General features: G+C 72.4%; 49 protein-coding genes and 1 pseudogene. 26 read left to right on the plus strand and 24 right to left on the minus strand.

The annotated features are described in order from the left end of the window. The first annotated feature begins 94 nt into the window (after positions 1 to 94). Entirely contained in the window at positions 95 to 805 is a 711-nt protein-coding gene (gene hemQ, locus ACWEPF_RS03560) for a hydrogen peroxide-dependent heme synthase (RefSeq protein ID WP_452171250.1), read from the plus strand. An 86-nt stretch (positions 806 to 891) separates the two neighbouring features. Here the strand turns inward: hemQ and ACWEPF_RS03565 are convergent, their stop codons facing one another. The 6 genes and pseudogenes from ACWEPF_RS03565 to ACWEPF_RS03590 form a co-directional block, all read right to left on the minus strand. After that, positions 892 to 1665 (minus strand): TIGR04222 domain-containing membrane protein, encoded by a 774-nt coding sequence (locus ACWEPF_RS03565; RefSeq protein WP_452171251.1) that lies wholly within the window; start codon positions 1663 to 1665, stop codon positions 892 to 894. Between the two features lie 121 nt (positions 1666 to 1786). Next, positions 1787 to 2185, minus strand: coding sequence for a winged helix-turn-helix domain-containing protein (locus tag ACWEPF_RS03570; protein WP_452171252.1), 399 nt, complete (start codon positions 2183 to 2185; stop codon positions 1787 to 1789). After that, entirely contained in the window at positions 2182 to 2928 is a 747-nt protein-coding gene (locus ACWEPF_RS03575) for a hypothetical protein (RefSeq protein WP_452171253.1), read from the minus strand. Before ACWEPF_RS03575 ends, ACWEPF_RS03570 begins: the two co-directional genes overlap by 4 nt. A gap of 77 nt (positions 2929 to 3005) precedes the next feature. After that, positions 3006 to 3962, minus strand: a complete 957-nt coding sequence (locus ACWEPF_RS03580) for a TIGR04222 domain-containing membrane protein (RefSeq protein WP_452171254.1) — start codon at positions 3960 to 3962, stop codon at positions 3006 to 3008. A 1-nt stretch (position 3963) separates the two neighbouring features. Beyond that, entirely contained in the window at positions 3964 to 5004 is a 1041-nt protein-coding gene (locus tag ACWEPF_RS03585) for a TIGR04222 domain-containing membrane protein (protein WP_452171255.1), read from the minus strand. 194 nt (positions 5005 to 5198) lie between these two features. Continuing rightward, positions 5199 to 6492: pseudogene (locus ACWEPF_RS03590) on the minus strand (DUF692 domain-containing protein). Between the two features lie 221 nt (positions 6493 to 6713). On the opposite strand from ACWEPF_RS03590, the gene ACWEPF_RS03595 reads away from it, so the two are divergent. Then, a complete protein-coding gene (locus ACWEPF_RS03595; protein ID WP_452171256.1) occupies positions 6714 to 7634 on the plus strand; it encodes a GNAT family N-acetyltransferase in 921 nt (306 codons plus the stop codon). A 1-nt stretch (position 7635) separates the two neighbouring features. Here ACWEPF_RS03595 and ACWEPF_RS03600 read toward each other — a convergent pair whose 3' ends face one another. From ACWEPF_RS03600 to ACWEPF_RS03620, 5 genes are all read right to left on the minus strand, one after another. After that, positions 7636 to 9900 (minus strand): restriction endonuclease, encoded by a 2265-nt coding sequence (locus ACWEPF_RS03600; protein WP_452171257.1) that lies wholly within the window; start codon positions 9898 to 9900, stop codon positions 7636 to 7638. 184 nt (positions 9901 to 10084) lie between these two features. Beyond that, a complete protein-coding gene (gene msrB / locus ACWEPF_RS03605; protein WP_345288630.1) occupies positions 10085 to 10489 on the minus strand; it encodes a peptide-methionine (R)-S-oxide reductase MsrB in 405 nt (134 codons plus the stop codon). A 21-nt stretch (positions 10490 to 10510) separates the two neighbouring features. Further along, positions 10511 to 11914, minus strand: a complete 1404-nt coding sequence (gene murC, locus ACWEPF_RS03610) for a UDP-N-acetylmuramate--L-alanine ligase (RefSeq protein ID WP_452171258.1) — start codon at positions 11912 to 11914, stop codon at positions 10511 to 10513. 77 nt (positions 11915 to 11991) lie between these two features. Continuing rightward, the gene (locus ACWEPF_RS03615) at positions 11992 to 12450 is read right to left on the minus strand and encodes an indole-3-glycerol phosphate synthase (protein ID WP_452171259.1); all 459 of its coding nucleotides are present in this window, start codon (positions 12448 to 12450) and stop codon (positions 11992 to 11994) included. A gap of 117 nt (positions 12451 to 12567) precedes the next feature. Beyond that, complete coding sequence (locus ACWEPF_RS03620; RefSeq protein WP_452171260.1) at positions 12568 to 13350, minus strand: pyrimidine reductase family protein; 783 nt, start codon at positions 13348 to 13350, stop codon at positions 12568 to 12570. Between ACWEPF_RS03620 and zapE the strand changes: the two genes are divergently transcribed. Further along, positions 13349 to 14455, plus strand: coding sequence for a cell division protein ZapE (gene zapE, locus ACWEPF_RS03625; RefSeq protein WP_345288634.1), 1107 nt, complete (start codon positions 13349 to 13351; stop codon positions 14453 to 14455). The two genes, ACWEPF_RS03620 and zapE, sit on opposite strands and share 2 nt — an antisense overlap. A gap of 187 nt (positions 14456 to 14642) precedes the next feature. On the opposite strand, the gene ACWEPF_RS03630 is transcribed toward zapE, so the two are convergent. Then, positions 14643 to 15470, minus strand: coding sequence for a polysaccharide deacetylase family protein (locus ACWEPF_RS03630; RefSeq protein WP_452171261.1), 828 nt, complete (start codon positions 15468 to 15470; stop codon positions 14643 to 14645). A 171-nt stretch (positions 15471 to 15641) separates the two neighbouring features. Between ACWEPF_RS03630 and ACWEPF_RS03635 the strand changes: the two genes are divergently transcribed. The 6 genes from ACWEPF_RS03635 to ACWEPF_RS03660 all read left to right on the plus strand — a co-directional run bounded on the left by ACWEPF_RS03635 (position 15642) and on the right by ACWEPF_RS03660 (position 21634). After that, positions 15642 to 16337: a DUF6445 family protein gene (locus tag ACWEPF_RS03635; RefSeq protein ID WP_452171262.1), complete on the plus strand. Its 696-nt coding sequence runs from the start codon at positions 15642 to 15644 to the stop codon at positions 16335 to 16337. Between the two features lie 28 nt (positions 16338 to 16365). After that, positions 16366 to 16725 (plus strand): hypothetical protein, encoded by a 360-nt coding sequence (locus ACWEPF_RS03640; protein ID WP_452171263.1) that lies wholly within the window; start codon positions 16366 to 16368, stop codon positions 16723 to 16725. A gap of 46 nt (positions 16726 to 16771) precedes the next feature. Beyond that, positions 16772 to 18862, plus strand: a complete 2091-nt coding sequence (gene uvrB, locus ACWEPF_RS03645; RefSeq protein WP_345288638.1) for an excinuclease ABC subunit UvrB — start codon at positions 16772 to 16774, stop codon at positions 18860 to 18862. Positions 18863 to 18913: 51 nt separating this feature from the next. Then, complete coding sequence (locus tag ACWEPF_RS03650) at positions 18914 to 19648, plus strand: hypothetical protein (protein WP_452171264.1); 735 nt, start codon at positions 18914 to 18916, stop codon at positions 19646 to 19648. Positions 19649 to 19839: 191 nt separating this feature from the next. Continuing rightward, positions 19840 to 20418 (plus strand): TerD family protein, encoded by a 579-nt coding sequence (locus tag ACWEPF_RS03655; RefSeq protein ID WP_345288639.1) that lies wholly within the window; start codon positions 19840 to 19842, stop codon positions 20416 to 20418. 229 nt (positions 20419 to 20647) lie between these two features. Further along, positions 20648 to 21634 (plus strand): TerC family protein, encoded by a 987-nt coding sequence (locus ACWEPF_RS03660; protein ID WP_345288640.1) that lies wholly within the window; start codon positions 20648 to 20650, stop codon positions 21632 to 21634. 61 nt (positions 21635 to 21695) lie between these two features. Here the strand turns inward: ACWEPF_RS03660 and ACWEPF_RS03665 are convergent, their stop codons facing one another. The 3 genes from ACWEPF_RS03665 to ACWEPF_RS03675 form a co-directional block, all read right to left on the minus strand. Further along, complete coding sequence (locus tag ACWEPF_RS03665; protein ID WP_452171265.1) at positions 21696 to 22772, minus strand: hypothetical protein; 1077 nt, start codon at positions 22770 to 22772, stop codon at positions 21696 to 21698. A gap of 122 nt (positions 22773 to 22894) precedes the next feature. Then, complete coding sequence (locus ACWEPF_RS03670; protein WP_345288643.1) at positions 22895 to 23548, minus strand: MBL fold metallo-hydrolase; 654 nt, start codon at positions 23546 to 23548, stop codon at positions 22895 to 22897. Positions 23549 to 23601: 53 nt separating this feature from the next. Next, positions 23602 to 24345, minus strand: a complete 744-nt coding sequence (locus ACWEPF_RS03675) for a maleylpyruvate isomerase family mycothiol-dependent enzyme (protein ID WP_452171266.1) — start codon at positions 24343 to 24345, stop codon at positions 23602 to 23604. A gap of 311 nt (positions 24346 to 24656) precedes the next feature. On the opposite strand from ACWEPF_RS03675, the gene uvrA reads away from it, so the two are divergent. From uvrA to ACWEPF_RS03690, 3 genes are all read left to right on the plus strand, one after another. Next, positions 24657 to 27575 carry an excinuclease ABC subunit UvrA gene (gene uvrA, locus ACWEPF_RS03680; RefSeq protein ID WP_345288645.1) on the plus strand — a complete coding sequence of 973 codons (2919 nt, stop codon included), beginning with the start codon at positions 24657 to 24659 and terminating at the stop codon, positions 27573 to 27575. A gap of 115 nt (positions 27576 to 27690) precedes the next feature. Further along, a complete protein-coding gene (locus tag ACWEPF_RS03685) occupies positions 27691 to 28110 on the plus strand; it encodes a Rieske (2Fe-2S) protein (protein WP_452171267.1) in 420 nt (139 codons plus the stop codon). A 148-nt stretch (positions 28111 to 28258) separates the two neighbouring features. After that, entirely contained in the window at positions 28259 to 29251 is a 993-nt protein-coding gene (locus ACWEPF_RS03690; RefSeq protein WP_452171268.1) for an ArsR/SmtB family transcription factor, read from the plus strand. A gap of 91 nt (positions 29252 to 29342) precedes the next feature. Here the strand turns inward: ACWEPF_RS03690 and ACWEPF_RS03695 are convergent, their stop codons facing one another. Next, positions 29343 to 30440: a hypothetical protein gene (locus ACWEPF_RS03695; RefSeq protein WP_452171269.1), complete on the minus strand. Its 1098-nt coding sequence runs from the start codon at positions 30438 to 30440 to the stop codon at positions 29343 to 29345. A 295-nt stretch (positions 30441 to 30735) separates the two neighbouring features. Between ACWEPF_RS03695 and ACWEPF_RS03700 the strand changes: the two genes are divergently transcribed. The 11 genes from ACWEPF_RS03700 (at position 30736) to ACWEPF_RS03750 (ending at position 43342) form a co-directional block, all read left to right on the plus strand. Beyond that, positions 30736 to 32160, plus strand: a complete 1425-nt coding sequence (locus ACWEPF_RS03700) for an APC family permease (protein ID WP_452171358.1) — start codon at positions 30736 to 30738, stop codon at positions 32158 to 32160. A gap of 75 nt (positions 32161 to 32235) precedes the next feature. After that, positions 32236 to 33903, plus strand: a complete 1668-nt coding sequence (locus ACWEPF_RS03705) for a flavin monoamine oxidase family protein (protein WP_452171270.1) — start codon at positions 32236 to 32238, stop codon at positions 33901 to 33903. Positions 33904 to 33966: 63 nt separating this feature from the next. Then, positions 33967 to 35988 carry an excinuclease ABC subunit UvrC gene (uvrC, locus tag ACWEPF_RS03710; protein ID WP_452171271.1) on the plus strand — a complete coding sequence of 674 codons (2022 nt, stop codon included), beginning with the start codon at positions 33967 to 33969 and terminating at the stop codon, positions 35986 to 35988. A gap of 77 nt (positions 35989 to 36065) precedes the next feature. After that, entirely contained in the window at positions 36066 to 36896 is an 831-nt protein-coding gene (gene rapZ, locus ACWEPF_RS03715) for an RNase adapter RapZ (protein ID WP_452171359.1), read from the plus strand. Between the two features lie 75 nt (positions 36897 to 36971). Next, positions 36972 to 38033, plus strand: a complete 1062-nt coding sequence (locus ACWEPF_RS03720) for a gluconeogenesis factor YvcK family protein (protein WP_380148997.1) — start codon at positions 36972 to 36974, stop codon at positions 38031 to 38033. After that, positions 38024 to 39004, plus strand: a complete 981-nt coding sequence (gene whiA, locus ACWEPF_RS03725; RefSeq protein ID WP_345288653.1) for a DNA-binding protein WhiA — start codon at positions 38024 to 38026, stop codon at positions 39002 to 39004. Before ACWEPF_RS03720 ends, whiA begins: the two co-directional genes overlap by 10 nt. 301 nt (positions 39005 to 39305) lie before the next feature. After that, the gene (gene gap / locus ACWEPF_RS03730) at positions 39306 to 40310 is read left to right on the plus strand and encodes a type I glyceraldehyde-3-phosphate dehydrogenase (protein WP_345288654.1); all 1005 of its coding nucleotides are present in this window, start codon (positions 39306 to 39308) and stop codon (positions 40308 to 40310) included. A gap of 157 nt (positions 40311 to 40467) precedes the next feature. Continuing rightward, positions 40468 to 41673: a phosphoglycerate kinase gene (locus ACWEPF_RS03735; protein ID WP_452171272.1), complete on the plus strand. Its 1206-nt coding sequence runs from the start codon at positions 40468 to 40470 to the stop codon at positions 41671 to 41673. A gap of 3 nt (positions 41674 to 41676) precedes the next feature. After that, positions 41677 to 42462: a triose-phosphate isomerase gene (gene tpiA / locus ACWEPF_RS03740; RefSeq protein WP_452171273.1), complete on the plus strand. Its 786-nt coding sequence runs from the start codon at positions 41677 to 41679 to the stop codon at positions 42460 to 42462. Between the two features lie 87 nt (positions 42463 to 42549). After that, positions 42550 to 42786 (plus strand): preprotein translocase subunit SecG, encoded by a 237-nt coding sequence (secG, locus tag ACWEPF_RS03745; protein ID WP_345288657.1) that lies wholly within the window; start codon positions 42550 to 42552, stop codon positions 42784 to 42786. Positions 42787 to 43006: 220 nt separating this feature from the next. Beyond that, on the plus strand, positions 43007 to 43342 hold the full coding sequence (locus tag ACWEPF_RS03750; RefSeq protein ID WP_082598926.1) for an RNA polymerase-binding protein RbpA: 336 nt from the start codon (positions 43007 to 43009) through the stop codon (positions 43340 to 43342). A 76-nt stretch (positions 43343 to 43418) separates the two neighbouring features. On the opposite strand, the gene pgl is transcribed toward ACWEPF_RS03750, so the two are convergent. The 5 genes from pgl to tkt form a co-directional block, all read right to left on the minus strand. Continuing rightward, positions 43419 to 44201, minus strand: a complete 783-nt coding sequence (gene pgl / locus ACWEPF_RS03755; RefSeq protein ID WP_452171274.1) for a 6-phosphogluconolactonase — start codon at positions 44199 to 44201, stop codon at positions 43419 to 43421. After that, complete coding sequence (opcA, locus tag ACWEPF_RS03760; protein ID WP_452171275.1) at positions 44198 to 45340, minus strand: glucose-6-phosphate dehydrogenase assembly protein OpcA; 1143 nt, start codon at positions 45338 to 45340, stop codon at positions 44198 to 44200. Before opcA ends, pgl begins: the two co-directional genes overlap by 4 nt. Then, positions 45337 to 46896, minus strand: coding sequence for a glucose-6-phosphate dehydrogenase (gene zwf, locus ACWEPF_RS03765; protein ID WP_380149100.1), 1560 nt, complete (start codon positions 46894 to 46896; stop codon positions 45337 to 45339). The genes opcA and zwf overlap by 4 nt, the downstream gene beginning before the upstream one ends. A gap of 66 nt (positions 46897 to 46962) precedes the next feature. After that, positions 46963 to 48078 carry a transaldolase gene (tal, locus tag ACWEPF_RS03770; protein WP_345280634.1) on the minus strand — a complete coding sequence of 372 codons (1116 nt, stop codon included), beginning with the start codon at positions 48076 to 48078 and terminating at the stop codon, positions 46963 to 46965. A 78-nt stretch (positions 48079 to 48156) separates the two neighbouring features. Further along, the gene (gene tkt, locus ACWEPF_RS03775; protein WP_452171276.1) at positions 48157 to 50253 is read right to left on the minus strand and encodes a transketolase; all 2097 of its coding nucleotides are present in this window, start codon (positions 50251 to 50253) and stop codon (positions 48157 to 48159) included. Positions 50254 to 50698: 445 nt separating this feature from the next. On the opposite strand from tkt, the gene ACWEPF_RS03780 reads away from it, so the two are divergent. Beyond that, on the plus strand, positions 50699 to 51640 hold the full coding sequence (locus ACWEPF_RS03780; protein ID WP_452171277.1) for a heme o synthase: 942 nt from the start codon (positions 50699 to 50701) through the stop codon (positions 51638 to 51640). Between the two features lie 257 nt (positions 51641 to 51897). Here the strand turns inward: ACWEPF_RS03780 and ACWEPF_RS03785 are convergent, their stop codons facing one another. After that, a complete protein-coding gene (locus ACWEPF_RS03785) occupies positions 51898 to 52539 on the minus strand; it encodes a DUF2461 domain-containing protein (RefSeq protein ID WP_449796485.1) in 642 nt (213 codons plus the stop codon). An 88-nt stretch (positions 52540 to 52627) separates the two neighbouring features. On the opposite strand from ACWEPF_RS03785, the gene ACWEPF_RS03790 reads away from it, so the two are divergent. Beyond that, positions 52628 to 52966 (plus strand): hypothetical protein, encoded by a 339-nt coding sequence (locus ACWEPF_RS03790; protein ID WP_345280642.1) that lies wholly within the window; start codon positions 52628 to 52630, stop codon positions 52964 to 52966. A 55-nt stretch (positions 52967 to 53021) separates the two neighbouring features. Here ACWEPF_RS03790 and ACWEPF_RS03795 read toward each other — a convergent pair whose 3' ends face one another. Beyond that, positions 53022 to 53990, minus strand: a complete 969-nt coding sequence (locus tag ACWEPF_RS03795) for a COX15/CtaA family protein (RefSeq protein ID WP_345280644.1) — start codon at positions 53988 to 53990, stop codon at positions 53022 to 53024. A 56-nt stretch (positions 53991 to 54046) separates the two neighbouring features. After that, positions 54047 to 55315, minus strand: coding sequence for an acyltransferase family protein (locus ACWEPF_RS03800; RefSeq protein ID WP_452171278.1), 1269 nt, complete (start codon positions 55313 to 55315; stop codon positions 54047 to 54049). Between the two features lie 470 nt (positions 55316 to 55785). Between ACWEPF_RS03800 and ACWEPF_RS03805 the strand changes: the two genes are divergently transcribed. Next, positions 55786 to 57054: a choice-of-anchor A family protein gene (locus tag ACWEPF_RS03805; RefSeq protein ID WP_452171279.1), complete on the plus strand. Its 1269-nt coding sequence runs from the start codon at positions 55786 to 55788 to the stop codon at positions 57052 to 57054. The last annotated feature ends 92 nt before the right edge of the window (positions 57055 to 57146 follow it).

Genomic DNA, 57146 nt, shown 5'->3' on the forward strand with positions numbered 1-57146 from the left:
GCATTCCGGCCTGCATCGCCAGTGCCCGCCGCGCCGTCAACGAGATGTTGACCCCGGAGACCGGGGCGTCCGTCAGGGAAGGGAGAATGGGCGCATGAGTGAGTCGACCGAACAGCCCGTGAAGAAGAAGGCCCGCGACCTCAACCAGGTCATCCGCTACACCATGTGGTCGGTGTTCAAGCTCAAGAGCGAGCTGCCCGAGGACCGCGCCGCGCTGGCCGCCGAGGTGCAGGAGCTGTTCGACCAGCTCGACGCCAAGGACGTGACGGTGCGCGGCAGTTACGACGTCTCGGGCCTGCGCGCCGACGCCGACCTGATGATCTGGTGGCACGCGGAGAGCTCGGACGACCTCCAGGAGGCGTACAACCGCTTCCGCCGCACCGGCCTGGGCCGGCACCTGGAGCCGGTCTGGTCGAACATGGCCCTGCACCGCCCGGCCGAGTTCAACAAGTCCCACATCCCGGCCTTCCTGGCCGACGAGCAGCCGCGCGAGTACGTCTGCGTGTACCCGTTCGTCCGCTCCTACGAGTGGTACCTGCTCCCCGACGAGGAGCGCCGGGGCATGCTCGCCGAGCACGGCAAGATGGCCCGCGGCTACCCGGACGTCCGGGCCAACACGGTGGCCTCCTTCGCCCTCGGCGACTACGAGTGGCTGCTCGCCTTCGAGGCGGACGAGCTGCACCGGATCGTGGACCTGATGCGCGACCTGCGCCCGTCCCGGGCCCGGCTGCACGTCCGCGAGGAGGTGCCGTTCTACACCGGCCGCCGCAAGCCGATCGCGGAGCTGCTGAACGGCCTCGCCTGAGCACGGCGAACGCCTGAGCGCCGCGCACGCCTGAGCGCCGCGCACGCCCGAGGGGCCCACCACCGGTGGGCCCCTCGGGCGTTCCGTCAGTAGCGCAGCGCCGCCCGCAGCCGGGCGTCCGGCAGGGCGGCCGGGCCGACCACCGCGACGGCGGTGAGCACCGCGTCGTCGGTGGGGGAGGCGCCCAGTGCCTGTCGGGGGACGTGCACCGCGGCCAGCACGTCCCGCCCGGCCGGGCTGGCCCAGCGGGTGTAGGGGTGGACGTCGACCCGGGCCATCAGCAGGGTGCCGCTGGTGAGGATCAGGGGCAGCGAGAACCAGGCCACCGCCGAGCCGGCGTCCCCGGTGCCGGGCGCGGACAGCGCCAGCGCGCCGCCCAGCAGCACCACCGAGAGCACCAGCGCCTGCCGCACCTGACGCACCGCCAGCGAGGTGCTCTCCCGCACCACCGCCGGGGTGGCCAGGCCAGCCTGCACCAGTCGGCCGCCGATCTCCAGCACCGCCGGGTGGTGGGCCAGCCCGCTGCGCAGCTTCCCGGTCGGGCACTGCCCCTCCGGGCCGATCTCCTCGATCAGCGCCCGCTCCAGCCGGGTCCGCCCGTGCGGGTCGACCACCGAGGTGAAGCCGGTGTGCGCCAGGTGCAGCCGCCCGCGCGCGGCCATCAGCACGAGGGCCAGCTCCACCACCCGGGTCGGCCCGCCGGCCAGGTAGGCGGTCTCGTAGAGGCCGACCCCGAGCGGTTCGGCGGGGCGTGGCCGGGCGGGCCCGGCCAGCGAATCGGCGGTGGCTGCGGCCCGGACCAGCCGCAGGCAGGAGAGCACGGCCGCGAGCAGGGCTGGGAGGAGCAGGAGCAACCACATGGGTTTCGTTCTAGACCTGGTCGCGCCGCCCGTGGAACGGGTTTCGGGATCGCGATACCGAACTGTGACACTCCGTCGGTTTCACCACCCGCGCACGCCCCCTGCACGGAGCAACCGCAGGTCAGCGCTGGGTGATGGACCCCTGCTCGATCTGCTGGATCAGCCGCTTGAGCTGGGTGACCTCGTCCTGGAGGGCGCGGGTGCCGGCCGGTGTGAGGGAGAGCCAGGTGCGGCCGCGCCGGCCCTCGTAGCCCTTCTCGATCTCGACCAGCCCGGCCCTCTCCAGCACGGTGAGGTGCTGGCTGAGGTTGCCGGCCGTGAGGCCGAGCGCGGTGCGCAGGAAGCCGAACTCCACCCGGCGGGCCTGGTGGGCGACGGTGAGGATGCCGAGCCGGACGCGCTGGTGGACGACGTCGTCCAGGGCGGTGACGGGGTGCTGGTCGGCCGGGCGGGCCGTGGCGTCCCGGTCATCGGGGCCGCACGGGCCGTACGGGTCGGTCGGGTCGTTCGGGCCGGTCATGCGGTGTCACGTCCGCGGCGCCGCTCGGCCAGGCCGAAGCCGAGCGCGGCGAGCAGCAGGAGCAGGCCCGGGAGGGCGAGGCGGGGGAGCGAGGCCCACGGCGAGGTGGCCGGGATGCCGGCCCAGCTGGTGTCCGGCCGCGTCAGTTCGACGGCCAGGTAGAGGGCGGTGAACAGCAGCAGGGCGCGGCTGCGCTCCACCCGGCACAGCACCAGCAGGGGGATCCCGATGGTGACCGCGGTCCCGGTGAGCCGGGCGAGCAGGTCCGCCGCGACGGAGCCCTGGGCGAGGCTGATCCCCCAGAGGTCGACCGGCTCGCCGGGGCCCGGCATCCCGTGCCGGGTGCTCCAGAACTCGGTGGCACCGACCAGCAGGAGCAGGGCGGCCCCGGTGAGGACGTACGGCCGGACCGTGGTGCCGACGCCGCGTCGGCGGGCCCGGTGGAGGTAGAAGGCGGCGGTGGCGGTGTAGACGAGGGCGAACCCGATCAGCCAGTAGGCCGGCGAGCCCTGCGAGACCAGGGTGCAGTCGCCACCGGGGCCGGGGGCGTCCGGCCCGCACGGGACGGCCCGCACGCTCTGGGTGAGGCGGTTGACCGCGATCCCGCCGAGCACCAGCAGGCCGAGCAGGAGGAGGGGGAACCAGGTGCCGCGCTGGGCGGCCCGGACGCGCCGGGTCAGGTCACCGAGGGCGGCGAGGACGTCGTGGGGGGTGCCGTTCGAGGGCACCGCGGAGTCTGCCATGCCATCAGGTTTGCATGGCAAACCGAACGGCGGCAAGGGTCCTGCGGAGTCCTCCACCAACGGACCGTGACGTTCCGTCAGCCGCCGCCCCCGCCCCCGGAGCTGTCGCCGCCGCCCCAGGAGCCGCCGCCGTCGCCGCCCCAGGAGCCGGACCCCCCGCCGTCGTGGCCGGACCAGGAGCCCGAGTCCGCCCAGGAGCCGAATCCGCCGTCGTGCCCGCCGGCGTGGCTGCCGCCGGGGTCGGACCAGGAGCCGTCCGCAGCGCCTGTGGAGGGGTCGGCCGTGTACCAGTCGTAGAGCGTCAACTCCCCCACCGCATAGGTGAGATCGGTCGCTCCGAGGCCGGCCCCGGCGGCCCCGCCGGCCACGGCGGGCCCGGCGGCGGCCCGCAGCCGCTCCAGCAGGGAGCGCCCGGAGGGGGTGAGCGCGGAGGGGCCGGGGGCGGTGGCCCGGCGCCAGAGGGCGCCCAGGGCGAGTAGCAGGACGAAGCCGCCCAGGGTCGGCAGCACCGGGTGGTGCGCCAGCAGCAGCCGCACCCAGGCGGCCGCCCCGAGCAGGGCGCCCAGGGCGAGCGCGGCCGTCAGGGCACGCCGGGCCCGGACCGCCGCCCGCAGCGGCCGGGGGTCGTGCAGCAGCCCGCGCTCGACCAGGCGGGCGCCCACCCGGCGCACCGGGTGACTGGCCGTCAGGGCCCGCCGCAGCGGGACCGCGCGGGCCCGTCCGCTCGGCCCGGCCTGCCGGACCAGCTCCGCCTCGACCGGGTCCCCCGAGCGCCGGCGGAGCACGGTGAGCCGCCCGTCCGGGGAGATCTCCAGCCGGCCGTCGTCCCGCATCCGGATGATCACGGTGTCGGCCACCAGGGCGGGCCCGCCCAGCAGGTGCGCCAGCTCCAGCTCGGAGAGCTCGGCCTTCAGGCGCCGGGTCGGCACGCGCTTGCGCCCCAGCCGGACCCTGGCCGCAGTGGCCCGCAGGCCGGTGACCGCCACCAGGGCGGTGGCGGCGAGCAGTTCGGCGTACGGCAGCGTCCCGGCCACCTCAGCTGCCCCCGCATCCGCCACCGCCGCCGCAGCTGCTCCCGCAGCTGCTGGAGGAGGAGGATCCGCAGCTCGACGAGGACGAGGAGCCGCAGCTGCTGCTGCTCGACGAGCCGCAGCTGTTGGACGAGGAGGACCCGCAGCTGCTGGAGGAGGATCCGCAGCTCGACGAGGGGGTGTCCGGCGAGGAGCTGGAGCACCAGACGTAGCCGCTGGAGTCGGAGGAGGAGCCCGAGGAGGTGGTGGTGGAGGTCCTGGTCATCGCCTGCTGGGCGGCCAGGGCCTGCCGCAGCTCCAGGTCCTCCAGGGAGTCCAGGCCGTCCACCGCGACCGCGCCGAGCAGCAGCGCCCCGCCGAACACGGCGGCGTCGTGCGGTTGCCAGGGGCTGCCGGTGCGGATCAGCTCCAGCTGGCGGACGCCGGCCGGGGTGATCCGGGCCCGCTCGGGCTTGCTGACGGCCAGCCAGAACAGGCCCACCATCAGCAGGCCGAGGAAGGGGAAGAACGGGGCGGAGCGGGAGCCCTGCTCGGCCGCCGAGAGCCCGAGCCAGCCGATCGCGGCCAGGACGCCGAGGCCGATCACCACCAGCTGGACGAACCAGAACAGCCGCCGGGCGCCCATCGCCTTCCTGAACAGGTCGGGACGCCGCATCAGCCCGCGGGCGGCCAGGCCGTCGCCGATCCGCTGGACGTGCTCGCTCCGGGCCAGCTCGCGGCGCACGGTCGAGAGGTCGGTGCGGCCGGAGGAGCCGGCCACGGTGATCAGGACGGCCTCGACCGCGTCCCGGGCGTTCCGGTCGGTGACCGTGACCTGGCCGGAGCGGGAGACGATCAGCCGTCCCTCCTGCTGCATCCGGACGATCACGGTGTCGACCACCCGGGTCGGGCCGCCGGCCAGGAAGGCGGCGTCCAGCAGCGGCTGGCCCCGGCCCGGCAGCCCCTGCGGCTGGGGCACCCGGCGCATCCGGCGCAGACGGTTCTGGGCGTTGCACCCCGCGAGCAGCTGGGCTGCGGCGGCGATGCCGAACTCGGCGTACCACATGATGGGATCCCCCGTACGTGAAGTTTGAGCGTTCAGTTGCACCAGGGGCGCGGGGAACTGCGCGAAGCGGAAGGCGGACCAGTGCTAGATCGGGGCATGCGAGCCAGGTGCACGTGCTGCCGTTCCCCCGCGCGCAGTTCCTCGCGCCCCCGGGGTAGCCACTTACACCAGCCGAACCGATTGCCGGGCGGGCCTCAGCGCCACCAGCGGCGTCGGGACGGTCCGGCGGGTCGGAGCAGGCGTTCCAGGGCGGGCCGCCAGGCAGCCTGCGGTTCGGCGGCCAGCGCCCATTCGGCGAAGGCCCGGGCGTCGGCCCGGTAGCCGCCGGTCATCGGGCGGCTCTCGGCGTACCGGAGGAAGAGCCGGCCGTACTCGTGGCCGAGCAGCCGCTCCAGCTCCGGCTCCACCCGGGCCACGGTGTCCCGCCGCTTGTGCAGCAGGCCCCGGGCCTGGGTGCGGACCTGACCCTCGTCGAAACCGGCCGGCACCGGGGCGCCGGCCAGCAGGGCGTCGAGCAACTCGCCCTGCTTGCGGGCGAGTTCGGCCCGGGCCAGGACCAGGGCCGGGTCGGCGCCGTGCTCCGGACCGGTGCCGGGGCCCTGGGCGGCCCCGGGCCGGACGAGGTACTCGTACTGCTCAGACATGGTGCGGTTCCCCCTCCAACACCTCGCGGATCGCGTCGAGTTCGCCCGCCAGCTCGGCGGGCGGCGGGAAGTTCTCGTCCCGCTCCAGCAGCACGCCCGGCGGTACCGCCCTGGCGCGCAGTTCGGCCAGCACCTCCAGCACCGGGGCGGTCACCGGGTGGGCGTGGGTGTCGTGCCAGACCCCGTCCCGCTCGATCCCGCCCGCCACGTGCACGTAGGCCAGCGCCTCCAGCGGCAGCCGGTCGAGCTCGGCGGCCACGTCCAGACCCAGGTTGACCCGGTTGGTGTGCAGGTTGGCCACGTCGACCAGCAGCCGCACCCCGGTCCGCTCGACCAGCTCGGCGAGGAACTCGCCCTCGCTCAACTCGTCGTCCGGCCAGGCCAGATGGGCCGCGATGTTCTCCAGTGCCAGTGGCACCGGAAGCTCCTGCTGGGCGATCCGGACGTTCTCCGCGATCACCCGCAGCGCGTCCCGGGAGCGCGGCACCGGCAGCAGGTGCCCGGCCTCCCGGCCACCGGCCCGGACGAACGCCAGGTGTTCGGTGACCAGCGGCGAGCCGAGCGCCTCGGCGGTCAGCGCCAGCCGCTCCAGCCGGGTGCGGTCCGGCAGGTCCGCCCCGCCCAGGCCCAGTGCCACGCCGTGCGGCACCACCCGGACGCCGCGCTCGCGCAGCACCGTCAGGGAGGGCGGCAGCTCCCCGGCCCGGAGCTCGTCCGGGCAGAGGTTCTCCGCCACCACCTCGACCCAGTCCAGGCCGGGCAGCCGCTCGACGACGGTGTCGATCTCGGGGCGCCAGCCCACGCCGACCCCGAGCCGGGGGAGCGTCGTTGCGGTGGAATTCATCGTGATCCGCCCCCTTCGGAGGGCCGCGCCGAGAGCCGGCGTCTGGTGGATTCAGGTCGGTCCGGCGGCTTCCTCGCGCGCTGTCCCGCTGCCTGAGGATGTATCCCGCCGGGGCGGCTGCCAACCCGCCTCCGGTATTCTCAGAGCTGAACTTGAGCTTTCCGGCACCGGGGGGAATTTCAGTGGACCGCAGGTGACGGGAAGACTAGCGTCGGCGGTCTATGACGATGATCATCCGTGACTTCCGCCCCGACGACGCCGAGGCCGCCGCCGCCTCCTACAGCGCCGGCCGCCCGCACCTGGTGATGTCCCCGAAGGCGGTGCGCCACCTGGTGGAGAGCGCCGCGCCGGAGCAGCACTACCGGCTGCTGGTCGCCGAGCTGGACGGCGAGGTGGTGGCCTCCGGACGGGTCGGCCTGCACGCCTCCTCCTCGACCAAGGGCCAGGGTTTCGCCAACCTGAGCGTCAACCCCGGGGCCCGGGGCCGGGGAGTCGCCACCGCGATGCTGGCGGAGGCGGAGCGGCACCTGGCCCGGCACGGGGCCACCGTGATCCGCGCCTGGGTGGACGACGAGCCCTCCGCGACGGCCTTCGCCGAGCGGCACGGCTACCGGAAGGGCCGGGGCGCCCAGTTCGCCCACCTCGCGCTGACTGCCGCGCTGCCGCCGGTGCCCGCGCTGCCCGAGGACGTCACGCTGGCCACCGCCGCCGACTTCCTGGCCGACCCGTACCCGCTCTACCGGGTGGACGTCGACGGCACCCTGGACGAGCCGGGTGACGTGGACCTGGACGACTACTCCTACGAGGACTGGCTGGCCGAGGTCTGGGAGCGTCCGGACCTGGACCGCGAGCTCACCACGGTCGTGCTGGTGGACGGCGAACCGGCCGCGTTCAGCGCGGTGCAGACCGACGGCGGCACCCGCTACTGGTCGGCCTTCACCACCACCGCCGCCGCCCACCGGGGCCGTGGCCTGGCCACCCTGGCCAAGACCGACTCGCTGCACCGCGCGCTGGCCCGGGGCATCACCGACGCCTACACCAGCAACGACGCGACCAACGCGCCGATGCTGGCCATCAACGAGCGGCTCGGGTACCGGCGTTGCGCCGGCGAGTGGTCCTACACCAAGGAGCTGCGGGGCTGACTCAGCCCACGTCCACGCCGTGGGCCCGGGCCAGCCCGGCCAGCCCGTCGGACCAGCCCTGCCCCACGGCGCGCAGCTTCCACTCGCCGCGGTGGCGGTAGAACTCGGCGACCAGCATCGCCGAGACGCCCGGCTCGGCCGGGGGCTCGAAGGACCAGGAGTTGCCGTCCGCGGCCCGCACCTCCAGCTCGGCCCGGCCGAGTTCGGCGCAGGTGCTGGTGGAGTCGGCGTCCATGTTCACCGAGACCGCGACCCGCTGCACCGCTCCCGGAAGCCCGGGCAGCCGGACCAGCGCCGCCTCGGTGAGCAGCCCGTCCGCGCCGCGCTCCTTCGGACGGAGCGTCACCGCGCCGCCCTCGGCGGTGGGTTGGTGGTAGAAGACGAAGTCCTCGTCGCCGCGGACCGTGCCGTCCTCGGTGAGCAGCAGCAGCGTCAGGTCGGCCTCCGGGCCGGTGGAGGCGAAGCGCACCGAGAGCTCGGACAGGCCGGCGGCGGGCAGCACCACGTTCTGACCCGGGCTCAGGGCGGTGGCCTGCGGCACGGGCAGCACCCGGGTCCGGTCCTCCGGCGGCCGCGGCCGGTCCGGGTTCTCGCGCGGCAGCACCTGGGTGGCGTCCTCGCTGCCGGCGGTCACCGGCGGGTGCGTCGGACGGGGCGGGACCGCCGGGGCCGCCGGGGCCTCGGGCCCGCCGCCGAGGCGGCCGGGCAGGCCCTGCTCGTGCAGCAGCGCGAGCAGCATCGGCCCGTCCACCAGGGTCAGCGGCTTGCCCTCCACCCAGCGGTGCGAATCCGGGCCGAACCCGGCCGTGGTGACCAGGATCCCCTTCTTCGCCCCGTGGTGGACCCGGGTCGCGTCCAGGTCCCGCACCGCGGTCGGGTCCACCGTGCGGCGGTAGCGCTTGGCCTGGATCACGATCAGCCCGCCCGTCACCGGGTCCGGGTCCTCGGCGATCACGTCCACGCCCTGGTCCCCGCTGCGCGCGGTGGTGCGGGTGGTGAGGCCCCGCCGCCGGAACAGCTCGGCGACCAGCTCCTCGAACTCCAGCGGGTCCATGGTGAACAGGTCGGGGCCGTCCGCTCCGGCGGGCGGCGCCTGGTACGTCCCGACCTGCCCCGCCAGCCGTTCGGTGCGCACCTGCTCCAGCTTCTCCGGCTTGGCCGACAGCCGCCCGCGCAGCCCGTCCACCAGGCAGTCCAGGGGCTCCACCCGGTCCAGCGCGACCGCCCGGAACTCCTCCTGGCGGACCGTCACCGCGGCCAGGTACCGCTGCTCCAGCCGGCCGCTGGCCGGGTCGGCGCCCTCCACGTAGCCGTTCACCACCACCGAGGCCAGCAGCCCGCGCTGGTCGGCCCCGAACACCTCGGCCAGCACCCGCAGCACGCACTGGGCCAGCAACTCCCGGTAGAGCGACTTCCGTTCGGTGGCCGAGCGGGACACCTCGGACTCCCGGTCCTCGGCCTTCACGTACCGCACCCGGGCCACCGCCGGGACCACCTCGAAGCCCGGCAGCTCCCAGTCCACCACCAGCTGACGGGCCGCCGCGTCCCAGGCCACCTCGCAGTCGCGCGGGAACTCCTCCGGCCAGTCCGAACGGCTCCGCAGCGCCGTCTCGAACAGGTCCGCCACCGCCTCCGCCGACCCGGCGTCCAACTCCGCCGCCAGCCGCGCGGCCTGGCCCGCCCGGTCGGCGGCCAGCCGGTGGTTCTCCGCGACCCAGGCGTCGTACTGCGCCCGGTACGCCGCCAGGTGGTGCAGCCGCTCGCCCTCCGCCCGCTGGGCGGCGTGCCAGTCGTACTCGAACCGGGAGCGGGCCTGCGCGGCCTGCGCGTCCCACTGCGCCCGGGTCGCCGGGTTGAACGCCTGCGGCCCGGTCAGCGGCGGCACCAGGTAGCGGTTCTGGTCCGGCATCGGCACCGGCCGTCCCAGCGGCCCCGGGTCGAACGGCGGTGGCTGGAACGCCCCCTGAGCATCCGTCAGCCGGAAGGCCCGCCCCGACAGCCCCCGCGCCAGCACCCCGCGCAGCTCCGCCACCTGCTCGTCCAACTCGGCCGTCCGCCGCGCCGCGTCCGCCTCCCGGCCCTGGTGGTACGCCTTCAGCGCCTCGCGCTCCCCCTGCGCCGCGGCCCGCTGCGCCTCCCGCTGCTCCCGCTCGAACCGCCGCTGCGCCGCCACCGCCGCACGGCGCTGCTCCTCCTGGCGGCGGGCCTGCTGCCGCTGCGCCTCCGCGATCATCGCCAACATCCCGGAGCCGCCTCGCCTGGCCATTCCCGTCCCCTCCCACCGACCCGAACGATCAAGTCTGGCACGCCTCCGGGGCCACGCCCACCCCCGGGATCCGTGCACGTCCGACGGGCCGGGCGGCCCCGTGCCGGTGGGGCCCGCGCAGCACGGAACCCCTGCGGGAGGCTCCGTCGTGCGAGCCTCCCGCAGGGGTTCCGGTGGGGTGCGGCTACTCCGCGGGGCGGAGCGTCAGGGAGATGCTGTTGATGCAGTAGCGCTGGTCGGTCGGGGTGCCGTAGCCCTCGCCCTCGAAGACGTGGCCGAGGTGTCCGCCGCAGGTGGCGCAGCGGACCTCGACCCGCTTCATGCCCATCGAGGTGTCCTCGATGTACTGGACCCGGTCCTCGGCCAGCGGGGCGTAGTAGGACGGCCAGCCGCAGTGGCTGTCGAACTTGGTCTCGCTGCTGAACAGTTCGGCTCCGCAGGCACGGCAGGAGTACACGCCGACCGTCTTGGTGTCGGTGTACTCGCCGACGAACGGGCGCTCGGTGCCGGCCTCGCGGAGCACGTGGTACTCCTCGGGGCTGAGCTGCTCGCGCCACTCGGCCTCGGTCTTCTCGATCTCGTAGCTCACGGGTCTCTCCTCCTGGAGGGTTCAGGCAGAGGGTGCAACACCGGCGAGCCGAGAAACGATCTCCGGCCCGAGGTCGGTCACGTCGCCCGCGCCCATGGTGAGCACCAGGTCGCCCGGCCGCGCCAGCGAGGCGAGCACCGCCGGAGCGTCCGCGAACACGTGCTCGGCCCGGACGTCGGCGCCCGCCCGGCGGGCCGCGTCGATGATCAGCTCGCTGGTGACGCCGGGGACCGGGTCCTCGCGGGCGGGGTAGATGTCGAGGACGACGGAGGCGTCGGCCAGCGCCAGCGCCTGCCCCATCTCCTCGGAGAGCTGCTGGGTGCGGGAGAACAGGTGGGGCTGGAAGACCACCAGCACCCGGCCCTCGGCGGCCTCCCGGATCGCCTCCAGGTCGGCGGTCATCTCGGTCGGGTGGTGGGCGTAGGAGTCGATCACCTGGACCCCGCCGGCCTCGCCCTTGAGCTGCAGCCGGCGCTTGACGCCGGTGTAGGAGCCGAGCGCCTTGGCCAGGTCCGCGGCCGGGACGCCGAGGGCGACGCCGGCGGCCAGCGCGGCCACCGCGTTGTGCGCGTAGTGGCGGCCGGGCACGGAGACGGTGAAGGTCAGCTCGGTGCCGTCCAGGAGGACCGTCACCTCGCTGGTCATGCCGTGCGGCGTGACGGCCAGCACCCGGATGTCGGCGTCCTCGGCCTCGCCGTAGGTGACCACCCGCAGGCCGTCGCGGCCGCGGACCCGGCCGGTGAGCTCGCGGGCGCCGTCCTGGTCGGCCGAGACGACCAGGGTGCCGCCGGGCACGATCCGGCCGACGAAGGTCTCGAAGGACTCGTGGATCTCGTCCATGGAGGCGTAGTTGGCGTGGTGGTCCAGCTCCACGTTGAGGACGATGGCGACCTCGGGCGCGTACTTGTGGAAGCTGCGGTCGCTCTCGTCCGCCTCGGCGACGAAGATCTCGCCGGCGCCGTGGTGGGCGTTGGAGCCCGGGGCGTCCAGGTCGCCGCCGATCGCGTACGAGGGCTCCAGACCGAGCTCGCCGAGCGAGACGGCGAGCATCGAGGTCGTGGTGGTCTTGCCGTGGGTGCCCGCCACCGCCAGCGCGCGGCGGCCGCCCATCAGGGCGGCCAGCGCGTCGGAGCGGTGCACCACCGGGACGCCGCGCTCGCGGGCGGCCGCCAGCTCGGGGTTGTCGGCCCGGATCGCGCTGGAGACCACCACGCTGCTCACCCCGGCGGGCAGGTTCTCGGCCGCGTGACCGACCGCGACGCTGGCGCCGAGCGCGCGCAGCGCCCGCACGGTCTCGGAGTCCTTGGAATCGCTGCCGGAGACCCGGGCGCCGCGCACCGCGAGGATCTTCGCCAGGCCGGACATCCCCGCGCCACCGATGCCGATGAAGTGCGGGGCGTGCAGGTCGTGCGCGGCGTCGTTCAAGGAGTGCTCCGTCGTACCTCGGTGCTGTCAGGGGCAAGGACGATTCTGCCCTAACTCAGGCGCCGCCCCGTGCGGGCTCAGGAGTCGCTGGCGAACAGCTTGAGCACCGGCACGCCCACCTTGTGCCGGGCCTGCGAGGCCCAGTCGCGGTGGAAGAACTCCTCCACGAAGTGAGGCGACGTCAGGACCAGTACCTCGTCGGCGGAGTGCTCCTCGACCACCTCGCGCAGCCGGTCCAGCGGATCCTCCTCGACCACCTCGCCGACCGCTTCGGCCCCGGCCCGCTGGAGGTGGCGCAGGCTGTGCTGGAGCGATTCGCCCGCCAGGGTGGGGGCCTCCTGCTCCTCGTGCTCGTGCACCGCCTTCTCCAGGTGGCCGAGGGCCACGTCGTCGAGGGCGCGCAGCAGTTCGCCCTGCTTGCCGCGCGGCTGGATCAGGACGACGAAGGAGACCTCCTCCTCGCCGTGGAGCGTGGTGACCAGCTCCACGTCGGCGTCGGAGAGCGCCTTCTCGATCATCAGTACGGTCTTGAACACGTGCGTCCCTTCGCAGGTGCAGGCCCCCGGGCGGTGTCCCTTCCCGACTCCCATAGTGCCCGGAGGATGCTTTCCTCACGCTGCACACGCGCCACATGGGCCACGGTGCGATTCGGATCACTGCGGGGTGGGGGAGGGGCCTTCCAGCCGCAGGTAGCGGCTGAAGAGGAAACCTTTCTCCTCGATCAATGAGAGCAGCCGCATCGACTGCGTGTCAGACATTTCCGCATTGTGGAGGATTCGTGGCGCGTCGCCGCCGGTGAGCAGGGGGGCCAGCGAGAGGCAGAGTTCGTCCACCAGCCCGGCCGCCGTCAGCTGCCCGAGCAGCCGGGGGCCGCCCTCGGTGAGCTGCCTGGTCCAGCCCCGCGCGGTCAGCTCCTGCTGAGCCAGCGTCAGGTCCACGTCGCCCTTCCCGGCCACGATCAGGTCGGCCACCCGGGCCACCGCCGCGCGGGCCTCGGCGGGGGAGTCCTCGGTGGTGACCACCACCGTCCGGACCAGCGGCTCGGTGAACAGCGGGGCGGAGAGCGCCAGGCCCAGGCTCCGGCTGACGACCGCGATCGCCGGGGCGGGCTCCTGCCCCGCCGCCGCCCGGGCCGCCGCGAACTCCCCGCGCGCCCGGGCCGGCCGGTACCCCTCGGAACGGACCGTCTCGGCCCCCACCAGCACCACGTCGCTCAGCGCCCGCAGCACCCCGAAGATCCGCTTGTCGGCGTCTCCGGAAAGCCCCTCCGAGACGCCGTCCAGCCTGGCCCCGCCGTCCAGCCCGGAGACCATGTTGGCCCGCAGCCAGGGGCGGCCGCGGTTCACCTGGTCGGGGTACGCGTAGACCTCGGCGAGCGCCTCCAGGGAGTGGAGGTCCTCGTACCTGACGCCGTTCGGGCTGATCAGCTGCTGCATGAGGTCGAGTCTTCCACGGCCGGTACCCTCTACTAACGTGCCCGCAGCCTCCCGCCCCGATGCCATAGCGACCGACGCCCCGACCGCCGCTCCGATCGCGCTCACCTCCCGCCGGCCGGTCGTCCCGGCCGAGCGCCTGGTCGCCGAGATGGTGCCGCCGCCGCGCTTCGCCGACGTGAGCTTCGGCAGTTACAACCCGGACCCGACGCAGCCCAGCCAGTACGAGGCCGTCCAGGTCCTGGAGGAGTTCGCGGCGGGCATCCAGGCGGCCAGCGCTCCGGCGAAGAAGGGCTGGTTCCGCCGCTCCGCCCCCGCGCCCACCGGCCCGGCCGGCGTCTACCTCGACGGCGGTTACGGCGTCGGCAAGACCCACCTGCTGGCCTCGCTCTGGCACGCCACCCCCGGGCCCAAGTCCTTCGGCACCTTCGTCGAGCTGACCAACCTGGTCGGCGCCCTCGGCTTCCAGACCGCCGTCCAGACCCTCTCCACCCACCGGCTGCTCTGCATCGACGAGTTCGAGCTCGACGACCCGGGCGACACGGTGCTGGTCTCCACGCTGCTCAGCCGCCTGGTCGAGAACGGCGTCAAGCTCTGCGCCACCTCCAACACCCTGCCCGAGAAGCTCGGCGAGGGCCGCTTCGCCGCCGCGGACTTCCTCCGCGAGATCCAGGGCCTCTCCGCACACTTCCGCCCGCTGCGGATCGACGGCCAGGACTACCGTCACCGCGGCCTCCCGGACGCCCCGCCGCCGTACTCGGACGAGGCCGTCACCGCGCGGGCCGGGGAGACGCCGGGGGCGGCGCTCGACGACTTCGACGCGCTGCTGGAGCACCTGAAGGTCGTCCACCCCAGCCGCTACGGCGCGCTGCTCGACGACGTCCAGGCGGTCTTCCTGCGCGGCGTGCACCAGGTCGACGACCAGTCCACCGCTCTGCGGCTGGTGGTGCTCGCCGACCGGATGTACGACCGGGAGCTGCCGATCACGGCCTCCGGCCTGCCGTTCGACCAGGTCTTCCCGGAGGAGCTGCTGCGCGGCGGCTACCGCAAGAAGTACCTCCGGGCGATCTCCCGGCTGGTCGCGCTGGCCCGCGACAGCGCGGCGTAGCTCCCGCAGGGGACTCGGCGTAGGCAGGCGGCGCGGAAGGGCAGGCGCTCAGGGGCGCGGGGAACTGCGCGCGGGGGAACGGCAGCACGTGCAACTGGCTCGCCTGCCCCGATCTGGCCCTGGTCCGCCTTCCGTACTCGCGCAGTTCCTCGCGCCCCTGAGCACTTGCCCTACCGGGCGGCCGTCGTCAGGCGCAGAGTTGGCTGGCCGTCACCGGTTGGAGGCCGAGGCGGTGGAGGCCGTCGAGGAGGCCGGGGAGGGCGTCGACGGTGCCCTGGTGGCCCATGTGGAGGGCGACGACGGAGCCGCTGCGGACGGAGCGGAGCAGGCGGCGCTGGAGCAGGTCGGCGCCGGGATCGGCGTAGTCGTGCGGGTCGACGTCGAAGGACAGGCAGTGCTCGTAGCCGACCAGCCGGGCCTGTTCGCGGACCACCCGGCTGGCGTACTGCGCGGCGGAGGGCCGGAACCACCGCCCGATCGAGCCCGTCAGCCGGCGCAGCCGGTCCGCGCACTCGGCGATCTCCGCGTGCACCTGATCCGGCGTCAGCGCGTTGAGGTCCCGGTGGTTCTGGGTGTGGTTGCCGAGCTCGTGGCCGCCCCGCAGTATCCGCTCGGCCATCTGGGGCTGCTGGTCCAGCCAGCGGCCCACCGCCAGCACGGTGAGCTTGACGCCGTGCGCCTCGGCCCGTTCCAGGAGGGCGGTGGCCTGGGCCGGGTCGCCCTCGCCGTGGAAGGTCAGGGCGATCTCGGAGCGGGTGCGCGGCCCGTTGACCACCTCCACCGGGGTGCCCGGCGCCAGCGGGGCGAAGGCCGGGACCACCGGCGGGCGGCTGGCCGCGGAGGAGGACGCCGGCGTCGCCGAGGGCACGGGGGTGGGCGTGGGGGAGGGCGGCGGGGAGGCCGGGCCCTCCGCCACCGGGGGCCCGGAGGCGGAGCAGGCGGACAGGGCCCCGAGGGCGGCGGCGGTGGCCAGTCCCGCGGCGGAGCGCAGCACGGTGCGGCGGTCGGCGTTCATCGCGGCCAGCTTAGGGAGCGTGGAACTCCCGTACGACTCGGGTGCGCCGAGCGGACCATCCGGGCCTCGATCGTGAACGAAGCTGACCAGACCAAAAGTTGACGGTCCGTGGCCAAGAGTTGACCACTCTGCGGGAGAGTCGTGGGCCGGACCGCTCCTAGGGTCGGCCCCATGCCCCCTGAGCTGCTGCGCCGGCCCGTGCCCGGCCGTCCCGTGCTGCCCGTCCTCCCGTACCGCAAGCCCACCAAGGGCCGCGACTACTGGGTGCTCGACGACGTGCTGCCCGACGCGGACGAGGTCCGCGCCCGCTGCCTGGCCGTCGAGGAGTGGGAGGAGGGCTACCCGCACAAGCCCGAGGCCTGGCCCGGGCTGCGCGCCATGCCGGCCCTGCTGCCGGACGAGCTGGCCCTGGTCGAGGCGAAGGTCCGCAGGGCCACCGGCGCCTCCCGGATCTGGGCCCTGGGCGAGGCCGAGGGCGGCACCTTCAACCACAACTGCGTCCAGGTGGTCGGCGCGGGGGAGAGCGAACCCCGGCCGCACACCGACTCCCGCGCGCTCTGCCGGTACGCCGCCGTGCTCTACCTCAACCCCACGGTCCCCGCCCGCTGCGGCACCAGCTTCCACCGTCAGAGCCTCCCCGGCGGACGCCTCGGCGGGAACCAGGTCACCGCCCCGCACAACAGCCTGGTCGACGCCCTCGGCACCCGCTACGTCCCCGCCGACTCCTTCACCGAGGACCTCGCCGTCCCGCACCGGTACAACCGGCTGCTGCTCTACACCGCCAACCTGATCCACACCGCCACCGAGTACTGGGGCGCGACCCTGGAGGAGAAGCGGATGACGGCGGTCTTCTTCTGGATGGCGTGACCCGGCGTCGGCTCACTACGGTGCCGGGATGACCACCTCCACCGAACCCTTCCCGTCCCGCCCGCTCCGTGAGGTCCGGGCGGTGTACGTCTGGCAGGTCAGCTGTCCCTCGGACTTCGCGGACGTCACGGTGGACTTCGAGCCCTGGGAGCCGGGCCTGGCCTTCGAGACCGCGCCGGAGGCGGAGGCGCCGGACGGCTGGTCACTGGAGGAGCTGTACGGAGCGGTCGCCGAGGGCGTCCGGGAGGAGCTGGCCGAGCAGGGGCTGGCTCCGGCCGTCGTGGTGGTGCTCCGCCGGCTGCGGGTCCACGAGGTCGACTCCAGCGAGCGCTCCTTCCGCCGGGCGGGCCGGCTGCTGGTCCGCAACGCCTTGGCCGCCCGGCCCTGAGCAGCGAGGCTCGGGGATTGTCGGTGGCTGGTCGTACGGTGGTGGCGTGCGTCCCATCACGAAGATCGAGCGTTCCACGGCGCCCTTCGAGGTCGTCAGCCCCTACCAGCCCAGCGGTGACCAGCCGGCGGCCATCGCCGAGCTGGAGCGCCGCATCCGCGCGGGCGAGAAGGACGTCGTCCTGCTCGGTGCCACCGGCACCGGCAAGTCCGCGACCACCGCGTGGATGATCGAGAAGCTCCAGCGCCCCACCCTGGTGATGGCGCCGAACAAGACGCTCGCGGCCCAGCTGGCCAACGAGTTCCGCGAGCTCCTGCCGAACAACGCGGTCGAGTACTTCGTCTCGTACTACGACTACTACCAGCCCGAGGCCTACGTCCCGCAGACGGACACCTACATCGAGAAGGACTCCTCGATCAACGAGGAGGTCGAGCGCCTGCGCCACTCCGCGACCAACTCGCTGCTCACCCGCCGCGACGTGGTCGTGGTCGCCTCGGTCTCCTGCATCTACGGCCTCGGCACGCCGCAGGAGTACGTCGACCGGATGGCCCAGCTGCACGTCGGCGAGGAGGTCGACCGGGACGCGCTGCTGCGCCGCTTCGTCGACATGCAGTACACCCGCAACGACCTCGCCTTCACCCGCGGCACCTTCCGGGTCCGCGGCGACACCATCGAGATCTTCCCGGTCTACGAGGAGCTGGCGCTCCGGATCGAGATGTTCGGCGACGAGATCGAGGCGCTCTACACGCTGCACCCGCTCACCGGCGAGATCATCAGCCAGAACGAGTCGATGTACGTCTTCCCCGCCTCGCACTACGTGGCCGGCCCCGAGCGCCTGGAGCGCGCGGTGAACGACATCGAGAAGGAGCTGGAGGAGCGGCTCGCCGTGCTGGAGAAGCAGGGCAAGCTGCTGGAGGCCCAGCGGCTGCGGATGCGCACCACCTACGACATCGAGATGCTCCGCCAGATCGGCAGCTGCTCCGGCGTGGAGAACTACTCGATGCACTTCGACGGCCGCGAGCCCGGCTCCCCGCCGAACACGCTGCTCGACTACTTCCCCGACGACTTCCTGCTGGTCATCGACGAGTCGCACGTGACGGTCCCGCAGATCGGCGCGATGTACGAGGGCGACGCCTCCCGCAAGCGCTCGCTGGTCGACCACGGCTTCCGGCTGCCCTCCGCGCTGGACAACCGCCCGCTCAAGTGGGAGGAGTTCCAGGAGCGGATCGGGCAGGCGGTCTACCTCTCGGCCACCCCCGGCAAGTACGAACTGGCCCGGAGCGACGGCGAGGTCCGGCAGATCATCCGCCCGACCGGCCTGATCGACCCCGAGGTGATCGTCAAGCCGACGGAGGGTCAGATCGACGACCTGGTGCACGAGATCCGCAAGCGGATCGAGAAGGACGAGCGGGTCCTGGTCACCACCCTCACCAAGAAGATGTCCGAGGACCTGACGGACTACCTGCTCGGTCTCGACATCCGCGTGCAGTACCTGCACAGCGACGTCGACACCCTGCGCCGGGTCGAGCTGCTCCGCGAGCTGCGGGCCGGCAAGTTCGACGTCCTGGTCGGCATCAACCTGCTCCGCGAGGGCCTCGACCTCCCCGAGGTCTCCCTGGTCGCGATCCTGGACGCGGACAAGGAGGGCTTCCTGCGCTCCGGCACCTCGCTGATCCAGACCATCGGCCGCGCGGCCCGCAACGTCTCCGGCCAGGTCCACATGTACGCGGACCGGATCACCCCCTCGATGGAGCTGGCGATCGAGGAGACCAACCGCCGCCGCGAGGTCCAGCAGGCCTACAACACCGAGCACGGCATCGACCCGCAGCCGCTCCGCAAGAAGATCGGCGACATCCTGGACACCCTCTCCCGCGAGGACCTGGACACCGAGGAGCTGCTCTCCACCGGCTACCGCCAGTCCGGCAAGGGCAAGGCCCCGGTCCCCGCCCTGGGCGCCGACCGCAAGCCCGCCAAGAGCCTTCCCGCGGCCGAACTCGCCGACCTCATCCAGCAGTTCACCGACCGCATGCACGCCGCAGCCGCCGACCTCCAGTTCGAGCTGGCGGCCCGCCTGCGCGACGAGATCGGCGAGCTGAAGAAGGAGCTCCGCCAGATGCGCGAAGCCGGCATGGCGTAGCCGGCCGCCCCGCGGCTCGCCCGGTGCGGCCTGCGGTGTTTGAATCCCGGGATGGACTCCGACACCGCAGGCCCCCGCCCCGTCAGCCTCGCCAAGGGCGACCGGGCCCGGATCTCCCTGGACAAGGGCGACCGCGGGCTGACCGTCACCGCCTCGCTCCGCTGGGACGGCGGCAGCGACGCCCGCCGGGCCCGCGGCGCGGACCTCGACCTCTACGCCCTGTACGTCCCGGCCGACGCCGTGGCGCCGACCGGGGCGCACCCGCCCGGGTACGTCTTCCCGCAGCTGGAGCGCGGCCTGTTCGGGGCGAAGGACAAGGCTGCGGCCGCCGCGCAGAAGGCGGAGCTGGAGGGCCGGACGGACTCCGGCAGGGCGGTCTACTGGAAGGACCTCGGCTCGCTGGCGGCGGAGCCGTACCTGCTGCTCGACGGCGACGCCAGGGTGCCGGGGGAGGAGACCGTCCGGATCGTCCGCCCCGACCGGCAGGGGTACGCGCTGATCTGCGCGTACAGCGCGGTGGGCAACGGCTCCGGCAGCTTCCGCAGCTACGGGGCCCGGGTGGAGGTCTCGGACGGCCGGGGCTCGACGGTGACGGTGCCCCTCTACGAGGACGCCGCCACCTCCTACTGGGTGGCCATCGCCTTCGTGGACTTCACCGACCCGCAGGGGGTGACGATCGGTCACGTCGAGCGGTACGGCCGCCGGCGCACCGAACGCCGTCCGGTGCTGCACACCGACGGGACGGTGCTGATGGACGCGGGCCCGGTGGAGTTCAAGCGTGGCTGACCGGAACGCGTCGCGTCGGCCGGGGCGCCACGGGGTACTCCCCTTGCACGGGGCGGATGCCCGCAGGCCATAGGGTTGGGGGCCGTGGGCTCCGTGCCCGCGCAGGGGGCCTCGGCCGGGGGACGGCAAGGGGGTGTCCGCCGTTGCGCCGGTCCGGTGGGTGGGCCGGGCCGAGGAGAGAGGGCATTGCCGTGTCGGTGAACCTGGCCAAGGGCCAACGGGTGAGCCTGCAGAAGAGCTCGGGCGAGTCTCTGTCGGTGGTCCGGATGGGACTGGGGTGGAAGGCGGCGCCCAAGCGCGGGCTGTTCGGCAGTCGCACCCGTCAGATCGACCTCGACGCCTCCGCGCTGCTGTACGCCGAGCGCACCCCGTCCGACGTGGTCTTCTTCCACCACCTGGTGAGCAACGACGGCTCCGTCCGGCACACCGGGGACAACCTGATCGGCGGCGTCGGCTCGGAGGACGACGAGTCGATCCTGGTGGACCTCGCCCAGGTCCCCGTGCACATCACCCAGGTGATCTTCACGGTCTCGTCCTACACCGGTCAGAGCTTCGCCGAGGTGCAGCAGGCGCACTGCCGCCTGGTGGACGAGTCCACCGGCCAGGAGCTGGCCCGCTACGAGCTGACCGGCGGCGGCCCGCACACCGGCCAGATCATGGCCAAGGTCTACCGGGACGGCGTCGGCGGCTGGGGGATGCAGGCGATCGGGGCGCCGGCCAAGGCGCGCACCTTCCAGGACATGCTCCCGGCGATCGAGCCCTTCCTCTGACGGCGCGCCAGGGGGAGTTCTTTACCTTCTTTACCTTTCCTTGGTTCTTCTGTTAGCCTCGGTGGAACGGAGGGGAGTATTCCCCCGCAGTGTTCCCGTCATCACGGGCGCCGAAGTCGGTGCCCCGGGGCGCTGGTCCGTGGGCCAGGCGGAGCCGGCCCGACGGGCGGAAGAGACCTCCGGCAGTGACGATGACTGTCTCTCGCCTACCTGCCGGAGGAGCAGCTAAGTGGACGTTTCCGTGGGCCTGTGGGTCGGGACGATCGGGGTGCTCGTCGCCCTGATCGTGGCCGACTTCTTCATCGGTGGCCGCAAGCCGCACGAGGTCTCCATCAAGGAGGCCGGGATCTGGACCACCGTCTGGATCGTGCTGGCCATCCTGTTCGGCGGGTTCCTCTGGTGGTACGGCGGTTCGCAGCCGGCCGGCGAGTTCTTCGCCGGGTACATCACCGAGAAGTCGTTGAGCGTCGACAACCTCTTCGTCTTCATCCTGATCATGGGCAAGTTCGCGGTGCCCAGGATCTACCAGCAGCGCGTGCTGATGGTCGGCGTGATCATCGCGCTGGTGCTCCGGGCGGTCTTCATCGCCGGTGGCGCAGCCCTGGTCTCCGAGTTCTCCTGGGTCTTCTACATCTTCGGCGCCTTCCTCATCTGGACCGCGTACAAGCTGGTCAAGGAGGCCATGGGCGACGACGAGGAGGAGGAGTTCGAGGAGAACCGCCTGCTCAAGTCGATCGAGAAGCGCTTCCCGTCGACCGACAAGTACCACGGCACCAAGCTGACGATCCGTGAGAACGGCAAGCGGCTGATGACGCCGATGCTGATCGTGATGCTCGCGATCGGCACCACCGACGTCCTGTTCGCCCTGGACTCGATCCCGGCCATCTTCGGCCTGACCCAGGACCCGTACATCGTCTTCACCGCCAACGCGTTCGCCCTGATGGGCCTGCGCCAGCTCTACTTCCTGATCGGCGGCCTGCTGAAGAAGCTGGTCCACCTCAGCTACGGCCTCTCGGTGATCCTCGGCTTCATCGGCGTGAAGCTGGTGCTGCACGCCCTGCACGAGAGCGGCGTCCACGTCCCCGAGATCAGCATCCCGGTCTCCCTCGGCGTCATCTGCGGCGTCCTGGTGATCACCACCATCACCTCGCTGATGGCCTCCCGGAAGCAGGAGAGGGCCGAGCGGGCGGAGTCCAAGGACGAGATCGACGCCTGACGCTCCACCACCCCAAGAACGGCAGGGCCCCGACCAACCCACCTCAGGTCGGGGCCCTGCTTCATGCCGTCCGGCCGCGGAACGCCGGGTACCCCGGCAGCGGGGGCACGTCCCAGTCGTACGCGTCCAGCAGCAGCCGCACGGTCCGGGTGAAGGCCGGCAGCCCGTCCAGGGTGCTCGCCGTCTCCCAGCGGTGCCGCAGCAGCTGACGCTTGGTGGGGACCGGGCGGCGGGTGCGGTGCATCGGGGCGTCCTGCGCCACGGCGCCGGCCAGCATCCGCACCGTGGCGTCCGTCGTCCAGACCGCGACGGCCTGGGCCGTCCCGGCCTGCCAGGGCTCGTCCTCGGCCAGCTCCGGATACACCGTCACCACCTCGTCGCGGAAGGTCCGTTCGACCTCGGCGGCCAGGCCGTCCGGAAGCCGGAAGACACACCAGCAGGTGGAGAACGGCATCCGGCAGTACGCGGCGGTCAGGAAGACCGACTGGTAGCAGGCCCCCTCGAAGTCGATCAGCCGCAGGCCGTCGGGCGTCAGCAGGTTGTTGTCCGGGCAGGTGTCGCCCGGTGTGAACGCGGGGTGGGCGTCGGCGCCCACCGCGGCGATCCCGGCCAACTCCCCGGCCAGGCCGGGCGGTACGGGCAGCCCCAGGTCGTCGAGCAGGGCCGGCAGTGCCGCAGCCTGGTCGGCCAGCCAGGGCAGGTCCTCCCACGGCGGCCGCCCCCGCCCGTACCGGGCCGCCAACGGCGCGAGCTCGCCCCGCCGCGGCACCGAGGCGGCGGCCAGCCGCCCGAGGCCGCGGGCCCACGCCAGCAGCCCCTCCCCGGCGGCCCGCGGGTCGTCGCCCAGCAGCACGTCCGCCAGCGTCGGCGCCTCCCCGAGGTCCTCCATCACCAGCAGCGGCAGCTCCTCGTGCACCCCCAGCAACCCCGGCCCGGCCAGCCCGAGCGACAGCCCGGCCGCCTCCGCCGTGAACCCCCGCAGCGCGTGCTCCCCGTCCCCGAAGGCCTTCACCACCACCGTCCCGCCCCCGTCGGTCCGGCACCGCACCACCGTGCTCCGCCGGGATCCCCCCAGGTCCACCGGCTCGGAGAGCCTGGCCCCGAGCACCTCCCCGCCCGCCCGCAGAATCGCATCCATCCCGGCATCCTGGCAGTGCCCCGCTCCGGCCCGCAGCCGCTTTCCGCCCGGTGAACGGCACGGGTGAACGGCACGGGCCCCGACCCCCTGCCCGGGGATCGGGGCCCGCTGCCGCAGGGGCGTCACCAGCCGCGGGCGCGCCACTCCGGGAGGTGGGGGCGCTCGGTGCCGAGGGTGGTGTCGTTGCCGTGGCCGGGGTAGACCCAGGCCTCGTCGGGGAGGACGTCGAAGAGCTTCTCGGTGACGTCGCGGTAGAGGGTCTCGAAGGCGGCCGGGTCGCCCCAGGTGTTGCCGACGCCGCCGGGGAAGAGGCAGTCGCCGGTGAAGACGTGGGGGTGGCCCTGGGGGTCGTCGTAGACCAGGACGATGGCGCCGGGGGTGTGGCCGGTGAGCTGACGGACGGTCAGCTCGACCCGGCCGACCGTGACCACGTCGCCGTCGTCGAGGGGGAGGGCGGTGGGGACGTCGATGGCCTCGGCGTCGATCCGGCCGGCCGCGGTGCGGGCGCCAGTGGCCTCGACGACGGCCGCCAGGGCGCCCCAGTGGTCGTGGTGGCGGTGGGTGGTGACGACGGTGGCCAGCTCGGGACCGACGGACTCCAGCAGGACCTCGGCGTCGGCCGCCGCGTCGATCAGCAGCTGCTCGTCGGTGGCCCGGCAGCGCAGCAGGTAGGCGTTGTTGTCGTGGGGCCCGACCGCGACCTTGGTGATGATCAGGTGGGCCAGCTCCCGCACGTCCGGCGGTCCGCCGACCTTCACCGCTCCGTGGTACGTCATCCCGCTGCCGCTCCTCGCTCCTCGGTGGCCGTCTGGGTGCCCATCATGCCCGCTCAGCCCATCGCCGGGAGGGTGGGCAGCGGACCCGAGGAGGACAACGTCGAACCGTGGCTCCGGCCGGAGAGCCAGGCGACCAGCTGGCGGACCGGGCCCTCGACGGTGACCGGGGCGTCGGCGGCGCCCGCCACGGTGGCCGTCGCGCCGGTGTCGGTGGCGGTCAGACGGAGCTCGGGCAGGCCGTCGGCCTTCTCGAACAGGGCGGCGAGGCGCGGCAGTTCGGCCGAGGCGAAGTCGAGCGGCCAGTCCGCCGGGGTGTAGCCGGCGGCCAGGTCGACCAGGTGGTACTCCACCTCCATCAGCCGCTTCCGGGGCAGCTCGTGGGCCGGGAAGGTGTAGCCGAAGCGGTGCTTGAGCGGGGTGCTCCAGTCGTCCTCGGTGAGCCGGGCGGCGGCCTCGGCGAAGCGCCGGTGGCTGGCCCGCAGGTCGTCCCAGTGCTCGGCCAGCGGGCGCGAGGCGTCGCGCTCGATGTCCTGCTCGCGGGCCTCGTGGGAGGCGTACTGCGGGGTGTCGCTGCCGGTGGAGGCGTTGTCCAGCAGGTTGACCAGGGAGTCGGCGTTGCGGGAGAGGTGGGCCAGCACGTGCCCCCGGGTCCAGCCGGGGAGGCCGGAGGGCTGCGGCACCTGCTCGGGGTCGAGTTCGGCGGCGACCCGGAGGAGGGCAGCGGTGGAGGCCTCGACGGCGGCGAGGTCGGCGGCGGCGCGGGTGGCCGCGGCGGCGTTGTCAGTGGTGTCGGTCATGGTGGGGTGAGCACTCCCGGTTCCGAGGGCCGCGGGCGTTGCCCGGAGGGCCGCGCCTCGTTGACACGGTGGACGCTACCGGCGGCCACGGGCGTGAGCAGCGGGTTTTCCGCGGGGCCGCGCCAGGGGCCCGGTCGGGCCGTCACTCGTTCGGGTGGACCGGGCTGGACATGGTCGTTATTCGAACGCCTGAGCTAGTAGGCTGACGGGCGCACACTGGAAGAATTCACCCGATTGCGCTTGTTGGTCCCAAGCAGTGGGCCACGCAGCCCTTCCCAGCCACCCTCCCTCGGAGAAAGGCGCCAGAAGCAGTGGCCGACCGCCTCATCGTCCGCGGTGCTCGCGAGCACAACCTCAAGAACGTCTCGCTCGACCTGCCGCGGGACTCGCTCATCGTCTTCACCGGTCTCTCGGGCTCCGGCAAGTCCTCGCTGGCCTTCGACACGATCTTCGCCGAGGGCCAGCGCCGCTACGTCGAGTCGCTGTCCTCCTACGCCCGCCAGTTCCTGGGCCAGATGGACAAGCCCGACGTGGACTTCATCGAGGGCCTCTCCCCGGCCGTCTCGATCGACCAGAAGTCGACCAACCGGAACCCGCGCTCCACCGTGGGCACCATCACCGAGGTCTACGACTACCTCCGCCTGCTGTTCGCCCGGATCGGCAAGCCGCACTGCCCGCACTGCGCGCGCCCGATCGCCAAGCAGTCCCCGCAGGCCATCGTCGACCGCGTGCTGGAGCTGCCCGAGGGCACCCGCTTCCAGGTGCTCAGCCCGGTGGTCCGGGAGCGCAAGGGCGAGTTCGTCGACCTCTTCGCCGACCTGCAGTCCAAGGGCTACGCCCGCGCCCGGGTGGACGGCGCCACCGTCCAGCTCACCGAGCCGCCGACGCTCAAGAAGCAGGAGAAGCACACCATCGAGGTGGTGGTCGACCGCCTCACCGTGAAGTCCACCGCCAAGCGCCGGCTGACCGACTCGGTGGAGACGGCGCTGCGGCTCGGCGGCGGCATGGTGGTGCTCGACTTCGTCGACCTCGCCGAGGACGACCCGGAGCGCGAGCGGATGTACTCCGAGCACCTCTACTGCCCGTACGACGACGTGTCGTTCGAGGAGCTGGAGCCCCGCTCGTTCTCCTTCAACTCGCCGTTCGGCGCCTGCCCCGACTGCTCGGGCCTGGGCAGCCGGATGGAGGTCGACCCGGAGCTGGTGATCCCGGACGAGGAGAAGTCGCTCGACGAGGGCGCCATCCACCCGTGGTCCCAGGGCCACACCAAGGAGTACTTCTCCCGGCTCACCGACGCGCTGGCCGGCGAGCTCGGCTTCCGCACCGACATCCCGTGGGCCGGGCTGCCGCAGCGGGCCCGCAAGGCACTGCTGTACGGCCACAAGACCCAGGTCGAGGTCCGGTACAACAACCGCTACGGGCGCGAGCGTTCGTACACCGCGCCGTTCGAGGGCGCCATCCCGTTCGTGACGCGCCGTCACTCCGAGTCGGAGAGCGACAGCAGCCGCGAGCGCTTCGAGGGCTACATGCGCGAGGTGCCCTGCCCGACCTGCCGCGGCACCCGGCTCAAGCCGGTGATCCTGGCCGTCACCATCCTCGACAAGTCGATCGCCGACGTCTCCGCGATGTCGATCGCCGACTGCGCCGAGTTCCTCGGCGCCATGAAGCTCAACGCGCGGGACAAGCAGATCGCCGAGCGGGTGCTCAAGGAGGTCAACGAGCGGCTGCGCTTCCTGGTCGACGTCGGCCTGGACTACCTCTCGCTGAACCGCGCGGCCGGCACCCTCTCCGGCGGCGAGGCCCAGCGCATCCGCCTGGCCACCCAGATCGGCTCCGGTCTGGTCGGCGTGCTCTACGTGCTGGACGAGCCCTCCATCGGCCTCCACCAGCGGGACAACCACCGCCTGATCGAGACCCTGGTCCGCCTGCGCGACATCGGGAACACGCTGATCGTCGTCGAGCACGACGAGGACACCATCAAGACCGCCGACTGGGTGGTCGACATCGGCCCCGGCGCCGGTGAGCACGGCGGCAAGGTGGTGCACTCCGGCTCGCTCAAGGAGCTGCTGGACAACGAGGAGTCGATGACCGGGCAGTACCTGTCCGGCCGCCGCTCCATCCCGACCCCGGCGGTCCGCCGCCCGCGGGACAAGAAGCGCCAGCTGGTGGTGCACGGCGCCCGCGAGCACAACCTCCAGGACGTCACGGTCGGCTTCCCGCTCGGCACCTTCACCGCGATCACCGGTGTCTCCGGCTCCGGCAAGTCCACCCTGGTCAACGACATCCTCTACACCCACCTCGCCCGGGAGCTGAACGGGGCGCGCAGCGTCCCCGGCCGGCACACCCGGATCACCGGCACCGAGCTGGTGGACAAGGTGGTGCACGTCGACCAGTCGCCGATCGGCCGCACCCCGCGCTCCAACCCGGCCACCTACACCGGTGTGTTCGACAACATCCGCAAGCTCTTCGCGGAGACCCAGGAGGCCAAGGTCCGGGGCTACCTCCAGGGCCGGTTCTCCTTCAACGTCAAGGGCGGCCGCTGCGAGCACTGCTCGGGCGACGGCACCATCAAGATCGAGATGAACTTCCTGCCCGACGTCTACGTGCCGTGCGAGGTCTGCCACGGCGCCCGGTACAACCGGGAGACGCTGGAGGTGCACTACAAGGGGAAGTCCATCGCCGAGGTGCTGGACATGCCGATCGAGGAGGCCATGCACTTCTTCGAGGCCGTCCCCTCGATCGCCCGCCACCTGCGCACGCTCAACGACGTCGGTCTCGGCTACGTCCGGCTCGGCCAGTCCGCGCCCACCCTCTCCGGCGGCGAGGCGCAGCGCGTCAAGCTCGCCTCCGAGCTGCAGAAGCGCTCCACCGGCCGGACGGTCTACGTGCTCGACGAGCCCACCACCGGTCTGCACTTCGAGGACATCAGCAAGCTGATCAAGGTCCTCGACGGCCTGGTGGAGAAGGGGAACACGGTCATCGTCATCGAGCACAACCTCGACGTCATCAAGACCGCCGACTGGCTGGTCGACATGGGTCCCGAGGGCGGCTCCGGCGGCGGCACCGTGGTCGCCGAGGGCACGCCGGAGGAGGTGGCGGCCGTGACGGCCAGTCACACCGGCAAGTTCCTGCGGGACATCCTGCTCCCGGCCGCCCCGGTGCCCGCCCAGGCGACCAAGGCGGCGAAGAAGGCCGCCGCGCCCAGGAAGCGGGCGGTGGCGAAGAAGTAGCCGCAGCCGCAGCGCGAGAAGGGCCGCTCCCACGGGGCGGCCCTTCCGCCGTCCCGGCATAGACTTCGGCGAACTGGACCTGCACCGAGCCGGATTCGCCGAGGGAGCTTCACCGATGACCGAGACCACGCCCGCCGGGCCCAGCCGCCGTACCCTGCTCTGCGGTGCGGTGCTCGCAGCCGGGGGAGCGGCCGCCGTGACGGCCTGCGGCTCCTCCGCCGCGGAGCAGTCGGCCGCGGCCGGGCCGGTGCAGGTCGGCGCGGTGGCCGACGTCCCGGTGGGCGGCGGCAAGGTCTACCGCGAGCAGAAGATCGTGGTCACCCAGCCGGTCGAGGGCCAGTACAAGGCCTTCAGCGCCAAGTGCACCCACGCCGGCTGCGTGGTGGACGAGGTCAAGGAGGGCACCGTCAACTGCCCCTGCCACTACAGCAAGTTCGCGATCGCCGACGGTGCGGTCAAGGACGGTCCGGCGCCCAGCCCGCTGCCGCAGTACCAGGTCGCGGTCAAGGACGGGGCCTTCCAGGTCACCAAGTGACCGGAGGCGTTCGGGGCCCGGCCGCACCCTTGGGGAGGCGTGGCCGGGCCGCTCCGCTGTCCGTACCCCCGTACCGGGCAGCGGCGACAGGGACGATCCTGCGGGGTCGGCGGGGGCACTGACCAGGGGTTTCGGGGGAGGCTTAAAGGTGCTGCGTATCCATCTGACGGCGGATGACCTGGCGCGCGTGCGGGTGGCGCCCACCATGGGCCCGCTGGCGGAGACCTTCCACGGGCTGGCCAAGCTCACCGGGGCCACCAGCTGTGCCCAGTTCCGGCCCTGGCGGCGGCAGTTCGGCGGGCAGCTGGCCGAGGAGCTGCGGCCGCTGGCCTCGTTGGTGAACGGCCCCGGGCCCCGGCTGGACCTCGGGGCGCTCACCGGCAGCGACCCCTCGGTGGAGGTCGGCATCGAGCGGCTGCTCGGCGCCCCGGACGAACTGGTCCGGCTGGAGCTCGGGCACGTCGCCACCCCGCAGGCCGACCCGCGGTGGGTCCGCGCCCTGCTGGAGGGCGACCTGGGCGCCCGTCAGCGGCTGGCCGACTCGCTGCGGGCCACCCACGACGCCACCGTCGGCCCGTACTGGGGCCGGATCCGCGCCCACCTGGACGCCGTCCGGGCCGACCTGGCCCGCACCCTGCTGGACGGCGGCGTGGAGCAGCTGCTCGACACCTTCTGCTCCCCCCTCATCCGCTGGCGCGCCCCCGTCCTGGAGGTCACCTACCCGAGGAGCCTGGACATCCCGCTGGGCGGCCGCGGGCTGGTGCTGGCGCCGATGGTCTTCCTGGCGGACCCGCCGGTGCTGCTGACCGACACCACGGACCGGGACGCGGCCCACGTGCTGGCCTTCCCGACGGTGCGGGACCCGCTGACCGGGGCGGGCCTGTTCAGCCCGGACCCGACGGCCCGGCACTCCCTCACCGCCCTGCTCGGCCGCACCCGGGCCGCGGCGCTGGACGTGGTGACGGACGGCTGCACCACCACCGAACTCGCCCGCCGCCTCAACGTCTCGCCGGCCTCGGCCAGCCAGCACGCGACGGTGCTGCGCAACGCCAACCTGATCACCACCCAGCGCCGGGGCGGGGCGGTGCTGCACACGATCACGCCGCTGGGGGCGGACCTGCTGAACCGCACGAGGGTGTGAGGAAGGCGGGGGTGTGCTCCGTGCGGGTTCGGGGAGGGGAGGGGCGTGAGAGCGGCCCCGGGTCGGGCGGGGCGCTCGCTCCGACCCGCCGTCAGCTCTGGCGCAGGGCCGGCATCGGGATCGGCACCGCGTGCGCCGTGGCGCCCGCGCCGACGCCGCGTTCGCAGCTGTTGGGCGGCACGGTGGTGACGCCGCGGACGGACGGGCGTTCGGCGGCCCAGAACATGTAGCCGAGCAGCCCAGAGCTGGTGCCCGCCCCGGCCGGGGCGGCGGCGCGGAGCCAGGCCGCGGTGGTGTTCTGCAGCGAGGCGGCGAAGTCGGTGCACTCCGGCCGGACCTTGGAGCCCTCCGCCACGTACAGCCCGGCGGTGAACTTGGCCGGGGCCAGCGGGCCGACCGGCGGGTCGTAGGTGGGCTTGCCGGTCAGGTGCTCCTGCCAGTTGGCGGTGGCGGTCGAGGGGGAGGGCTGCCGGGCCGGCACCATCGCGTTGGCGTAGTCGAGCACCGGCCGGTCGGTGCGCAGCCAGTTCGCGGTGGCGTACTGGTTGACGCCGATCAGCCAGCGGTCCCCGGCGGCCACGTCGATGGTGAGGCGGGCGGCGGGGCGGGCGCCGGTCGGGTCGTAGGGGTGGACGGCCCGGTAGGCGTCCACGAAGGACTGCAGGGCGGGCAGGTTCGGGGTGGTGTTCTCCTCGTAGTCGATCTCGATGCCGACCCCGAGCCGGGTGGCCAGTGCCGCGGCCCGCTGCCCCAGCAGCACCGGGTTCTTCGCCAGCGCCTGGTTCCAGGCGTCGGTGTAGGTGATGCCGCCGATCGAGAGCATCACCCGGATGCCGCGCGAGGTGAAGTAGTCGACCACCGCCTGGTTGATTCCGACGGGCACGCCGTCCGCGTGCTGCGCGTCGTTCACGCCGTCGAGCAGGCGGAGCGGGTGGACGAAGCTGAGCACCACCAGGTTCACCGAGGGACGGCCGTCGCCCCGGTCCACCAACCAGTGGTTGGCCTGGTCGAACTGGGACATGGTCCGCACCGTCGCCCAGGTGCAGGCGTCGTCGCCGCAGTGCCAGGCGCCGTACACCTCCAGCGGGGTGATGGCCGCCGCGGCGGGCGGAGCGGCGGGCGCGAGGGCGGCGGCCAGCAGGGCCGCCGTGGTGCCGAGGGTTCTGAGCCGGTCGAACGGAACGCGCATGCGTACGCCTCCTGTTGACGAAGGGTGCCCGGGCGGCTGACAGCGTCCGTCCCCGGGCCCCGCTCGTCAACAGGGCGTACCGGTGGCGCCCCCGTACAGGTGACAGGCCGTCAATCCTTTAACGAGCCCGGCTACAACCTGACCATCCCGTGGCGAGCGTGACCGCCCTCACACTGGGCGGGCCCATCCCCCCTCGCCCCACCGGGAGTTCACCGTGTCCGCAGTCGAGCAACAGGCGCCGCCCACCGTGCAGCGGCTCAGAGCCAATTCGGTGGGCCTGGCGGGTGTGGTCTTCATGGCGCTGGCCACCGCCGCGCCGATCACGGCGATGACCGGCAACCTCCCGGTGGTGGTCGGCGGCGGCAACGGCGTGCACGCCCCCGCCGGATTCGTCTTCGTGACGGTGGTGCTGACCGTCTTCACCGTCGGGTACGTGGCGATGGCTCGCCACATCACCACCGCCGGGGCGTTCTACGGCTTCGTCTCGCACGGGCTCGGCCGGATCGCCGGGATGGCCTCCGGGCTGCTCGCGGTGCTGGCCTACGTGGTGTTCGAGGCCTCCATCGTCGGCATCTTCGCCTACTTCGGGCAGCAGACCGTCGAGGCCCAGTTCGGGATCGAACTCCCGTGGCAGGTCTACGCGCTGGCGATGCTGGCGGTCACCGCGCTGCTCTCCTACTTCGACCTGGAGGTGGCCTCCAAGCTGCTCGGGGTGTTCCTGGTCGGCGAGGTGCTGATGCTGGTGCTGCTGGCCGCCTCGATCCTGCTGCACGGCGGCGGCCCGTCCGGGCTGCACTTCGGCACCCTCAACCCGACCGGTGCCTTCGCCGGGGTGAACGCGGGCGTCGGCCTGTTCTTCTGCTTCTGGTCCTGGATCGGCTTCGAGTCGACCGCGATGTACGGCGAGGAGTCCCGCGACCCGCGCCGGATCATCCCGCGCGCCACCCTGGTCGCGGTGCTGGCGCTCGGCGTGCTGTACACCTTCGTCACCTGGATGGTGCTGGCCGCCGACACCCCGGAGGCCGCCGTCGGCCTGGCCACCTCCAGCGGCCCGCTCGACCTCTTCCTGGCCCCGGCCCGTACCTACCTGGGGAGTTGGGCCGTCACCGCGTTCCAGTGGTTGATGGTGACCAGCGCCTTCGCCTGCGGAATGGCCTTCCACCAGTGCGCCTCGCGCTACCTCTACGCGATCGGCCGGGAGGGCTTCCTGCACCCGGCGCTGGGCCGCACCCACCCGAAGCACAACTCGCCGTACGTCGCCTCCTTCACCCAGACCGCGATCGCGCTGGCCGTGGTCGCCGGCTTCTGGATCGCCGGACAGGACCCGTACGCCGGGCTCTACACCCTGATGGCCATCCTCGGCACGCTGGCACTGCTGGTGGTGCAGACGCTCTGCTCCTTCGCGGTGATCGCCTACTTCCGCCGAAACCACCCCGAGAGCCGGCACTGGTTCCGCACCTTCACCGCCCCGCTGCTCGGCGGGCTCGGCATGCTCGCCGCGATCGGCCTGCTGGTGGCGAACCTGGACACCGCCGCCGGGGCCGCCTCGCAGACCCTGCTCTTCAAGCTGATCCCGTGGATCGTCGGCGCCGTCTTCCTCGGCGGTCTGGGCCTGGCGCTGTACATGCGGGCCAGGCACCCGGCCAAGTACGAGGTGATGGGCCGCCTGGTGGTCGAGGACGCCCAGGAGCGCACCGCGGACGAGCCCGTCACAGTCTGACCCGCCGTCACCACCCGCCCGGGCCGCCCCCACGGCCCGGGCACCCCCCCACACCCCGTCAGGAGGCACCCCCACATGGCCCGCACGCCGTACGCCCGCCTGCTCCGCTCCGCCCTCGCCGACCGCGCCGCCGCCGAGCGGCTGCGACTGCCCGCCGACGAGTACGCGGGCTTCCGCGACGAGGCCCTGGCCGAGCCCGACGGCCCGTCCCGCCGTGCCCTGCTGGCCCGCGCCGCCGCGCTCGGCCTGGGCGCGGCCGGGATCGCCGTCGCGCCGAAGGCCCGGGCGGCCACCGTCGCCGACACGGCCAAGTACAAGGGCACCCCGCCCCGGATCGCGATCGTCGGCGCCGGGATCTCCGGGCTGAACGCCGCCCTCACGCTGGCCGACAAGGGCATCCCGGCCACCGTCTACGAGGCGGAGACGGCCCGGGTCGGCGGCCGGATGTACTCCAAGACCGACTGGGCCGGCGGCCAGGTCTCCGAGTACGGCGCCGAGTTGATCGACACCGGACACCACGAGATGCTCCGGCTCTGCCAGCGCTTCGGCCTGGCCACCACCTCGATCCGGCACTTCTCGGACGGTGAGCAGACCCTGCAGTTCCAGGGCGGCTACTACCCGAGGGAGACGGCGAACGCCGAGTTCAAGCAGATCTGGCAGACCGTCAAGGCCGACATCCAGGCCGGCGGCTCCGGCCCGACCTGGGCCGACCACAACCAGGCCGCCGTGGCCCTGGACCGGATGTCGGTGCGGGAGTGGATCGAGACCAGGGTCCCCGGCGGCACCTCCAGCCGCCTCGGCGCCCTGCTGGACGTCGCCTACGCGGTCGAGTACGGCGCCGACACCACCGCGCAGTCCTCCTACGCGCTGCTGCTGATGCTCTCCTGGCAGGCCAACCCCGGCAGCTTCAACATCTGGGGCGGCAGCGACGAGCGCTACCACGTCACCGGCGGCAACGACCAGGTGCCGAAGGCGATCCGGGCGGCACTCCCGGCCGGCACCGTCCAGCCCGGGCACACCCTGCTCGCCGTCACCCGGAACGCGGACGGCAGCCAGACCCTCACCTTCAAGCTGGACGGCGGCGGTACGAGGACCGTCACCGCCGACCACACGATCCTGGCCCTGCCGCTGTCGGTGCTCCAGCAGCGCGTCGACCTCGCCGGGGCCGGTCTCGACCCGCTGATGAAGCGGGTGCTCACCGACATGACCATGGGCTACTGCACCAAGCTCAACATGCAGACCGGCAGCCGCCCGTGGACCGGCACCGGCCCCTGGCCCGGGGTGTCCAGCGGCGAGTGCTTCAGCGACCAGCCCTTCCAGCAGGCCTGGGACGTGACGAAGGGTCAGCCCGGATCCGGCGGCATCCTGGTCCAGTACCACGGCGGCACCCCGGCCAGGGCCCTCGCCCCCGGTGCCCCCTTCACCGACGCCACCACCGCCTACACCCGGGCCATGGCCACCGACCGGCTCACCCAGATCGACCGGCTCTGGCCCGGCACCAAGGCCGCCTGGACCGGGAAGGCCACCCTCTCGGCCTGGCACCTCAACCCCACCACGCTGGGCGCCTACTCCTGCTGGCCGGTCGGCTACCTCACCACCTGCGCCGGCTACGAGGGCACGGCGCAGGGCCGCCTGCACCTCGCCGGCGAGCACACCTCCTACGACTTCCAGGGCTACATGGAGGGCGGTGCCACCGAAGGCGTCCGCGCCGCGCAGGAGGTGCTCACCGCCATCGGGGCCTGAGAGGGCCCGTAGCTGACGGACAGTGCCCCGGGGTGTCCGTCCGGGTCGGTACGGTAGGGGACTATGGCAGACCCCTCCACGTACCGGCCCGCTCCCGGGGCCATTCCGACCTCGCCCGGCGTGTACAAGTTCCGTGACGGGCACGGCCGGGTCATCTACGTGGGGAAGGCCAAGAGCCTGCGGCCCCGGCTCTCCTCGTACTTCCAGGACGTGGCCAACCTGCACCCCCGCACCGCGACGATGGTCACCACGGCCGCCTCGGTGGAGTGGACGGTGGTGGCCACCGAGGTCGAGGCGCTGCAGCTGGAGTACTCCTGGATCAAGGAGTTCGACCCCCGGTTCAACGTCAAGTACCGGGACGACAAGAGCTATCCGGAGCTCGCGGTCACCCTCAACGAGGAGTTCCCGCGGGTCCAGGTGATGCGCGGGGCGCACAAGAAGGGCGTGCGGTACTTCGGGCCCTACGGGCACGCCTGGGCGATCCGCGAGACGGTCGACCTGATGCTCCGGGTCTTCCCGGTGCGGACGTGCTCCAACGGGGTGTTCAAGCGGGCGAAGCAGATCGGCCGCCCCTGCCTGCTCGGCTACATCGGCAAGTGCGCGGCGCCCTGCGTCGGCAAGATCTCCGCCGAGGAGCACGCCGAACTGGCCGAGGAGTTCTGCGACTTCATGGCCGGCCGGACGGGCAACCACCTGCGCCGACTGGAGCAGGAGATGCAGCAGGCCGCCGCCGCGATGGAGTACGAGAAGGCCGCCCGGCTGCGCGACGACCTCGGCGCGCTCAGGCGCGCGATGGAGAAGAACGCGGTGGTGCTCGCCGACGGCACCGACGCCGACCTGCTGGCGCTGGCCGAGGACGAGCTGGAGGCCGCCGTCCAGATCTTCCACGTCCGCGGTGGCCGGGTCCGCGGCCAGCGCGGCTGGGTCACCGACAAGGTCGAGGACGTGGACACCGCCGGCCTGGTGGAGCACGCGCTCCAGCAGCTCTACGGCGGCGGCTCCGAGACCGTGCCGCGCGAGGTGCTGGTGCCCGCGCTGCCCGATCCGGTCGGGCCGGTGCAGGAGTGGCTGACCGGCCTGCGCGGCGCCCAGGTGGACCTGCGGGTGCCCCAGCGCGGGGACAAGAAGGACCTGATGGCCACCGTGCAGAAGAACGCCCAGCAGTCGCTGGTGCTGCACAAGACCAAGCGCGCCTCGGACCTGACGACCCGTAGCCGGGCGCTCCAGGAGATCTCCGAGGCGCTGGAGCTGGACTCGGTGCCGCTGCGCATCGAGTGCTTCGACATCTCCCACCTCCAGGGCCAGGACGTGGTCGCCTCGATGGTGGTCTTCGAGGACGGGCTGGCCCGCAAGAGCGAGTACCGGCGCTTCCAGATCAAGGGCTTCGAGGGGCAGGACGACGTCCGCTCCATGCACGAGGTGATCACCCGCCGGTTCCGCCGCTACCTCCAGGAGCGCGAGCAGACGGGGGAGTGGGCGGTGCCCGAGGAGGAGGAGCCCGCGGCCGGCCCGCGCACCGAGGACGGCCGCCCCAAGCGCTTCGCCTACCCGCCGCAGCTGGTGGTGGTCGACGGCGGGCAGCCCCAGGTCGCCGCCGCCCAGCGGGCGTTGGACGAGCTGGGCATCGACGACGTGGCGGTCTGCGGGCTGGCCAAGCGGCTGGAGGAGGTCTGGCTGCCCGGCGAGGCCGACCCGGTCGTGCTGCCGCGCTCCAGCGAGGGCCTCTACCTGCTCCAGCGGGTCCGCGACGAGGCGCACCGCTTCGCGATCGCCTACCAGCGCGGCAAGCGCGCCAAGCGGCTCACGGCGGGGGAGCTGGACTCCGTCCCCGGCCTCGGCGAGACTCGCCGCCAGGCGCTGCTCAAGCACTTCGGCTCGTTGAAGAAGCTGCGGGCCGCCACCGTGGAGGAGATCTGCGAGGTGCCGGGCATCGGCAGGCGCACGGCGGAGACTGTTGTGGCGGCGTTGGCCGTCCGTACACCCGCCGCTCCGGCGGTGAACACCGCCACCGGCGAGATCATTGACGACAGCATGGACGACGACAGCAGCGAGTTCGGCAGTACCGAGAGCGGGGACCAGAAGTGACTGCGGCAGACCACGGGGGCACCACCCAGAAGACGGGTGGCGGAGAGAACTCCCCCGAGCTGGTGATCATCTCCGGCATGTCCGGAGCGGGGCGGAGCACCGCCGCCAAGTGCCTGGAGGACCTGGGCTGGTTCGTGGTGGACAACCTCCCGCCGGCCCTGATCCCGACCATGGTGGACCTCGGGGCCCGCTCCCAGGGCGCGGTGCCCCGGATCGGCGTGGTGGTGGACGTCCGCGGGCGCAAGTTCTTCGACGACCTGCTCACCTCGCTGGAGGAGCTGGAGAAGCGCGGGGTCCGGCTCCGGGTGGTCTTCCTGGAGTCCTCCGAGGACGCCCTGGTGCGCCGCTTCGAGTCGGTCCGCCGCCCGCACCCGCTGCAGGCGGACGGGCGGATCGTGGACGGCATCGAGCGCGAGCGCGACCTGCTGCGCGAGCTGCGCGGCGAGGCCGACCTGGTGATCGACACCTCCGACCTGAACGTCCATCAGCTCCGGGCCAAGCTCGACGCCCAGTTCGCCGACCACGACGAGCCCGAGCTGCGCGCCACCGTGATGTCCTTCGGCTTCAAGTACGGCCTGCCGGTCGACGCCGACCTGGTGGTGGACTGCCGCTTCCTGCCCAACCCGCACTGGGTCCCCGAGCTGCGGGCCCGCACCGGCACCGACCCGGACGTGGCCGACTACGTCTTCCAGCAGCCGGGGTCGAACGAGTTCCTCAACGGCTACGCCGAGCTCCTCAAGATCGTCACGGAGGGCTACCGCCGGGAGGGCAAGCGGTACATGACCCTTGCCGTAGGCTGCACCGGTGGGAAGCATCGCAGCGTGGCGATGTCCGAGCGTCTGACGAAGCGTCTGATCGCGGACGGCGTCGAGACGGTGCTGGTCCACCGCGACATGGGCAGGGAGTGACCACCGGCGTCCTGGGCACAGGGGTTCCCACCACCGGGGAGTGACGGATCCGGCCCCGCTGTCGCTCGTACAGGCATGGCGGAACGACGGACTGGGGTCGGCGTGGCAGTGGTGGGTCACTCGGTGGCGGGGCAGGCACCGGCGCGGCAGCGGCGTGCGCCCAGAATCACCGCGCTCGGCGGCGGGCAGGGGTTGTCCGCCTCGCTCTCCGCGCTGCGCCGGCTCACCACCGAGCTGACCGCCGTGGTCACCGTCGCCGACGACGGCGGCTCCAGCGGCCGGCTCCGGGCCGAGCTGGGCGTGCTCCCTCCGGGCGATCTGCGCAAGGCGCTGGCCGCGCTCTGCGGGGACGACGAGTGGGGCCGGACCTGGTCCGAGGTGATCCAGCAGCGCTTCACCGGCGACGGCGAACTCGGCGGCCACGCGGTCGGCAACCTGCTGATCGTCGCCCTCTGGGAGAAGCTCGGCGATCCGGTGGCCGCCCTGGACTGGGTCGGCAAGCTGCTCAACGTGCAGGGCCGGGTGCTGCCGATGTCGGCGGTGCCGCTGGACATCGAGGCCGAGGTGCGCGGGCACGACCCGGCCCGCCCGGCCGAGCTGACCGCCGTCCGCGGCCAGGCCCACGTGGCCGTCACCCCCGGCACGGTGCAGTCGATCCGGCTGCTGCCGGAGGAGCCCCCGGCTGTCCCGGAGGCGGTCAAGGCGGTGCTGGACGCGGACTGGGTGGTGCTCGGCCCCGGCTCCTGGTTCACCAGCGTGCTGCCGCACCTGCTGGTCCCCGAGCTGGCCGCGGCCCTCGCCGACACCCGGGCCCGCCGCCTGCTCACCCTCAACCTGGCCCCGCAGCCCGGCGAGACCGAGGGCTTCACCCCGCAGCGCCACCTGGAGGTGTTCGCCGACCACGCTCCGGGGCTCTCGGTGGATGCGATCCTTGTCGACGAGCGCGCCGTCACCGGTGGCGCCTTCGGCCAGGCGGACCTGGCCGGACTGGAGAAGGCCGCCGGACGGATGGGTGCCGCACTGGTGCTCGACCGGGTCGCCGCCGCGGACGGCACGCCGCGACACGACCGGGAGCTGTTGGCGGCTGCGTACGACCGGATTTTCCGGACACATGGAAGGATCGGCCCATGGCGATGACGGCAGCGGTCAAGGACGAAATCAGCCGGCTCCCCGTCACCCGGGCCTGCTGCCGCAAGGCAGAGGTCTCGGCGATCCTCCGGTTCGCGGGCGGTCTGCACATTGTGAGCGGCCGGATCGTGATCGAGGCGGAGCTGGACACCGGCATTGCGGCCCGCAGGCTGCGCAAGGACCTGTTGGAGATCTTCGGACACTCCTCGGACCTGGTGGTGATGGCCCCCGGCGGGCTGCGCCGCGGCAGCCGGTACGTGGTGCGGGTGGTCAAGGACGGCGAGTTGCTGGCCCGGCAGACCGGGCTGGTGGACGGGCGCGGGCGCCCGATCCGGGGTCTCCCCCCGGCGGTGGTCTCGGGCGCGACCTGTGACGCGGAGGCGGCCTGGCGCGGTGCCTTCCTGGCGCACGGCTCGCTGACCGAGCCGGGCCGCTCCTCCTCCCTGGAGATCACCTGCCCCGGTTCCGAGGCGGCGCTGGCCCTGGTCGGCGCGGCCCGCCGGCTGGGCATCCCGGCCAAGGCCCGCGAGGTGCGCGGGGTGGACCGGGTGGTGATCCGGGACGGCGACGCGATCGGCGCGCTGCTCACCCGGCTCGGCGCGCACGAGTCGGTGCTGGCCTGGGAGGAGCGCCGGATGCGGCGCGAGGTGCGCGCCACCGCCAACCGGCTGGCCAACTTCGACGACGCCAACCTGCGCCGCTCGGCCCGGGCCGCGGTGGCGGCCGGCGCCCGGGTGCAGCGGGCGCTGGAGATCCTCGGCGAGGAGGTGCCCGAGCACCTGGCGGCCGCCGGCCAGCTGCGGATGCAGCACAAGCAGGCCTCGCTGGAGGAGCTCGGCGCGCTCGCCGACCCGCCGCTCACCAAGGACGCGGTGGCCGGCCGGATCCGCCGGCTGCTGGCGATGGCCGACAAGCGCGCCTCCGAGCTCGGCCTGCCGAGCACCGAGGCCAGCCTCACCGACGAGATGGCGATGAACTGACGGGTCGGGCACGAACTGACGGAGCCTCAGCGGGCCCACCCACCGAACGGCCGGTGTCCACATCGTGGACACCGGCCTTCGTGTCACCCGACGCCCCGTCAGGTGCCCGGAGGCCGGGCCCAACTGCCCTGCGGGGCCGGGACGTAGGCCCTGACAAGGTCCCGGAGGCCCGTCAGGGCAGGCCTGCGGCGGTGAGGCGATGTGCCCAGGCAGGCCCCGGAGGGGTAGGGTCATAGGTGGTCGGGGACATCCCATTTCCATCGCGTCGGGCAACCGACGTACCCACTAAGGAGATCGGTTCGTGACGATCCGGGTAGGCATCAATGGATTCGGCCGCATTGGCCGTAACTTCTTCCGCGCGGTTAAGTCCCAGGGCGCGGACATCGAGATCGTCGGCGTGAACGACCTGACCGACACCAAGACCCTGGCGCACCTCCTCAAGTACGACTCGATCCTCGGAACCCTCCAGGCCGAGGTGTCGCACACCGCCGACAGCATCACCGTCGACGGCCACACCTTCAAGGTGATCGCCGAGCGCGACCCGGCGAACCTGCCGTGGGGCGAGCTGGGCGTGGACATCGTCATCGAGTCCACCGGCATCTTCACCAAGGCGGACGCTGCGAAGAAGCACGTCACCGCCGGTGCGAAGAAGGTCATCATCTCGGCGCCGGCGACGGACGAGGACGTCACCATCGTGATGGGCGTCAACGACGAGAAGTACGACGCCGCGAAGCACACCGTGATCTCCAACGCCTCGTGCACCACCAACTGCGTGGCGCCGATCGCGAAGGTGCTCCAGGAGAACTTCGGCATCGTCAAGGGTCTGATGACCACGGTGCACGCGTTCACCAACGACCAGGTGACGCTGGACTTCCCGCACAAGGACCTGCGTCGTGCGCGCGCGGCGTCCATCAACATCATCCCGACCTCGACGGGCGCCGCCAAGGCCACCGCCCTGGTCCTCCCCGAGCTCAAGGGCAAGCTGGACGGCACCTCGCTGCGCGTCCCGGTCCCGACCGGCTCGATCACCGACCTCGTGGTGACCCTCGAGCGCGAGGTCACCGTGGCGGAGGTCAACGAGGCCTTCCAGAAGGCCTCCGAGGGCTCCCTCAAGGGCATCCTGCAGTACACCGAGGACCCGATCGTCTCCTCCGACATCGTGAACTCGCCGTTCTCCACGATCTTCGACTCGCTGATGACCATGGTCCAGGGCAACCAGGTCAAGGTCTTCGGCTGGTACGACAACGAGTGGGGTTACTCGAACCGCCTGGTCAACCTCACCACCCTCGTCGGTGGCCAGCTCTGATCCAGCGGAAGCTGATGTGATGTGAGCAGGAGCCCGGACGCCCCGCGTTCGGGCCCCTGCTCTGTCCCAAACCCGGGTCGGGACCCCCGGGTAGCCACTGCCGAGCGGTCCGCCGTCGTGCCGCTTCCACCTCCTCTTCCCAGGAGATCCGTCCACCGTGAAGAAGATCGAAGACCTCCAGGTCAACGGCCAGCGGGTGTTCGTCCGCGCCGACCTCAACGTGCCGCTGTCCAACGGCGCCATCACCGACGACGGCCGCATCCGCGCCGTCGCCCCGACCATCGCCAAGCTGGTCGCGGCCGGTGCCAAGGTGATCGTCGCTTCCCACCTGGGCCGCCCCAAGGGCGAGCCCGACCCGCAGTTCTCGCTCGCCCCGGTCGCCGTGCGACTCGGCGAGATCCTCGGCCGGCCGGTGTCCTTCGCCGCCGACACCGTGGGCGAGAGCGCGAAGGCCACCGTCGCCGCCCTGGGCGACGGCGAGGTCACGCTGCTGGAGAACCTGCGCTTCAACGCCGGCGAGACCGCGAAGGACGACGCCGAGCGCGGTGCCTTCGCCGACGAACTCGCCGCGCTGGCCGACCTCTACGTGGGCGACGGCTTCGGTGCGGTGCACCGCAAGCACGCCTCGGTGTACGACCTGCCCAAGCGCCTGCCGCACGCGGTCGGCGACCTGATCGCCACCGAGGTCGGCGTGCTCAAGCGCCTGACCGAGGAGGTGGAGCGCCCGTACGTGGTGGTGCTCGGCGGCTCCAAGGTCTCCGACAAGGTCGGCGTCATCGACAACCTGCTCGGCAAGGCCGACCGCATCCTGATCGGCGGCGGCATGGCGTACACCTTCCTCGCGGCCAAGGGCCACGAGGTCGGCATCTCGCTGCTGCAGAAGGACCAGATCCCCACCGTGCTGGAGTACCTCAAGCGCGGCGAGGAGACCGGCGTCGAGTTCGTGATCCCGGTCGACGTGGCGATCTCCGCCAGCTTCCCGGACACCAAGACCCACGCCCCGGTCGAGGACTTCGAGATCGTCGACGCGGACAAGATCCCCGCCGACAAGGAGGGCCTGGACATCGGCCCGCAGACCCAGCGGCTCTTCGCCGAGAAGCTGGCCGACGCGAAGACCGTGTTCTGGAACGGCCCGGTCGGCGTCTTCGAGCACCCGGCCTTCGCCGAGGGCACCAAGGCCGTCGCGCAGGCGCTGCTGGACAGTGACGCGTTCACCGTGGTCGGTGGTGGCGACTCCGCCGCCGCCGTCCGCATCCTGGGCTTCGACGAGAACGAGTTCGGGCACATTTCGACCGGCGGTGGCGCCAGCCTCGAGTACCTGGAGGGCAAGACCCTCCCCGGTCTCGCCGCCCTGGAGGACTGAGACATGACGGACCGTCTCCCGCTGATGGCGGGCAACTGGAAGATGAACCTCGACCACTTCGAGGCCATCCGCCACACCCAGGCGCTGGCGTTCTCGCTGGCCGACAAGGACTACGAGGCCGTCGAGGTCGCCGTCCTGGTCCCCTTCACCGACCTGCGCTCCGTGCAGACCCTGGTGGACGGCGACAAGCTGAAGCTCAAGTACGGCGCCCAGGACCTCTCGGCGCACGACTCCGGTGCCTACACCGGTGAGATCTCCGGCCCGATGCTCTCCAAGCTCAAGTGCGCCTTCGTGGCCATCGGCCACTCGGAGCGCCGCCAGTACCACGGCGAGAACGAGGAGATCGTCAACGCCAAGGTCAAGGCCGCCTACCGGAACGGGGTCACCCCGATCCTGTGCGTCGGCGAGCCGCTGGACATCCGCAAGGCCGGCACCCACGTCGAGTACACCCTGGCCCAGCTGGACGGTGCGCTGGACGGCGTCCCGGCCTCCGACGCCGAGTCGATCGTGGTCGCGTACGAGCCGGTCTGGGCGATCGGCACCGGCGAGGTGGCCACCCCGGAGGACGCGCAGGAGGTCTGCGCCGCGATCCGGGTCCGCCTGGGCGAGCTGTACTCGGCCGAGCTGGCCGACAAGGTCCGCGTGCTGTACGGCGGTTCGGTCAAGTCCTCGAGCGCGGCCGGCCTGATGGCCAAGCCCGACGTGGACGGTGCGCTGATCGGCGGTGCCTCGCTGGACGCCGACGAGTTCGTCAAGATCGTGCGCTACCGTGAGCAGGCAGTAGGCTAACGCCGCTCCAGCAACGTAGGCTTTGGGGCCGGGACCGCCGTCAGCGGCCCGGCCCCTTCGCCGAAGATACGAGAGATTGGTCCCGCTGTGGTTCTCGGGTTCACGATTGCCCTGATCGTCTTCAGCCTGCTGATGGTCCTCCTGGTGCTGCTGCACAAGGGCAAGGGCGGCGGTCTCTCCGACATGTTCGGTGGTGGCGCGATGTCCACCGGTGGCGGTTCGGCGGTCGCCGAGCGCAACCTCGACCGGATCACCATCATCGTCGGCATCGGCTGGTTCGCCAGCATCGTGGTGCTCGGCCTGGTGCTCAAGTACAAGGGCTGACACCACACTTCGGGTCCCGCGGGTACTGCCGGACTCCTGACGCGGCGTCGCATCGCGGCTTATGCTCGAAAGCGGTGAAGTGCCGGGAGTGGTGCGGACAGATCCTTAACCGCTGCTTACACTAGGACGACTTCGCCACCGGGCGTGGGCGTTCCAGCCCCTTTCCCGGGCAGCGGCCGAGATCGCAACGCACCAGTAAGCCTTCGCAGGGAGTCAGACCGTGGCAAGTGGCAACGCCATCCGTGGCAGCAGAGTCGGTGCCGGCCCGATGGGCGAGGCGGAGCGCGGCGAGTCCGCCCCCCGCAACCGGATCTCCTTCTGGTGTGCGAACAAGCACGAGACCAAGCCGAGCTTCGCTGCGGAGGCGGTCATCCCGGACACCTGGGACTGCCCCCGCTGCGGCTTCCCGGCCGGCCAGGACGAGCACAACCCGCCGGCGCCCTCGCGCAACGAGCCCTACAAGACCCACCTCGCCTACGTCCGCGAGCGTCGCACCGACGCCGACGGCGAGGCGATCCTCGCCGAGGCGCTGGCCAAGCTCCGCGGCGAGATCTGAACGAGCGTCGACCACAGCAGGCACGCAGCAGGGCCCGGCCTCCACGAGGAGACCGGGCCCTGACGCTTGCCCGGGGTCAGGCCGAGGCGGGCGGGTACAGCTGCGGCGGGATCTTCGCCGCGGCCGCCCTGTCCAGCAGCCAGAGGGTGCGGACGGTGCCCTGGGCGGCCGAGGCCGGGGCCAGCAGCTCGCCCGGCCCGGAGAGGGCCAGCGCGACCGCGCCGGCCTTGTCCTCGCCGGCCGCCAGCAGCCAGACCTCGCGGGCCGAGCGGATGGCGGGCAGGGTCAGCGAGACCCGGGTGGGCGGGGGCTTGGGCGCGCCCCGGACCCCGACCACGGTCAGCTCGGTCTCCCGCACACCGGGGTGCTCGGGGAAGAGCGAGGCGACGTGGGTGTCCGGGCCGACGCCGAGCAGCAGCACGTCGAACTCGGGCACCTCGCCGCGGCCGGCGGACTTCGCCAACTCCTCGGCGTACCGGGCGGCGGCGGACTCCACGTCCGAGCCGTCCGGGCCGTCCGAGGCGGGCATCTCGTGCACCCGGGCCGGGTCGAGCGGCAGCGCGTCGAGCAGCTCGGTCCGGGCCTGGGTGGCGTTGCGCTCCGGATCCCCGGCGGGGAGGTAGCGCTCGTCGCCCCACCAGATGTCCAGCCGGGCCCAGTCCACCGCGTCCCGGGCCGGGGACGCGGCGATGGCGGCCAGCAGCGCGTTGCCGTTGCGGCCGCCGGTGAGCACCACCGAGGCGGTGCCGCGGGCGGCCTGGGCGTCCACGATCCGGGTGATCAACCGGGCCGCGGCCGCCTGCGCCATCAGCTCCTTGTCGCCGTGGACCACCAGTTGGGGAGTGGCGGCCGTGCTCACGAGCCGGCCTTCTTCCGGGTGGCGGTCTTCTTGGCCGGTGCCGCCTTCTTGGCCGGGGCGGCCTTCTTGGCGGTGGCCTTCTTCGCGGCCGGCGCCTTCTTCGCGGGAGCCGTCGCGGCCGGTGCCTCCTCCTCCTCGACCCGGGCGGTGACCCGGGGCGGGGCGGCGACGGCGGCCTCGACCACCGGAGCAGCCGTCACCTGCTCCGACCTGGGCTCCTTGAGGCGCTCGATCGGCGTCTTCACGGCGGCCGCGTAGATGTCGTCCGGGTCGAGCCGGCGCAGCTCCTCGGCGATCAGCTCGGCCGTCTCCCGCCGCTTCAGGGCGACCTGACGGTCCGGCGCACCGGGCATCGACAGGGTGCCCATCAGGCCGTCCGGGCGGTCCAGGACGATGTCGCCGTCCTCGGTCCGCAGGGTCACCGAGGTGATGCCCGGACCGGCCGTCACCACCCGCTCCACCGGCACCCGCAGACGGGTCGTCAGCCAGAGGCCGAGCAGCTCGACGCTCGGGTTGTACGACTCGCCCTCGACCACCGCGGAGGTGATCGTCACCGGGCGCTGGTCCAGCGCGGCGGCCAGCATGGAGCGCCAGCCGGTGATCCGGGTCCAGGCCAGGTCGGTGTCGCCGGGGGTGTAGCTGGCGGCCCGCTGGGCCAGCTGGCCGACCGGGGACTCGGCGGTGACGGCGTCGGTGATCCGACGCTGGGCCAGCGCGCCGAGCGGGTCCTGGGCGGGGTGCAGCGGGGCGTTCTCCGGCCACCAGACCACCACGGGGGCGTCCGGCAGCAGCAGCGGGAGGACCACCGACTGGGCGTGCGAGGCGAGTTCGCCGTGCATCCGGAGGATGACGGTCTCGCCCGAGCCCGCGTCGGAGCCGACCAGGATCTCGGCGTCCAGCCGGGTCTCGGCCCGGGCGCGCGGGGAGCGGCCGGCCCGCTTGATGACGGCCAGGGTGCGCGAGGGGTGCTCGCGCGAGGCGTCGTTGGCGGCCTTGAGGGCGTCGTACGCGCTGCCCTCGTCGGTGACGATCACCAGCGTGAGGACCATGCCGGCCGCGGTGGAGCCGCTGTCCCGGCGGGCGTCCATCAGGGCCGCGTTGATCTTGCTGGAGGTGGTGTTGGTGAGGTCGGTCTTCATGGCCGGCGCCAGCTCCTGCCGTCTCGTGCGAGCATCTCGTCCGCCTCGGCGGGGCCCCAGGTGCCGGAGGAGTACTGGGCGGGCTTGCCGTGGGTGTCCCAGTACTGCTCGATCGGGTCGAGGATCTGCCAGGAGAGCTCGACCTCCTGGTGGCGCGGGAACAGGTTGGCGTCGCCGAGCAGCACGTCCAGGATGAGCCGCTCGTACGCCTCCGGGCTGGACTCGGTGAAGGACTCGCCGTAGGCGAAGTCCATCGTGACGTCGCGGACCTCGAAGGAGGTGCCCGGCACCTTGGAACCGAACCGCACGGTGACGCCCTCGTCCGGCTGGACCCGGATGACCAGGGCGTTCTGCCCCAGCTCCTCGGTCGCGTAGGAGTCGAACGGCAGGTACGGGGCGCGCTGGAAGACCACCGCGATCTCGGTGACCCGGCGGCCGAGCCGCTTGCCGGTGCGCAGGTAGAACGGCACCCCGGCCCAGCGGCGGTTGTTGATCTCCAGCTTGATGGCGGCGTAGGTGTCGGTCTTGGACTCGGGGTTGATGCCGTCCTCGTCCAGGTAGCCGACCACCTCCTCGCCGCCCTGCCAGCCGGCTGCGTACTGGCCGCGGACGGTGTGCTTGCCCAGGTCGGCCGGGAGCTTGACGGCGCTGAGCACCTTGAGCTTCTCGGCCACCAGGGCCTTGGGGTGGAAGGAGGCCGGCTCCTCGATGGCGGTGAGCGCCATCAGCTGGAGCAGGTGGTTCTGGATGACGTCGCGGGCCGAGCCGATGCCGTCGTAGTACCCGGCCCGGCCGCCGATGCCGATGTCCTCGGCCATGGTGATCTGCACGTGGTCCACGTAGGACCGGTTCCAGATCGGCTCGAACATCGAGTTGGCGAAGCGGAGCGCCAGGATGTTCTGGACGGTCTCCTTGCCGAGGTAGTGGTCGATCCGGAAGACCTCGTCACGGGGGAAGACCTCGTGGACGATCCGGTTCAACTCCTGGGCGCTCGCCAGGTCGTGGCCGAACGGCTTCTCGATCACCGCACGGCGCCAGGAGCCCTTCGGCGGGTCGGCCAGCCCGTGCTTCTTGAGCTGCTTGACCACGATCGGGAAGGCGCCGGGCGGGACGGACAGGTAGAAGGCGAAGTTGCCCCCGGTGCCCTGTGCCTCGTCCAGCTCGATGATCGTCTTGCGCAGGTGCTCGAACGCCTCGTCGTCGTCGAAGGTGCCCTGCACGAAGCGCATGCCCTTGGCCAGCTGCTGCCAGACCTCCTCGCGGAAGGGGGTGCGGGCGTGCTGCTTGACCGCGTCGTGGACCTCCTTGGCGAAGTCCTCGTCCTCCCACTCGCGGCGGGCGAAGCCGACGAGCGAGAAGCCCGGCGGCAGCAGGCCGCGGTTGGCCAGGTCGTAGATGGCCGGCATCAGCTTCTTGCGCGACAGGTCGCCGGTGACCCCGAAGATGACCAGGCCCGACGGGCCCGCGATGCGCGGGAGCCGTCGGTCTGCGGGGTCACGCAGCGGATTCGAGGGCGCGAGCGGGGGTTCGCCCTGCTCGCCCTCGGCCCCGGACAGGTCGGGGAAGGTTTCAGTGCTCACTGGTGGTGAACTCCGCTTCGTGAACGTCGGTGTGAGCGGGTGTCAGTGCTCGTCGGCGAAGGACGCCAGCGAGGCGGTGACGGTGTCCAGCAGCTCGGTCCAGGACTGCTCGAACTTCTGCACGCCCTCGTCCTCCAACACCTGGACCACGTCGTCGTAGTCCACGCCGGCGGCGGCGATGGCGTCCATCACGGCCTTGGCGTCGGCGTAGTTGGGGGTGATGGTGTCGCCGGTGACCACGCCGTGGTCGCCGGTGGCGTCCAGGGTGGCCTCGGGCATGGTGTTGACGGTGCCCGGCGCCACCAGTTCGGTGACGTACAGGGTGTCCGGGAGGTTCGGGTCCTTGACGCCGGTGGAGGCCCAGAGCGGACGCTGCGGCTTGGCACCGGCCGCCTCCAGCGCCTTCCAGCGCTCGCTGCCGAAGACCTCCTCGTACGCCTGGTAGGCGAGGCGGGCGTTGGCCAGCGCGGCCTTGGAGCGCAGGTCCTTGGCCTCGCCGCCGATCTTGTCCAGGCGCTTGTCGATCTCGGTGTCCACGCGGGACACGAAGAAGGAGGCGACGGACTCGATCTGGGACAGGTCCAGGCCGGTGGCCTTGGCCTTCTCCAGACCCGCCAGGTAGGCGTCCATCACGGCGCGGTAGCGCTCCAGCGAGAAGATCAGCGTGACGTTCACGCTGATGCCCTTGCCGAGGACCTCGGTGATGGCGGGCAGGCCGGCCTTGGTGGCGGGGATCTTGATCAGCACGTTGGGGCGGTCGACCAGCCACCACAGCTGCTTGGCCTCGGCCACCGTCGCGGCGGTCTCGTGCGCCAGCCGCGGGTCGACCTCGATGGAGACCCGGCCGTCGCGGCCGTTGCTGGCGTCGTAGACCGGGCGCAGCACGTCGGCCGCGTCGCGCACGTCCGAGGTGGTGATCATGCGGATCGCCTCGTCGGTGGTGACCTTGCGGACCGCCAGGTCGCGCAGCTGGCCGGCGTAGGCGTCGCTGCCGCCGCCGATGGCCTTCTGGAAGATGGTCGGGTTGGTGGTGACGCCGACCACGTGCTTGCTCTGCACCAGCTCGGCCAGGTTCCCGGAGTTCAGCCGGTCACGGCTGAGGTCGTCCAGCCAGATCGCCACGCCCTCGTCGCTGAGGCGCTTCAGTGCGTCAGTCATGGTGCTCATTCCTCTTTTGTTCTGATGAGAAGTCAGGGAGGGGTGGGTGCCCGCGGAGGGCACCCACCCCGGGTGCGACTAGCGCGAGACGGCCTCGACGGTGCGCAGCGAGGCGCGGGCGGCGTTGGCCACGGCGTCGGCGGTCAGGCCGAACTCGCGGAAGAGGACCTTGTAGTCGGCGGAGGCGCCGAAGTGCTCCAGGCTGACGATCCGGCCGGCGTCGCCGACCAGCTCGCGCCAGCCCTGGGCGATGCCCGCCTCGACCGAGACCCGGGCCTTCACGTTCGGGGGCAGCACGCTGTCCCGGTAGGCCTGGTCCTGCTCGTTGAACCACTCGATCGAGGGCATCGAGACGACCCGGGTCGGGATGCCGTCGGCCTCCAGCTCCTCGCGGGCCTGGACGGCCAGCTGCACCTCGGAGCCGGTGCCGATCAGGATCACCTTGGGCGCGGCGTCGGAGGCCTCGGCCAGCACGTAGCCGCCCTTGGCGGTGCCCTCGGCGGAGCCGAAGACCTCGCGGTCCCAGGTGGGCACGTTCTGGCGGGTCAGCGCCAGGCCGACCGGGCCGGGGTGGCTGGTCTGCCGCTCCAGCACGGTGCGCCAGGCGACGGCGGTCTCGTTGGCGTCGGCCGGGCGGACCATGGCCAGGCCCGGGATCGCGCGCAGGGAGGCCAGGTGCTCCACCGGCTGGTGGGTCGGGCCGTCCTCGCCGAGGCCGATCGAGTCGTGCGTCCAGACGTAGGTGACCGGCAGCTTCATCAGCGCGGCGAGGCGGACCGCCGGGCGCATGTAGTCGGCGAAGACCAGGAAGGTGCCGCCGAAGACACGGGTCCTCCCGTGCAGCGCGATGCCGTTCATGGTCGAGCCCATGGCGTGCTCGCGGATGCCGAAGTGGATCGTCCGGCCGTACGGGGAGGCCGACTTGAGCGGGTTCCCCTCCGGCAGGAAGGAGCTGTGCTCGTCGATCGTGGTCAGGTTGGACTCGGCCAGGTCGGCCGAACCGCCCCAGAGCTCGGGGATGACCGCGCCGAGCGCCTTCAGGGTGTCGCCGGAGGCCTTGCGGGTGGCGACCTCCTTGCCGGACTCGAAGACCGGGACGGCCTTCTCCCAGCCGTCCGGCAGCTCGCCGGCGGAGATCCGGTCGAACTCGGCGGCCCGCTCCGGGTTGGCCTCGCGCCAGGCGTGGAAGCCCTTCTCCCACTCGGCCCGGCCGGCCTTGCCGCGCTGGACGACCTCGCGGGCGTGGTCGATGACCGCCTCCGAGACCTCGAAGGTCTTGGTCGGGTCGAAGCCCAGCACCTTCTTGGTGGCGGCGATCTCGGCCTCGCCGAGCGCGGAGCCGTGCGCCTTGGCGGTGTTCTGGGCGTCCGGGGCCGGCCAGGCGATGATGGTGCGCATCGCGATGATCGACGGACGGGCGGTCTCGGCCTTCGCGGCGGCCAGCGCGGCGGCCAGCGCGTGGACGTCCACGTCGCCGTCGGCCTTCTGGGTGATCCGCTGCACGTGCCAGCCGTACGCCTCGTAGCGGCCGAGCACGTCCTCGGAGAAGGCGGTCTCGGTGTCGCCCTCGATCGAGATGTGGTTGTCGTCGTACAGCGCGACCAGGTTGCCCAGCTTCTGGTGGCCGGCCAGCGAGGACGCCTCGGCCGAGATGCCCTCCTCCAGGTCGCCGTCGCTGACGATGGCCCAGACGGTGTGGTCGAACGGGGAGGTGCCGGCGGCCGCCTCCGGGTCGAACAGGCCGCGCTCGTAGCGGGCGGCCATCGCCATGCCCACCGCGTTGGCGATGCCCTGGCCCAGCGGGCCGGTGGTGGTCTCGACCCCGGCGGTGTGGCCGTGCTCCGGGTGGCCCGGGGTGCGGCTGCCCGCGACGCGGAAGGCCTTCAGGTCGTCCAGCGAGAGCCCGTAACCCGACAGGTAGAGCTGGGTGTAGAGCGTCAGCGAGGTGTGGCCGGGGGAGAGGACGAAGCGGTCACGGCCGGCCCACGCGGGGTCGGTCGGGTCGTGGCGCAGGAAGCGCTGGAAGATCACGTACGCGGCGGGGGCCAGCGACATGGCCGTCCCCGGGTGTCCGTTGCCGACCTTCTGGACGGCGTCCATGGCCAGGACACGGGCGGTGTCGACGGTCCGCTGGTCCAGCTCGGTCCACTCGAATGCGTTCGGCGTGGTGCTCACCCTTTCTCAGGGCTCCTTCCATATGAAGAGTGACCCCGTGATGGACCGGGCCGGCCACGGCACTGTGGACCTGACGTCTCGTTGGTTCCGGTCACGGAGGGTTGATCCCGCTTCTCTGTGCGAGCCTACCGCCCGGGCGGGCCTTCACCCTGCGTGGCAGGACATCCCGGACGTACCTCCCGGTATTCCGGTGGACCGTGTCACCTGCTCACCTCCCAGCCTCACGCGGAACCCGTCCGACGGCCCGTCAGGTGAGCAGGACGGGGGACGCGGCCGCTTTGCCACGATTCACCCGGCGGTGTGCGGTTCCGCCTCGCCGGAGGACCCCGGCGCCGGTCCCGGTATATGGAGCGTCTAAGGTGGCGTGGTACGCGCAGTGCGGACGGATTCGGCACGTTCTGGTTCCGGGGACGCCTGTGAAGATTCACCGTGAGTTGGGGTGTCCGTGACCGCCGTTGAATCCCGTCCTGCCGGGGTGCTGGGGACTTCCCCTGCCCGCAGGCCGTTCGGGGCCCGCGTCGGGGCGTTCGTCGCGCTGACGAAGCCCCGGATCATCGAACTGCTGCTGATCACCACCGTGCCGGTGATGTTCCTGGCCCAGCGCGGAGTGCCCGACCCACTGCTGGTCGTCTGGGTGGTGGTCGGCGGGTACCTCTCCGCCGGCGGCGCCAACGCGCTCAACATGTACATCGACCGCGACATCGACGCCGTGATGTCCCGGACCGAGCGCCGCCCGCTGGTGACCGGCATGGTCTCGCCGCGCGAGGCGCTGGTCTTCGGCATCTCGCTGGCCGTCCTGTCGACGGCCTGGCTCTGGCTGCTGGTCAACCCGCTGGCCTCCGGGCTGGCGCTGGCCGCGCTCCTCTTCTACGTCTTCGTCTACACGCTGGGCCTGAAGCGGCGAACCGCGCAGAACATCGTCTGGGGCGGCATCGCCGGCTGCATGCCGGTCTTCGTCGGCTGGGCGGCGGTGACCAACTCGCTGTCCTGGTCGGCGCTGGTGCTCTTCCTGGTCATCTTCTTCTGGACGCCGCCGCACTACTGGCCGCTGTCGATGAAGGTCCGGGACGACTACGCCAAGGCCGGCGTGCCGATGCTGCCGGTGCTCAAGGGCAACCTCGCGGTGGCCCGTCAGATCGTCGCCTACTCCTGGGTGATGGTCGCCGTGTCGATGCTGCTCTGGCCGCTGGCGCACACCAGCTGGCTGTACCCCGTCTCGGCGGCGGTGCTCGGTGCCTTCTGGCTGAAGGAGGCGCACGGGCTGCACGCCCGGGCCAAGGCCGGGGTGGTCGGGGCGAAGCTGAAGGAGATGCGGCTGTTCCACTGGTCGATCACCTACCTGACCCTGCTGTTCGTGGTCATCGCGGTGGACCCGTTCATCGGCTGACGTGACGTCACGGCGGAGGCCCCCTGCGGGGGGCTTTCGGCGTTTTCGGGGGTGGGGTGGGTCGTTGGTCGTTGCGGTGGACCCGTTCATCGGCTGACGTGACGTCACGGCGGAGGCCCCCTGCGGGGGGCTTTCGGCGTTTTCGGGGGGTGGGGAGGAGCCGGCACAGGTCGTCGGCCGGGGCTCCTCGTGACGGAGGCCCCCCCGGGCGGGCTTGGTGCCTGACTCGCCCTCGGGGGACCCCCGCCGGAGGCGGGTCAGCGGGCGGGGAGTTCGCTGGGGCCGACGTGGTCGTCGAGCCAGGCCATCAGGGGCTGGGAGTCGCGGATGAACCCGGCGATCGTCTCCGCCGCCTCCGGGGTGCCCATCCAGGCGGCGGGCTCCCACTCCTGCCAGGCGACCAGGCCCTTGTTGCGCAGCAGTCCGATCCGCGGGTGGTCCTTGGTGAAGCCGCGCGGGGTGGTCCTCAGCGGCTCCTGCCCGTGCACCGCGAGGCCCCCGGCCTCGACCGCCGCGATCACCCGCTCCAGCTCGGCGCCGGTCACGTCCTCGGCCACCGCGGCCCGGTAGCGGGCGAGTTGGTCGGTGGCCAGTCGGTACATGCCGTTGCCGCAGGCCAGGTGGTCGGCGGAGAGCTGGATGTAGCCCCCGCTGTCCAGCCAGGCCCCGATGTGGGTCTTGTACGGGGTCTTGTCCTTGCTGAAGCGCACGTCCCGGAACGGCCGGAACACCTTGCCGGGCCCGAACTCGGGCTCCAGCGCGTCCAGCAGGGCGAGCATCGGCGCGCGGACGTCCTGCTCGTAGCGGGCCTTGTGGGCCTGCCAGAACGGCTTGGAGTTGTCGGTCTCCAGCTGCTCGAAGAACTCGAAGGCCTCGGCGGGCCAGCCTTGGAAGGTCACCCGGCCAGCCTATGCACTCCGCCGATGTGTTGGGCCGCACACGCCGATCCCGTCGCCAGACCGACTACCCGTCGGTAGCATGCGGTCCATGAGCAGCGCAGAGACCGCCACCACCGCCGCGCCGGACGCCCGCGCCGAGCGCCGTGCCAAGCGCATCGCCAAGAACATCCAGAGCTTCGCCAAGCAGCACGGCGGCTCCGTCGAGGGCGTGGTCGAGCACGTCAGCGGCATCGCCACCCGGATCGTGCTGGTCGGCGCGGACGGCTCCTGGGGCGACCAGGTCGCGCCCAGCCAGGCCGTCGGCCTGCGCGCCGCCGAGCTGGCCGGCGTGAAGCTGCACGAGGACTTCGAGGGCGAGCTGGCCCTCAAGGTGCGCACGAGCGGCTACGAGTGGAAGCGCATGGCGGGCCTCCAGCTGGGCGGCTGACGGACCGTACGACGAAGGCCCGGACCCAGGGTGGGTCCGGGCCTTCGTCGTACCGTCAGGCGTCCTGCAGGGCCTGGGCGGGCACCGGCACGGGCGCGGCCACCACCGGGCGGTGGCGCAGCGAGAGCGGCACCCGCAGGGCGGCGATCCAGACCAGGGCGGCGCCGAGCATGTGCAGGCCGACCAGGATCTCCGGAGCGTCGGTGAAGTACTGGACGAACCCGATCAGGCCCTGGGCGAGCAGCAGCACCAGCAGCTCGACGGCCCGGCGGCGGGCGGCCTTCGGAGCCTTGACGGCGGCCAGCGTGAAGATCACCGCGACGGTCAGGCCGAGGGCCAGGAAGACGAAGTCGGTGTGCAGCTGGGCGAGCCGGTCGTAGTCCACCGGGATCCGGGCGACCGGCTTGCCGTCCGAGCTGGAGGCGCCGGGGTGGTGGCCCGCGCCGGTGACCAGGGTCCCGGCCACCACCAGCAGGCCCATCGCCACCACCAGCACGTCGGCCAGCTGCCGGACGGGGCGGGGCACCAGCGGCTCGGGCTCCCCGTCACCCTCCTTGGCCCGCTCCCAGGTCAGCACCGCGACCCAGACCAGGCCCATCGCGGCGATCAGGTGGGCGCCGACGATGTAGGGGTTGAGGCCGGTCAGCACGGTGATGCCGCCGAGCACGGCGTTGCTCATCACCAGCCAGAACTGGGCCCAGCCCAGCCGGCTGACGCTCCGCCGCCAGGGCTCGGTGCACCGCCCCGCCAGGGTGACCCAGGCGACCGCCGCGCAGAGCACGTAGGTGAGCATCCGGTTGGTGAACTCGATGACCCCGTGCACGCCCATCTCGGCGGTCGGGGTCAGGCTCTCGGCGGTGCAGCGCGGCCAGGTCGAGCAGCCCAGCCCGGAGGCGGTGAGCCGGACGGCGCCGCCGGTCACCACGATGACCACGCTCATCACCAGCGCGGCCAGCGCGGCCCGGCGGACGGTCTCGGCGGTCGGGTGCCAGCGCTCGGCGAGCAAGGAGGAGGGGGTACGCACGCCTGACACTGTAATTCGCCTTATTCGTGATCAATGCACCAGGGCGCCGCCCGCCGTCAGGCGCGTCTCTTCCCCTTGATCCGGCGGGGCCAGGGGAACAGCCGGGGTCTGCGCTTGGCGGCCAGGTCCTCGATCCAGCCGAAGCAGAGGACGAACAGGCCGATCAGCGGGACGCCGACGAGCAGCTGCGGGTACATGGTGCGCAGCAGCCAGCCGAGGTTCTCGGCGAGGAAGTCGCTGCGCCAGCACAGGTCGATGATCGGGACGGAGAGCTCCAGCGCCAGGGTGTGCCAGAGGTAGACGCTGACGGCGCGGGCGTTGAGCAGGCTGATCAGACCGTTCCAGCGCTCCAGCCTCGGCGGCCACTCCTTCCACGACGGGCTGAGGTGGAGCAGCAGCAGGACGAAGCCGAAGGACCAGATCGCCTGGCCGACCGGGACGCTCTCCAGGTCGGTGACCTCGGTCGGGTCGATCACCGGGCGGCTGGTGTACCACCAGAAGCCGGCCAGCATCACCAGCGGGGCGACGGACGGGGCGACGTACTGCGGGAGCTTCTTGAGCAGGCCCTCGTTGTGGGCCATGCCGAGGATCCAGCAGGAGCCGAAGACCAGGAAGTCGCTGAGGGTCTCCCAGATCCGGCCGTCCTCGGGGAGGTAGCCGCTGGCCATCGCCAGCGCCAGCGGGGTCAGCACGGTGACCACCGGGAAGCGGCGCAGGCAGCGCAGCATCAGCGGGGAGAGCAGCACGTACCAGAGGTAGGCCCGCAGGTACCAGAGCGGGACGCCGACCTGCTCGCCCCAGCTGTGCTCCATCAGCCCGCCGAAGCCGGGCAGGTCGCCGACCGGGTAGGGCGGGGTGGAGAGCGGCACCAGCCACAGCGCCATCTTGCCCCACCACCAGCCGGGGTGGCCCTCGGAGTTCGGGCCCCAGCCGTCCAGGATCCACAGGGTGGTGATCACCGCGCCGAACAGCCAGAGCGGCGGCAGCAGGCGGCGCAGTCGGCCGCGGATCACGCCGAGCGCGGGCTTGGCCAGCGAACGGGCCATCAGGGAGCCGGCCAGCGCGAACATCACGCCCATGGACGGGAAGACCAGCGGCAGCCAGGACCAGCTGAAGTTGTGGTAGAGCACCACGCGGCCCAGCGCGAGGGCGCGGAGCAGGTCGAGGTAGCGGTCGCGGCCGCCGCCGCGCTTCACCGGGGCGGGCTCGGGCTCGGCCTCGGGCCCGGCGGCGGCAGGCTCGGGGAGCTGCCACTCCTCGGGGATGCGGGGCTGCGGCAGGACGCGCAGCTGGACGGTTTCGATGTGCTGCGGGTGGCTGGACATGGGCGGTTCCTGCGCGGTGAGGACGGAGCGGGCGGTGCGGGGGGAGGCGGTGCCGCGGGCGGGGAGGTTCAGCGGGCCGGGGTGGTGGCCGGTGCGACCGCCCCGTCGACCCGGATGGTGGCCGGCACGGGCGCCTGGGGGAGGGCGCCGAGGAGGGGAGAGGTGGTCACCGTGGCTGACGCTAGTGCAGCCCCGTCGGCTGATTGACCGTCAATGTCCGATCTGAGTGGTTCTGCGCCTCCCTTGTGACCGGATCGAGATTACGTACACCCCAAGGCTGGCAGGCCACCGTCAGGTCGGGGGAGTGCCCGTTTCATCCTCATAAAACGTCAACTCTCCCGAACTGCTGGGCATTCAGGGGCAGTCTCGGGCATTCGCGACATTGGTCTTGACCAGTCGGGGGTTGGCTGGAAAGAGTGCGCCTTGACCCGTGTTCCGTCATGGCCGCACCCACAGCGGAGATCCTGCACATGCGCATATCCGTGCCCGCCGCCGCACTCCTCCTCGGCAGCTCGCTCGCCCTCGCCCCCCTCGCCGTCCCGACGGCCTCCGCGGTCCCGAACGGTGACCAGTGCGCCGGCCTCGGCGTGGCCAACCTCTACGGCGAGTTCATCGAGGGCGACGACTCGCACAGCCCCGACGCCGAGGGCGCGGTCGCGGTCGGAGGCAACTTCAGCGGCACCTTCACCGTCGGCAACGAGCTGACCGCCGCCCAGATCGACCGGCTGCCCGGGAAGAACGCCTTCGTGGTGGCCGGCAACGTCTCCGGCAACGTCCAGGTCATGAAGGGCAACGGCGTCTACGGCGGCACCCTGACGGGCAAGCTGGAGGCGCACCAGGGCAAGATCGCCAAGGGCCCGTCCCCGATCGACTTCGCCGCCGAGTTCGCCAAGCTGCGGGCCGCCTCCACCCAGCTGGCCGCCGCGCCCGCGAACGGCAAGGCCGTCACCGACGGCAACGCGCTGCGCCTCACCGGCACCGACCAGAAGCTCAACCACTTCGTCGTCCCCGCCGAGCAGTTGGAGAAGGCCAAGGAGGTCCACCTGACCGTCCCGGCCGGCGCCGTCACCGTCGTCACGGTGACCGGCGGCTCCTACGACCAGGCCAAGGCCGGCACCACCGGGTTCCTGCTCAACGGCGTGCTGGACGACAAGCTGCAGAGCGTCGCGGGCGGCGCCGTCCGCGAGAAGCTGCTCTGGAACTTCCCGACCGCCACCCAGGTCGTCAAGAACAGCGGCAACGCCTGGCCGGGAAGCGTGCTCGCCCCCAACGCCCACTTCGACCTCGGCAAGGGCGGCCCGGTCAACGGCTCCGTCATCGCCAAGTCGCTGGTCGGCACCGGCGGCGCGGAGACCCACCACTACCCCTTCGCCGGCTGCCTCCCGCTGACCCCGTCGGCCAGCCCGTCGCCGAGCACCCCGGGCACCGGCCCCTCGCCGTCCGCGAGCACCTCGGCCTCGCCGTCGGCCAGCCCGTCGCCGAGCACCCCGGGCACCGGCCCCTCCACTCCGCCCAGCGGTTCCGGCACCCCCTCGGCCGGCGGCAGCGGCACCCCGTCCGGGTCCGCCACCACCCCCGGCGGCACCGCACCGAGCGCCTCCCCCTCCTCGCCCGGGGGCGGCCTGGCCTTCACCGGCGCCAGCGGCCTGCTGCCGCTGACCATCGGCGGCGTGGTGATCGTCGGCGCCGGCGCGGCCGTCGTGGTGGCGACCCGCCGCCGCAAGGGCCGCCGCGCCTGACCGGCCGTCAGCAGGGCACGCACCCGCCGTTCGGAACCGAACGGCGGGTGCGTACTTTTTTCGCCAAGCCCGCCGGTGCCGCGGCCGTCCGC

The organism is Kitasatospora sp. NPDC004289, assembly GCF_053602875.1.

Bases quoted from the DNA above. Each gene is read 5' to 3' on its own strand.
- tpiA (WP_452171273.1), top strand. From the start codon at position 41,677: ATGACGGACCGTCTCCCGCTGATGGCGGGCAACTGGAAGATGAACCTC.
- ACWEPF_RS03705 (WP_452171270.1), top strand. From the start codon at position 32,236: ATGGCCCGCACGCCGTACGCCCGCCTGCTCCGCTCCGCCCTCGCCGAC.
- ACWEPF_RS03800 (WP_452171278.1), bottom strand. From the start codon at position 55,315: ATGTCCAGCCACCCGCAGCACATCGAAACCGTCCAGCTGCGCGTCCTG.
- hemQ (WP_452171250.1), top strand. From the start codon at position 95: ATGAGTGAGTCGACCGAACAGCCCGTGAAGAAGAAGGCCCGCGACCTC.
- ACWEPF_RS03595 (WP_452171256.1), top strand. From the start codon at position 6,714: ATGACGATGATCATCCGTGACTTCCGCCCCGACGACGCCGAGGCCGCC.
- ACWEPF_RS03585 (WP_452171255.1), bottom strand. From the start codon at position 5,004: ATGTGGTACGCCGAGTTCGGCATCGCCGCCGCAGCCCAGCTGCTCGCG.
- ACWEPF_RS03675 (WP_452171266.1), bottom strand. From the start codon at position 24,345: ATGACCGACACCACTGACAACGCCGCCGCGGCCACCCGCGCCGCCGCC.
- ACWEPF_RS03685 (WP_452171267.1), top strand. From the start codon at position 27,691: ATGACCGAGACCACGCCCGCCGGGCCCAGCCGCCGTACCCTGCTCTGC.
- ACWEPF_RS03620 (WP_452171260.1), bottom strand. From the start codon at position 13,350: ATGCAGCAGCTGATCAGCCCGAACGGCGTCAGGTACGAGGACCTCCAC.
- ACWEPF_RS03790 (WP_345280642.1), top strand. From the start codon at position 52,628: ATGAGCAGCGCAGAGACCGCCACCACCGCCGCGCCGGACGCCCGCGCC.
- tal (WP_345280634.1), bottom strand. From the start codon at position 48,078: ATGACTGACGCACTGAAGCGCCTCAGCGACGAGGGCGTGGCGATCTGG.
- ACWEPF_RS03640 (WP_452171263.1), top strand. From the start codon at position 16,366: ATGACCACCTCCACCGAACCCTTCCCGTCCCGCCCGCTCCGTGAGGTC.
- ACWEPF_RS03720 (WP_380148997.1), top strand. From the start codon at position 36,972: ATGGCGGAACGACGGACTGGGGTCGGCGTGGCAGTGGTGGGTCACTCG.
- ACWEPF_RS03670 (WP_345288643.1), bottom strand. From the start codon at position 23,548: ATGACGTACCACGGAGCGGTGAAGGTCGGCGGACCGCCGGACGTGCGG.
- ACWEPF_RS03700 (WP_452171358.1), top strand. From the start codon at position 30,736: ATGGCGCTGGCCACCGCCGCGCCGATCACGGCGATGACCGGCAACCTC.
- rapZ (WP_452171359.1), top strand. From the start codon at position 36,066: ATGTCCGGAGCGGGGCGGAGCACCGCCGCCAAGTGCCTGGAGGACCTG.
- whiA (WP_345288653.1), top strand. From the start codon at position 38,024: ATGGCGATGACGGCAGCGGTCAAGGACGAAATCAGCCGGCTCCCCGTC.
- ACWEPF_RS03650 (WP_452171264.1), top strand. From the start codon at position 18,914: ATGGACTCCGACACCGCAGGCCCCCGCCCCGTCAGCCTCGCCAAGGGC.
- uvrC (WP_452171271.1), top strand. From the start codon at position 33,967: ATGGCAGACCCCTCCACGTACCGGCCCGCTCCCGGGGCCATTCCGACC.
- zapE (WP_345288634.1), top strand. From the start codon at position 13,349: ATGAGGTCGAGTCTTCCACGGCCGGTACCCTCTACTAACGTGCCCGCA.
- ACWEPF_RS03600 (WP_452171257.1), bottom strand. From the start codon at position 9,900: ATGGCCAGGCGAGGCGGCTCCGGGATGTTGGCGATGATCGCGGAGGCG.
- ACWEPF_RS03805 (WP_452171279.1), top strand. From the start codon at position 55,786: ATGCGCATATCCGTGCCCGCCGCCGCACTCCTCCTCGGCAGCTCGCTC.
- ACWEPF_RS03665 (WP_452171265.1), bottom strand. From the start codon at position 22,772: ATGGATGCGATTCTGCGGGCGGGCGGGGAGGTGCTCGGGGCCAGGCTC.
- opcA (WP_452171275.1), bottom strand. From the start codon at position 45,340: ATGAAGACCGACCTCACCAACACCACCTCCAGCAAGATCAACGCGGCC.
- ACWEPF_RS03695 (WP_452171269.1), bottom strand. From the start codon at position 30,440: ATGCGCGTTCCGTTCGACCGGCTCAGAACCCTCGGCACCACGGCGGCC.
- ACWEPF_RS03565 (WP_452171251.1), bottom strand. From the start codon at position 1,665: ATGTGGTTGCTCCTGCTCCTCCCAGCCCTGCTCGCGGCCGTGCTCTCC.
- ACWEPF_RS03570 (WP_452171252.1), bottom strand. From the start codon at position 2,185: ATGACCGGCCCGAACGACCCGACCGACCCGTACGGCCCGTGCGGCCCC.
- ACWEPF_RS03635 (WP_452171262.1), top strand. From the start codon at position 15,642: ATGCCCCCTGAGCTGCTGCGCCGGCCCGTGCCCGGCCGTCCCGTGCTG.
- ACWEPF_RS03630 (WP_452171261.1), bottom strand. From the start codon at position 15,470: ATGAACGCCGACCGCCGCACCGTGCTGCGCTCCGCCGCGGGACTGGCC.
- ACWEPF_RS03575 (WP_452171253.1), bottom strand. From the start codon at position 2,928: ATGGCAGACTCCGCGGTGCCCTCGAACGGCACCCCCCACGACGTCCTC.